This is a genomic window from Caballeronia mineralivorans PML1(12) (assembly GCF_001028175.1).
Taxonomy (GTDB): domain Bacteria; phylum Pseudomonadota; class Gammaproteobacteria; order Burkholderiales; family Burkholderiaceae; genus Caballeronia; species Caballeronia mineralivorans.
Genome location: NZ_AEJF01000175.1, coordinates 1 through 57,671, shown reverse-complemented (window position 1 = coordinate 57,671; position 57,671 = coordinate 1). Strand labels below are relative to the sequence as shown.

The window sequence follows — 57,671 nt, the reverse complement described above, 5'->3', positions numbered from 1 at the left end:
GGTTCGCGCTGCCTCGCGGGCCAGTGCCGCCTGACAAGCCTTTGACTTGCCGATCCAGCTTCGCCGCCAGCGACAACGCTTTTTCCAGCGCCGCTTCGCTCACTCGCGTGAGCGCGGGCCCGATCAACCGTTCGCGTGGCCCCCAAACGCGGTTTTCGCGCAGCAGCGTGGCGAGCGGCTTACCGGCAGCCACGCCGCGTTTCATCCGCAGCAGCGTGCGTATTTCTTCCACGAGCGCCCAGATCACGAGCGTGCCGGCTTCGCCTTCGCCCTTCAGGCCGTCGAGCATGCGCGTCAGGCGGCCGACATCGCCGGTGAGCATGGCTTCGTTCAGCTTGAATACGTCGTAACGTGCGACGTTTAGCACAGCGTCGTGAATCTGTTCGAACGTGAGCACACCCGCCGGATACAGCAAACCCAGCTTCAGGATTTCCTGATGTGCGGCGAGCAGATTACCCTCCACCCGTTCCGCGATAAACACCAGTGCCCGCCGTCCGTCCTCGCCCGGCGCTACCCGCTGGTTTTGCAAGCTCAGGCGCTGGCCGATCCACATCGGCAACTGCCCGCGTTCAACCGGATCGATCTTCATCATCACGCCCGGACCGCTCAGCGCCGTGAACCACGCGGACTTCTGCGTGGCGGCGTCGAGCCGTGGCAAGGTGATGAGCGTGAGGGTGTCGGGGTTATCGGAGGCAGCGAGAGTTTTCAGTGCTTCACCGCCTTCCTTGCCGGGCTTGCCGGTGGGAATGCGCAACTCGACCAGTTGGCGATCGCCGAAGAGCGACATCGACTGGCTCGCGCCCAGCAGCGAACTCCAGTCGAAATAACGATCGACGACAAACACCGAGCGGTCCGTGAACCCCTGCGCCCGTGCGCTCGCGCGAATCTTGTCGCACGCTTCCTGCGCGAGCAGATGCTCGTCGCCGTAGACGACGTACAGGCCTTTCAGCCCTTTCGCGAGGTGCGCGTCGAGCGCGTCGAGCTTCAACTGCATGGCTTCGAGCGCCCGGCTTAAAGTGGCGGCACCGGCAACGGCGCACGCGGCGCGATGCCCGGCAAAGCTTCGCTCGGCGTCGGATGCAGCGAACGCACGACGGCAAGCCGGCGCGTCAACTGGTCCACAGCGTCGAACTGCATGTCACGGTACAGCGTCTGCGCTTCGATACCTTTCGCCAGCGTGAACTGGTCGCTATACGTGAGCGCCCGGTTCAGCGAAATCACGCTCGGCGGGATGAGCACCGTTCCGTCAGCGCCCGCCATCGAGTAATTCAGGTTGTAGTCAAGTTCGTATTCCTGCACGACGCCTTGTGCATTCAGACTCAAGGTCTTCATGCCGTTGCCACCGGTGAGCGTGAGGATAGCGTCGGGCTTTTCGGTTGCCTTGACGATCACGGTGTCGCTGCCGCCTTCCACCACACGCTGCAGTCGTCCGAGCATTTCCGGCGTGCCGCCCGCAATCGCCAGGCGCTTGAACGCGTAGTCCTGCTGACCACGCAACTGGAAACCGCACGCGGATAGCAACAACGCTCCGCACGCAAGCGCCAGGATCGAGCGCCGGCTGATCGTGCGCTTCGTCTTCGTATCGGTCGAACTTGGGCTGACAGCTTTCCTGCTCACAACGTCCTCCAGGATTTTCACCGCGCGCGATCTCCGGCTCATACGACCACGTTCACCAGTCGGCCCGGCACCACGACGACCTTCTTCGGCGCGCGCCCTTCCGAGAATTTCTCGAACATCTCGTGCGCAACCGCCGCCTTTTCGATGTCCTCGCGCGACGCATCCTTCGCCATGGTGAGCGCTCCGCGCACCTTGCCGTTGACCTGGAGCACGAGTTCAATTTCAGCCTGCTCGAGCGCGGCTTCGTCCACCTTCGGCCAGGCTGCGTCGAGCAAACTGCCATGCAGATCCGCGTAACCGAGTTCCTGCCACAGCTGGAACGTGATGTGCGGCACGACCGGATACAGGACACGTAGCAATACGCCGAAGGTTTCGTTAAGAACGGCCGGCGTTGCGTCTTTCGCGCTGTCCACGGCGTTCAGCATCTTCATGGCTGCCGAAACGACCGTGTTGTACTGCAAGCGGCCGTAGTCGAAATCGGCTTGCTTCAGGATGCTGTAGATCTCGCGGCGCAGCGTGCGGTCGGAATCGTTCAGCTTCGATGTATCGAGCTTTGCGTGTGTTTTAAGCACACCGGCACGACCATGCGCGAGTTGCCATACGCGACGCAAGAAGCGGCTCGCACCTTCGACGCCCGTGCCCGACCATTCGAGCGACTGCTCGGGGGGAGCCGCGAACATCACGAACAGACGAGCGGTATCCGCACCGTAGGCATCGATCAGCGATTGCGGATCCACGCCGTTGTTCTTCGACTTCGACATCTTCTCCACGCCGCCGATCACCACCGGCTGGCCGTCGGCGTTCAGCACCGCGCCGACCGGCCGGCCTTTGTCGTCATGCGAGACGGTTACGTCGGCGGGATTGATCCAGGTCTTCTTGCCCGCCGCGTCTTCGCGGAAGTAGGTTTCGTTCAGCACCATGCCCTGCGTGAGCAGGTTCTTCGCCGGTTCGCCGAACTTCACCAAGCCCAGATCGCGCATCACCTTGGTCCAGAAACGCGAGTACAGCAGGTGAAGAATCGCGTGCTCGATCCCGCCGATGTACTGATCCATCGGCATCCAGTAATCGGTGCGCTCGTCGACCATCGTCGTCGCGTCTGGCGCGGCGTAACGCGAGAAATACCAGGACGAATCGACGAACGTGTCCATGGTGTCCGTTTCACGCTTTGCCGGCGCGCCGCACTTCGGGCACGTGCAATTGACGAAGGCTTCGGATTTGGCGAGCGGGTTGCCCGTGCCGTCCGGCACGAGGTCTTCCGGCAACACGACCGGCAAATCCGCTTCCGGCACCGGCACGTCGCCGCACGTAGCACAGTGGATGATCGGAATCGGGGTGCCCCAATAGCGCTGGCGGGAAATGCCCCAGTCGCGCAGACGCCAGGTGACTTGCTTGTCGCCCAGATTCTTCGCTTTCAGGTCCGCGGCGATCGCATTGATCGCCTCTTCGAAGCCGAGGCCATCATACTTGCCGCTGTTGATCAGCGTGCCCGTGCCCTTTTCTGCGTACCACTCTTCCCACGCGTCGGTGCTGTAAGTCCTGCCTTGCATCGCGACCACTTGCTTGATCGGCAGCGCGTATTTCTTCGCGAACGCGAAGTCGCGTTCGTCGTGGGACGGCACGCCCATCACCGCGCCTTCGCCGTAGCTCATCAGCACGTAGTTGCCGACCCAGACTTCGACCTTCTCCTGCGTCAGCGGATGCGTGACGAAGAAGCCCGTGGGCATGCCCTTTTTTTCCATTGTCGCGACATCGGCTTCAGCCACACCGCCGCGTTTGCATTCTTCGATAAACGCCTGCAGGCCCGCGTTATCGCGAGCAAGACGCGTTGCCAGCGGATGCTCAGCGGCAACGGCGGCGAAGGTCACGCCCATGATGGTGTCGGCGCGCGTAGTGAACACGCGCAGCAGCTTGCTTTCGCCGTCGATCTCGTAGGGGAAACCGAAATTCACGCCAAAGCTCTTGCCGATCCAGTTCTGCTGCATCACCTTCACGCGCTCGGGCCAGCCGAGGCCGTCCAGGTCGCCGAGCAGTTGGTCCGCGTAATCCGTGATGCGCATGTAGTACATCGGGATCTCGCGCTTTTCCACCAGCGCGCCCGAGCGCCAGCCACGCCCGTCGATCACCTGCTCGTTGGCGAGCACGGTCTGGTCTTCCGGGTCCCAGTTCACCGTCCCGGTCTTCTTATAGACGATGCCCTTTTCCAGCATCTTCAGGAACAGCCACTGGTTCCATTTGTAGTACTCGGGTTTGCACGACGCAATTTCTCGCGACCAGTCGATAGCCAGCCCCATCGACTGCATCTGCTTCTTCATGTAGTCGATGTTGTCGTACGTCCACTTCGCCGGCGGCACGTTGTTCGCCATCGCGGCGTTTTCCGCGGGCATGCCGAACGCGTCCCAGCCCATGGGCATCAGCACGTTGTGGCCGTTCATGCGCAGGAAACGGTACATCACGTCGTTGATGGTGTAGTTGCGCACGTGGCCCATGTGCAGCTTGCCCGACGGGTACGGCAGCATGGACACGCAGTAGAACTTGGGCTTGTCGCTGGTTTCGGTCGACCGGTAGACATCTTTCGCGCGCCAGTCGCCTTGCGCTGCGGATTCGACGTCGGCGGGTACGTATTTATCTTGCATGGTGGTTTTTGGCTTTCTTCGGCTAGTGCGGGCGTTCAGCGTTCGCCGGACCTGGCGCTCATGATCGCGTATAGAGGTTTTGGGCCCGGTGGACGTGTCAGCCGGGCAAAACGCGATTATACCGGCTGTGACCGCGGGGCGACGCTGGGTGCCTTGAAGCGGCGGCGATTGCCACGCGGGGCCGCAGGCTTTTCTACCGCGCCGGCTTCACCTGATCCGTCACGAAGCCAATCTTGTCCAGCCCTGCGCTCTGCGCCGCGCCCATGACTTGCGCGATCACCTCGTAACGCGTCGCACGCGACGCCCTCAGGTGAATCTCCGGCGGTGCTGCACGCTTACCTTCAGCCGCGAACTGCGCACGCATCTGCTCGAGCGTAATCGGCTTGTCGTTCCAGTAGAGCTTGCCGGTATCGTCGATGGAAAGCGTGATGGTCTCCGGCGTCTCGCGCACGACTTGCGACGCCACCTTCGGCAAATCCAGCCGGATAGCATGCGTGAACAACGGCGCCGTGATGATGAAAATCACCAGCAACACCAGCATGACGTCGATCAACGGCGTCATGTTGATCTCCGCCATGGGAGCGCCGTTCGATTTCTTGTCCAGTCCGCCGAATGCCATGATGTGCTCGCCCGGTGCGTGGTATTGAAGGGTCGGTGCCTTAAACCACGCGGTCTTGAACCGGTGTGCTCTTGACGCGGCGCGGCGCCACGCCGCTCGTGTACGCGTGCAGGTCGTGCGCAAAGCCGTCGAGTTCTTCAGATATCTGCCGCACCAGCCGCCCCAGCACGTTGTACGCAAGCACTGCCGGGATCGCGACGACCAGTCCGAACGCCGTCATGATCAGCGCCTCGCCAACCGGACCCGCCACATTCTCGATCATCGCCTGCCCGCTCGCCGCGATGCTGCCCAGCGCGTGATAAATGCCCCACACGGTGCCGAGCAAACCGACGAACGGTGCCGTACTGCCCACCGACGCCAGCAAAACCTGCCCGAACTCAAGCCGCCTTTGCGATGCCAGCAACGCATGCCGCAGCGCGCGCAACACGCGCTCGCCGGGCTCCACATGCGCGATCAGCGCACCGGGCATTTCCGCCTCTGACGCCCGCCACGCGGCGATCGCAAGCGGCAGGTACACGCGCTCCTTATCGGCTTTGCGCAACTCCGCGATGCCCTCGGCGAGCGTCGGCGCCTGCCAGAACCGCTGCACGGCGCGCGGTCCCTGACGCTTCGCGCGCACCAGCACCCACGCCTTCACGATCAGAAAACACCAGCTCGCCACCGACATGGCCAGAAGCACGCCCGCGACGCCATGCGTGATGCCGTCGCTGCTTTGCAGATAATGGATGATGCCGGTTGTAGCCATCGGACAAAGACCTCGGGGTGAGCGGCTCAGCGCAAACCGAGCACGTCCTGCATGTCGAACAAACCGCGCTCGCGGCCCGCGAGAAAGTGGGCGGCGCGCAACGAGCCCTGTGCATAGGACAGCCGGTTGGCCGATTTGTGCGTGATCTCGATCCGCTCGCCGATGCCCGCGAACAACACCGTGTGATCGCCGACGATGTCACCGCCGCGAATTGCCGCAAACCCGATAGTCGACGGATCACGTTCGCCCGTGACACCTTCGCGGCCATACACGGCGCAATCCTTCAGTTCACGACCAAGCGCATGAGCGATGGTTTCACCCATTGCAAGCGCGGTGCCTGACGGCGCGTCGACCTTGTGCCGGTGATGTGCTTCGATGATTTCGATGTCGTAGCCTTCGGCGAAATGCCGCGCCGCGAACTCAAGCAGCTTGAGCGTTACATTCACGCCAACGCTCATGTTCGGTGCGAACACGATGCCGATTCGATCGCCGGCAGCGCGTAATTGGGCTTTCTGGTCATCGTCGAAACCCGTCGTGCCGATGACCATCTTCACGTTATGCCGCAACGCGGCTTCCAGATGCACGAGCGTGCCTTCGGGACGCGTGAAGTCGATCAGCACGTCGGCGTTGGCGAATACACGTTCGATATCGTCCGTCAGAATAACGCCCGTCTCTTGTCCGAGGAACGCGCCTGCGTCCTGGCCGAGCTGCGGCGATCCGGTTCTGCCGAGCGCGCCGGCCAGCGTGGCGTTGGGGTCCTTGAGAACGGTTTCAATCAGCATGCGGCCCATGCGGCCCGATGCGCCGGCAATGGCGATTTTCATGGCGTATCTCGCGTGAGTTGGGGCTATCAAGTCAGAAGCGTCGAAGCGATGCGGCCGACGCTTGGCGCGCGACCGCCCGAACACAGTGGAACCGGACGAAACCAGGCAAAACGAGCGGGACCAAGCCCGCCGCTTTGCTTAGTTGGTACTCGTCGACGGCACGGAGGTGCCTTGACCTGTCGTGTTCGCTGGGCTCGGCGACGTGCCTTGCGGACCGACGGCGCTGCTGTCCGGGACCGTCACCGTATCTGGACGACGCTGCAACTGGATCTGCGCGTTGCCTGTGGTGTTGTTGGCGTTCGGCAAGCCCGGGCTGCCCGGCACGTTCGGCATGGCCGACGAGCGGACCCGTCCGGTAGGCGCCTGCACAGCGGTGGTCGCGCGATTGGCGGCTTGCGCGGCTTGCTGGTTGGCGTCGCCGGCGAACGCATTCGCTGCACTCGATGCGTCTGGCTGGACACCCGGCGCACTCGCTGCCGCAGCGACCGCAGTACCGCTGGACGACGCGGCTGCCGCAGCAGCTGAGCTGGCCCCGCTCGCCGCAGCCGGAGCGACGGGGAGCTTACGGCCCTTGTCGCCATCGATTTCCGCCAGCAACTCTAGATTCGACGGCAAATTCTCGCCGCCCGACCAGCTCGCCACGCGATCGCCCGCGAACAGCACGACGAAGTCACGCTGCTGCACGACCGACGTAGAACCGCGCTTGAAGTAGAAGATGTAGTCCCAGCGATCCGCATGGAACATGTCCGCGAGCAACGGCGTGCCGAGCAGCGCCTTCACCTGGTCGCGCGACATGCCGACTTTCAACTGGCTCGCTGCTTCCTGCGAAACGAAATTCCCTTGCACGACCGTGATCCGGTACGGTGTGATGCGCTGCGCGATGCTCTGCGTAACGCTATCGTAAGTGGAACAACCGGCCAGGACGGTCATAGTCGCGGCGGCGATCAAGGATCCGCGCATACGACGGCTCTCCCGGCTATTCAATAAAGATTTTAGAAACATTTCACCCTTCATTTCACCCTTCGCCTGGCCCATCGCCCGTGGGGGCGCAAGAAGTTTCGGAGTCTTTCGGAGATCGCGCCATTTCGTTCGGATGGTGACCGGAACGGTAAAAACGCATTACTATGAGAACCTTGAATTGTACTCTAGGGATGCCTAGCGATGACCAATCCCGCCGATCTGAAAAATATCGGGCTGAAGGCGACCTTGCCCCGGCTCAAGATACTTGAGATTTTCCAGCATAGCCCTGTGCGTCACCTGACTGCAGAAGACGTGTATAGAAACCTGTTGCACGAAGAACTCGACATCGGTCTGGCGACCGTGTACCGCGTGCTCACGCAGTTCGAGCAAGCGGGCCTACTGTCACGCAGTAACTTCGAGTCGGGCAAAGCCGTGTTCGAACTCAACGAAGGGACCCACCACGACCATCTGGTGTGTCTTGACTGCGGCATGGTGGAAGAGTTTTTCGACGCCGAGATCGAAAGCCGTCAGCAGGATATTGCCAAGGAGCGTGGCTTCAAGCTGCACGAACACGCGCTCGCGCTGTATGGCACCTGCACGAAGGAGCACTGTCCCCACAGGAAGAACTGATTTCGACGGCCCGTTCATGCGCGTGACGTTGGCGCGCCAGGTGTGAAAAAGCCACCGGTTCTTGCAAACCGGCGGCTTTTTTTCAGCTTGATTTCACTGCGTTACTTGGCAGCTTTACTTCGCGGCTTTACTTCGCATTCGCCAGCGCCACGGCCGTATCCAGCATGCGGTTCGAGAAGCCCCACTCGTTGTCGTACCAGCTCGACACCTTCACCAGACGGCCCGAGACCTTCGTGAGCGTAGCGTCGAAGGTGGACGAAGCCGGGTTGTGGTTGAAGTCGATCGAGACCAGCGGTGCAGTGTTATAGCCCAGGATGCCCTTCAACGCGCCTTCCGATGCTTCCTTCATGATCGAATTCACTTCATCCACCGTCGTGTCGCGTGCAGCGATGAACGACAGGTCGACGATCGACACATTGATGGTCGGCACGCGAATCGCGTAACCATCCAGCTTGCCGTTCAGTTCCGGCAACACCAGACCCACCGCCGACGCAGCACCCGTCTTCGTCGGAATCTGGCTGTGCGTGGCCGAGCGCGCGCGGCGCAGATCTTCGTGATACACGTCCGTCAGCACCTGGTCGTTCGTGTAGGCGTGGATCGTAGTCATCAGACCGTTCACCAGGCCGATCTTGTCGTTGAGCGGCTTGACGAGCGGTGCCAGGCAGTTCGTCGTGCACGATGCATTCGAGATGACCGTATCCGACGCCTTCAGCACATGGTGATTCACGCCATAAACGATGGTCGCATCCACATCCTTACCGCCCGGCGCCGAGATGATGACCTTCTTCGCACCGCCCTTGATGTGCGCGCTGGCCTTTTCCTTCGTCGTGAAAAAGCCCGTGCATTCCATCACCACGTCGACGTTCAGCTCGCCCCAGGGCAATTCGGCCGGGTTGCGGTTCGCCAGCACGCGGATCCGGTCGCCGTTGACCACGAGGTAATCGCCGTCCACCGACACTTCGCCTGGGAACTTGCCGTGCGCCGTGTCGTACTGCGTCAGGTGTGCGTTCGTGTTGGCATCGCCAAGGTCGTTGATGGCAACGATCTCGATGTCGTGCTTCTTGCCGTTTTCATAGAAGGCGCGCAGCGTATTGCGGCCGATCCGGCCGTAGCCGTTGATTGCAACGCGAATCGTCATGGTCTATCTCCTGATGGCTGAAAAAAATTCCAGTTCGCCGCTGCCGGGTTCGCTTTTTACAAAGCGCCCGATCAGCCCGCGAGCGCAGCTTTTGCCGTCTCCACGACATGCTCGACGGTGAAGCCGAAATACTTGAAAAGCTCGCCGGCGGGTGCGGATTCGCCGAACGAATCGATGCCCACCACGCCGCCTTCGAGACCCACGTACTTACGCCAGAAATCGGTCACGCCGGCCTCGATCGCCACGCGCACGACGCCCTTGGGCAACACGCGGTCGCGATATTCCTGGTCTTGCAGATCGAACGCGTTCGTACAAGGCATGGAAACGATACGCGCGCCAATGCCTTCCTGCGCCAGTTTCTCGCCGGCTTTGAGCGCCAGTTCGACTTCCGAACCCGTCGCGATCAAGATGATCTTGCGTGCGGGAATGTCGTCGTTCCAGTCGCGCAGCACGTAGCCGCCCTTCGAAATGTTCGCGATCTGCACGTCGTTACGCGGCGAGAACAGCAGGTTCTGACGCGTGAAAATCAGCGCCGACGGCCCTTTGTGCTCAATAGCGTACGTCCATGCCACAGCGGTCTCGACGGTATCCGCCGGACGCCACACCTGTAAGTGCGGAATCAGCCGCAAGCTCGACGTTTGTTCCACCGACTGGTGCGTCGGGCCGTCTTCGCCGAGGCCGATCGAATCGTGCGTGAACACGAAGATGGACGGCGCCTTCATCAGTGCCGCCACGCGCAGTGCGTTGCGGCTGTAGTCCGAGAACGTCAGGAACGTGCCGCCGAACGGCCGATATCCGCCATGCAGCACGATGCCGTTGATGGCCGCGCTCATGCCGAATTCGCGCACGCCGTAGTTGATATGGTTGCCCCACTGGATCTGGTTCGTGCCTTCACCGGCGCGCACCGGCTTCGATGCCTTCCAGTTCGTCAAATTCGAACCCGTCAGGTCGGCGGAACCGCCGAGCAGTTCAGGCAGCGCGGCGGCAAGGCCGTCGAGCGTTTGCTGCGACGCCTTGCGCGTGGCAATGGTTTCGCCCTTCTGATTCGCCGCCTCGATAATGTCCTTCGCGTCCTGCGCCCACTTCGCCGGCAGTTCGCCGTTCATCCGGCGCACGAATTCAGCGGCTTCGGCCGAATACTTCACACGGTATGCATCGAATTGCTTGTTCCACTCCGCTTCCGCGCGCGCGCCCTCTTCCTTCGCGTCCCACGCGGCATAGACTTCCTGCGGAATCACGAACGGTTCCCAAGTCCAGCCCATACCGGCACGGGCATCGGCAATTTCTTTGGCGCCGAGCGGCGCGCCGTGCGAATCGTGGCTGCCTTGCTTCGTCGGCGCACCCTTGCCGATGGTCGTACGGCAGCAGATCAGCGTGGGCTTGTCCGAGGTTTTCGCCTGTGCGATTGCCGCGTCCACAGCCTCCACGTTGTGGCCGTCCACCGCGCGGATGACGTTCCAGCCGTAGGCTTCGAAACGCTTCGGGGTGTCGTCGTGGAACCAGTGCTCAACGTGACCGTCGATGGAGATGCCATTGTCGTCGTACAGCGCGATCAGCTTGTTCAGCTTGAGCGTACCGGCGAACGAACAGGCTTCGTGCGAGATGCCTTCCATCATGCAGCCGTCGCCGAGGAACACGTACGTATGGTGGTCGACGATCTTCGCGCCGTCCTTGTTGAACTCCGCCGCCAGCAGCGCTTCGGCGAGCGCCATGCCGACTGCGTTCGCGAGACCTTGGCCGAGCGGACCGGTCGTCGTTTCCACGCCCGGCGTGATGCCGTATTCCGGATGTCCCGGCGTCTTCGAATGCAGTTGGCGGAAGCTCTTCAGTTCGTTGATCGGCAGGTCATAGCCGGTCAGGTGCAGCAGCGAATACAGCAGCATGGAGCCATGGCCGTTTGACAACACAAAACGATCGCGGTCGGCCCAGTGCGGATTGCCCGGGTTGTGCTTCAGGTGACGCGACCAGAGCGCGACACCGATTTCCGCCATGCCCATTGGCATGCCCGGATGGCCGGAGTTGGCTTGTTGAACGGCGTCCATTGCCAGCGCACGGATTGCGTTGGCCATCAGGGTGCTCTGGCTGGAAGTCGGGGTCGTCATGTCGAGTCCGGTAGGTCCTGAAAAGATCCTGGGATGATTCTGGGCGACGCACCGGGGCGAACGATGAAACCACGTTTTCAGCACCCGGAGCGACGAGAAACGAAGAGGATCGGAAGGCGATTATTCTAACAGACGACTTTGGGGCACTGGCGCGCCCATGGCGGGGAACCGGGCGGCGGCAGGCGGTGCCCGGGAGGATCGCTCAGGCGGCAAGGGGAAATCGTAGCGAACCCTTTGTGCGGGCACGCTCCCTGCACGGATACCTCCGCTCGTGCGACCTGACGGCGCGGCCAAAAAACCGCCCGCCCCTTATGCCAAAGGGCGCCATGGCACAATGCACCCATCAGCCGAGCTCGAGGAGAAGCCCTTATGACCGACCCCCGCCCCGCCGATGTGCCGTGGCTTACCCCGTACCTGACTGTTCGCGATGCCCGTGTCAGCACCGGCTTCTACGAACAGGCGCTAGGTTTTGCGGTGCGTGACAGCGTCAACGACGACGGCGCCGTGATCCATGTGGAAATGACGTATCGCGGACAGTTGATCCTGATGTTTGCGCCGGAAGGCGCATACGGCTCGCACGCGAAGACACCGAAAAGCACCGGCTTGATGGCGCCGCAGTCGTTTTATCTATACGTCGACGATGTAGACGCCGCATTCGCGCGCGCGGTCGCGGTTGGCGCAAAGCCGCTGATCGAGCCGCAAGACCAGTACTGGGGCGATCGATTTGCGCAGTTCGAAGACCCGGATGGGTATCGCTGGGCAATCGCCCGGCATTTGAACTAGGCTGGGCGCCGTCGCGTTTCACATCGATTCGATTGATCAACGCTCAAACACCGATCCACTTCCCTGCCCGCGCGCTTCACGGTGTCCGGGCGAGTTACTTCATGCCACGCTTTTTCGTTGCCGGTCCGCTCGTCGCGGGCGAAATCATGCCCTTGCCGGACGATGTCGTCCGTCATATCCACGTCCTGCGCCTGCAAACCGACGATACTGTCCACCTCTTCAATGGCCTGGGCGGTGAATATCGCGGGCGTCTGGTCGAGATCGGCAAGCGCGCAGCGACCGTGCAACTCGATCAATTCACCGACAGCGAGGCAGAGCCGCCGTATCGCGTGACGCTCGCGCAGGGTGTGGCGGGCGGCGACAAGATGGATTGGCTGATCGAGAAGGCGGTGGAACTGGGCGTATCGTCCGTCGTTCCGCTCACCGCCGAGCGCGGCGTGGTGCGGCTGTCGGGAGACCGCGCGTCGCGTCGGCAAGTGCATTGGCAGGCCCTGGTGCGGGCCGCGTGCGAGCAATGCGGAAGAAATCGGGTGCCGGACGTAGCGGCGCCTCAGGATCTGGATAAATGGCTGGACAGCCTGCCGCCCGCTCAGGACGGCGAGTTGCGGCTGTTGCTGTCGCCGCGGGCGCAGCTTGGTTTCGCGTCCCTGCCGGCGAGCGCACCCGCTGCGCCGGTGACAGTCGTGATTGGCCCGGAAGCCGGATTTTCGCCGGCAGAGGAAGCATCAATAGTCGATGCCGGTTTTGTCACGCTCGGCCTGGGACCGCGAGTCTTGCGCACCGAAACGGCTGGCATCGCGGTCCTGGCGGCGCTCGCGGCGCGCTGGGGCGGGTGGTGATCCAGCCGCAGTAACCACACCGCGAATGAAACGCAAAAAAGCCGGTCGGCGCCTGTGTTCAACAGACGACGACCGGCTTTATTTAGCTCTTTGCGCCGAAAAAACGAAGCCCCTGGCAGGCAGAACTATCTACTACGTCCGAACGCAGGCGTTCAGGCGAACGAGTAAAACACCCTGAACGCCACACGCCGTTCCGCCCAGAATTCCGCGGCTTCGCGAAACACGTCAAGCAAGGTCTCGCGCCCTTCTTTGTCAAATTTCTGCGCAACGGGCAGCGCTTCCAGCACGATCACGAAACCCGGCTGCGAACCGGCTTTGTGCACGAGGTCGGTAAGACTGTCGTACAGCGCGTCGTAGTTCTTTCCAAAGTGTTTAGGAAACAAAAACGACGTGGCGATGGTTTCGAGCACTTCCTGCTTGCTCTGGGCCTGGCCGCAATACGCGTAGAGAAAATGCTGGCCCAGCTTGCTCGCTTCGTCGGCGAGATCCTGGACCCTGAAAGCGCGGATCGACTGCACGATGTTCGATCGTACCGTCTTGAAAAGACTCATAGACCCCTCGTTCAATGATGACAGCGCCGCGCTCTGTTCGTCGTCGGGTCGATTTTCGTCTGTCGTGCGGAGTCGCAAAACTCGCTGGAACATGTTGCCATCGCCGGCGAAAAGATCACCCGCGACACCGTTGTCGTGCGCGTAGATGTTGTCGCTCATGCCATTCATCCCGAAGTTAATCCCGCAATGCGTTTAAAACTCACGTAATGGTCGTCGCTGTAGAAGCAGTTGTCGATCTGCCGACGGGGCCCGCCACATACAATCCGGCGTGCGCCGCGATCGCGGGCGCGCGGCGTAGGAACGGTGTATTCGTGGTAAAAACCGCGCGGGTGCGGCGGCAGCAAACGCTCGCGATTGCCAAACACGATGCCGTCTTTCTCAAACGGGAAGGGCCCGCCAGCCTCAATCCGCCGCAGCGTCACAATGGCCTGTTTTGGCAATTGCGATGCATCGACGGTGGTCTGCGACGGCCCCGAACCCGCTGGTGCGGTATCGCGCCAGCTCTCTGCGCGCGGATCGCTTTGCAGCTTGTCCCTGTCTTGCAACACGTGCGGCGGCTCGGCTTGCGACGCTAATGCCGAGGTGTTCGCGGCCGGACTCTGGGAATCCGGCCCGCTTTTCCCGCAGCCGCTGAACACCAGAGAAAGCGCCACGATGAATCCACAAAACCATGCGCGCTTCACGAAACCCGTCCCCGCTTTGAACCCAAAAATATGACGACCATGAAAGACGTAAGGGTATCGCTAATGACACTCGGAATCAATGTTGGTTCGGAAGATGCCGGTTTTTTGGGCGCTTTTTACGGCTTATAGGACCATTGCATGCGGTCTGCCGGTGATTTTCCGTTGATGATCGAAAAAATCGGGGCGGATCATATTTAGGATAAAACTGAGATATTTTTATCTTGATTGAGTTAATAATAGGTTCATGCATGGTTTGGGGAGTGGAACCAGCGTCGCCTCTCTCGCGAAGCTCCCACGGTGTAAAAGCCGGCGCCATCGCTGTTTGGAGGACAAAGCAAATCCCCTTGCATACCTCGTAGCGTGCCGGATCATCTGGCACGTTTTTTTCGTTTGGGACGCGGCGGAAATATCAGGAATCCGGCAGCCAAGCGCTGCATCTTGGCGACGCAAACGTCGCCGAAATGAAAAAGAGGGATGGCGACCCTCCGTCGCCATCCCTCTTTTCGAACTTCTACTCAAACTTCTGCCCAAACCCGCCAGTCCTGCGTGGGCTTAAAAAAACCTTATCGCGCGATAGCCGTTGCGTCCGCCACCAGCAACGCCGTCATATTGACGATCCGGCGCACCGTAGCCGACGCCGTCAGCACATGCACCGGTTGAGCCGCGCCCAGCAGGATCGGGCCAATGGCAATGTTGTTACCGGCCGCCGTCTTCAGCAGGTTGTACGAAATATTCGCGGCATCGATATTCGGCAGTACGAGCAAATTCGCATCGCCAACCAAGGTCGATTCCGGCAGGATTTCGCGACGCAGATTGGCATCCAGCGCCACGTCACCATGCATTTCGCCGTCTACGTCCAGGTCCGGCGCACGTTCGCGGAGCAACGCCAGCGTGTCGCGCATCTTGATGGCCGTCGGCGCGTTGCTCGTGCCGAAGTTCGAATGCGAGAGCAGCGCGATCTTTGGCACGATGCCAAAGCGGCGCACTTCTTCCGCCGCCATGATCGTGATTTCGCAGAGCTGTTCGGGCGTGGGGTCCACGTTCACGTGGGTGTCGACAATGAAGATCTGCCGGCCCGGCAGCACGAGCGCATTCATTGCGGCGTAAACGCTGCAGCCTTCCTTCTTGCCGATCACCTGATCGACGAAATGCAGGTGCCGGTGCGTCGTGCTGATCGTGCCGCAGATCATGCCGTCCGCTTCGCCCTTTTTCACCAGCATGGAGCCGATCAGCGTTGTGCGGCGGCGCATTTCCAGCTTTGCCATCTGCTCGCTGATGCCCTTGCGAGCCATCATCTTGTGATAGGTCTGCCAGAAATCGCGATACCGCTCGTCGTGATCGGTATCGACAACGGTGAAGTCCACGCCCGCCGTCAACCGCAAACCGTACTTCGTGATCCGCTGCGCGATCACAGCCGGGCGTCCGATCAGGATCGGCTTGGCGATCTTCTCGTCCACCGCGATCTGCACGGCGCGCAGCACGCGCTCTTCTTCACCCTCGGCGAACACAATGCGTTTCTTGTCCGGCTCCACACTGCGTGCGAGCTGGAACACGGGCTTCATGGTCGTGCCGCTGTGATACACGAACTGCTGCAAATGCTGTTCGTACGCATCCATGTCTTCGATAGGACGCGTTGCCACGCCTGAATCCATCGCGGCCTTGGCCACGGCCGGCGCGATCTTCACGATCAAACGCGGGTCGAAGGGTTTCGGAATCAGGTACTCGGGACCAAACGACAAATCCTGGATGCCGTAAGCCGTCGCGACGATATCGCTTTGTTCCTGCCGCGCCAGATCCGCGATCGCGTTCACCGCGGCAATTTCCATCTCGCGCGTGATCGTGCTCGCGCCCGCATCCAGCGCACCGCGGAAGATGAACGGGAAGCACAGCACGTTGTTGACCTGATTCGGGTAGTCCGTGCGGCCGGTGGCAAGCACCGCATCCGGGCGAACTTCCAGCGCGAGTTCCGGCAGGATTTCCGGCGTCGGGTTGGCGAGCGCGAGAATCAGCGGCTTTTGCGCCATGCCCTTGACCATTTCCTGCTTCAACACACCACCAGCGGACAGCCCGAGGAATACGTCTGCGCCTTCCATCACGTCAGCCAGCGTACGCGCCGAGGTTTCGCGCGCAAAACGCTCCTTGTCCGGGTCCATCAATTCCACGCGGCCCTTGTAGACCACGCCGGCCAGATCCGTCACGAAGATGTTCTCGAGCTTCATGCCGAGTTCGACCAACAGGTCCAGACAGGCGAGCGCCGCCGCGCCCGCACCGGAGGCGACCAGCTTCACCTCTTCAATCTTCTTGCCGACCACCACCAGGCCGTTGGTGATGGCAGCCGCGACCACGATCGCCGTGCCGTGCTGGTCGTCATGGAACACCGGGATCTTCATGCGCTTGCGGCATTCCCGTTCCACGATGAAGCAATCCGGCGCCTTGATGTCTTCCAGGTTGATGCCGCCGAACGTAGGTTCGAGCGCGCAGATCACGTCGACAAGCTTGTGCGGGTCCATCTCGTTCAACTCGATGTCGAACACGTCGATGCCTGCGAACTTCTTGAACAACACCGCCTTGCCTTCCATGACCGGCTTCGACGCGAGTGGCCCGATATTACCGAGCCCGAGCACCGCCGTACCGTTCGTCACGACGCCGACCAGGTTGCTGCGCGCGGTGAAACGCGCGGCGTTCAGCGGATTGGCGACGATTTCCTCGCACGCGAAAGCCACGCCCGGTGAATACGCCAGCGCGAGATCGCGCTGGTTGATCATCTGCTTGGTCGGAGCAATCGCGATTTTGCCGGGGGTGGGAAACTCGTGGTAATCGAGCGCGGCTTCGCGGAGTTTGGCTTTGGCGCTATCGGCAGGAGTGGTCATGAGGCGTCGGGCTAAGGGCAAGATTAGAATAGAAGTTCGAACGCATTGTAGCGCCAATCAACGGGCTCTCCGGATGGCAATACCGGCAATTCGCGGCTGATAGCCCATACGGACAAGGCTTGGAAAAACAGCGTAAACCGCATGCCGGCAGCCGCTTCACGCCGCTAATTTCCCTTATTGAGATGAAACGCGCGTCAACAGGCGCGCATCGTCCCCAACTCTCCCTCGACATTGCCGGACCGCCGATGCTCTCAGAGTTTTCCCTGATCGAACGATATTTTTCCCAGCCCGCCGCCGCGTTTCCGTCAACGGAGCATGGACCGAAGGCGACGCTCGGTATCGGCGACGATTGCGCGCTGCTCGCTGCGAAGCGCGGCCAGCACCTGGCGATTTCCACCGACATGCTGGTGTCGGGCCGCCATTTTTTCCCCGATGTCTCGCCGTGGGCGCTCGGTTACAAGGCGCTGGCGGTGAACCTGTCGGACCTCGCTGCGATGGGCGCGAAACCGCGCGCGTTCACCCTCGCGCTATCGATGCCGAAAGCCGATGAAAGCTGGCTCGAAGCCTTCAGCGAAGGCCTTTTCCATATCGCGAAGCAATACGGCTGCGAGCTGATCGGCGGCGATACGACCGGCGGACCGCACGTGAGCATCAGCATCACCATCTTCGGCGACGTCCCGGCGGCTCGTGCGCTGCGACGCGATGCCGCGCGCCCCGGCGACGACATCTGGGTATCCGGCGTGCTCGGCGGCGCGCGCGCTGGGCTGGGCATCCGCCGCGGCGAATGGTCGATGAAAAACCCCGCCGACGAAGCCATCGCAATCAAGGCGCTCGAGCAGCCGGAACCGCGCGTGGCGCTCGGCATCGCGTTGCGGGGGATCGCGCATGCCGCGCTCGATCTGTCGGACGGCCTCGCCGGCGACCTGCTCCATATATTGAAGCGCTCGAAGGTGCGCGCGACGGTGAATATCGATCAGGTGCCGCGCTCGGGCGTAATCGCCGCCCTGCCCCCGGCCGCGCAGGTGCGCAGCATCCTGGCCGGCGGCGACGACTACGAACTCTGCTTCACCGCGCCCGCGAACGCGCGCGCCAAAATCGACCGGATCGGGAAGGCTCAGAAAGTTTTGCTGACGCGCATCGGTACAATCGAGGGTCTGGCCGCGTCCTTGGCTCCCGCGTCATTGGCCCCGTCTGGTACGCCCAACGACCTGCCGGCCATCGACTGGCGCGACAACACTGGTCCGGTTTCTTTCCTCGACACGGGCTTCGACCATTTTCATGCAGACTGATCCGACCATCGACACACTCGACGACACACCGCCACCCAAGCCCCCGCGCCGGACGAGCGCGCGCTTCATGCTGTCGCACCCGCTGCATATCCTGTCGCTGGGCTTCGGCAGCGGCTTGTCCCCCATCGCGCCGGGCACCGTCGGCACCTTGTTCGCGTGGGTGTCGTTCGTGGTGTTCAACCCGCACCTGACGGTCGCCGAATGGGCCGTGCTGATCGCCGTCGGCTTCGTGGCCGGCTGCTGGTTCTGCGGTTTCACGGCGAAGAAAATGGGCATTGCCGATCCATCGCCGGTGGTGTGGGACGAGATCGTTGCGTTCTGGCTGGTGTTGCTGTTCGTCACGCCGGCCACGTTCACCGGGCAGTTGTGGGCGTTCATCGTGTTTCGTTTCTTCGATATGGTGAAACCCCCGCCCATCCGTTATTTCGACCGCCAGTTGAAAGGCGGTTTCGGCATCATGTTCGACGATATCGCCGCTGCGTTCTTCACGTTGCTCGTGATCGCGCTGTGGCGCATGACGATCTGATGCTCCGGCTTATCCCTCACCTCCGACCAGCCCAACCGAGTCTCCGCCATGGCCACCGATAAAGTCGTCCACCAGCTCGCTATCCGTGCCGGCAACAAACTGCGCGACGAGCGGCTGATGCTCGCGACCGCGGAGTCCTGCACCGGCGGTCTGGTCGCCGCCGCCATGACCGATATTTCCGGCAGCAGCGCGTGGTTCGAGCGCGGTTTTGTCACCTATTCGAACCTGGCGAAGACCGAGATGATCGGCGTGCCGGCCGACATGATCGAGCGCCATGGCGCGGTGAGTGAACCCGTTGCCCGGGCCATGGCCGAAGGCGCGCTGAGGAATAGCCGGGCACAGGTATCGCTTTCTATTACCGGCGTGGCCGGCCCGGGCGGTGGCACGGAAACCAAGCCCGTCGGCATGGTGTCGTTTGCGTGGAGCAACCGCTTGCACACGGCGGTGGAAACGCAGCAATTCAAGGGCGATCGCGAGCAGATTCGTATCCAGGCAGCCGCGCATGCATTGCGCGGTTTGCTGGAACTACTGGACAGAAGGGAACGGTGATCAAGCGGATGGCGGCAACACAGGCTGAGACGGGAACGGCCATGCACGGACGGGTTTGCTGATGCCGGCGTTTGCGTACGACACGGCTCAGATCATCAAGTGGCTCGGCTCGCATACCGTGGCCAAGGCGCGTACCTATGTGGACGAAGTGACGCGTCTGCACTGGGACGAAGACGTACTCCGCGCCAATGTTCAAGGGACGCAACGCCGGCCCTATACCGTCGAAGTCATGTTTCACGACCACCACGGCTTGCTGTCCGCGCAAGGCCATTGTTCGTGCCCGGTCGGATTCGGCTGCAAGCACGCCGCCGCCGTGTTGCTTGCGAGCGCCTCGGACAGACCGCGAGAGTCCGAAGCCGTGCGCCCCGAAGTGGCAGGCTGGCTTGAAGGATTCCGCTCGCGCTTTGCATCCACTCGCAACGCCTCCGCAAAAAAGCCCGGTGAGGCGAATGGCGCGCTCGGGCTTGTTTATGTTTTGGGCGCGTCGCGCATCATGCGCACCGCCGAGGTCGCGTTGCATAAAGTACGGCTCAGTCCAGACGGTTCGTTCCAGACGCTCGACCGGCCGTGGACCAATCTGGACGCCGCGCTCGTGAAGCAGCCAAAGTTTGTCAGCGACGAAGACATGACGATCGTGCGGGCGCTCGTGATTGGACGCACCCGCAACGATTTCGGCGGTTTTGGGTTGCACGGCGAAGAAGGCGCGGATCTTCTGCATCGAATGATGGCAACGGGCCGGCTCTTCAGCGCCATGCCTACCTCCCAGGACGTTGCGGAGCCCCGCCGGCCGCTAGGCGAAGGCGCGATGCGGCCGGGACGAATCGAGTGGACGCCGGATCTGGACGACCGCGTGCGGCCCGTGCTGCAAACCGAGCCCGCAGCCACGTTGATCATTCCCACCGAACCGCTCTGGTTCGCCGATGCGGAAACGCGTGAAGCGGGCATCGTGGATATGCCGCAACCCGCGCGGCAACTGGCCGACTATTTGTCGATGCCGCCTATCTCACTTGCCGAAGCGCCGCTGGTCAGCGCGATGCTGCGCGAAGTTGCATCCGACTTGCCCCCGCCGCCGGAGCAGGAAACGCTGAATCTGCATGTTGTCGATACCGAGCCGGTGCCGGTGCTCGTGCTCGATACGCGGCCCGTCAACGGCAGTTGGCGGCCACGCGACGAGCGCACGGCCGCCAACGTGCTCGATTTCGCCCTGGTGAGCTTCGATTACGACGGCTTCAGCATCGACCCCACGCGCGCTACCACGGTCATGCGCGCCGCGTCCGGCGAAATGGTTCAAGTGAATCGCCGCCACGACGTGGAAGCGCGTTACCTCGCCTCGCTTTACGATCTCGGCTTCCGCCAGATCCCCTCGCATCAACGCTTTGGCCCCAAGCCCATTCCGAACGGCGTGATCGGCTTGCCCGCGCCCGCTGCCTGGGCCTCGTTCACCAACGACGCACTGCCCGCGTTGCGCGAGGACGGCTGGCGCGTGAGCATGTCGCCAGAATTCCGCTTCGACTTCATCGAGATCGACGACATCCAGGGCACCGCGCGTCAGGCGGCTGACGGCTGGTTCGACCTGGAGCTTGGCATTGTCGTGGGCGAGCGGAGCGTCCGGCTTGAACCGCTTCTGGCCGACCTGTTTCAGCGCGACCGGCGCTGGCTGGCGGGCGCCATCGATTCGATACCTGACGACGAAGGCATCGAGCTCAAGACCGATCTCGGCGAGCGGCTGCGGGTGCGCGCGGCACGAATCAAGCCGGTGGTGCGGGTACTGATCGATCTCTTCGATACCATCGGTTCCCATCCGCTGCGTGTCTCCGAACAGGATGCCGGGCGGCTGGAAGCACTGAGCGACACAGGTCGCTGGCAGTTTCACGGCGACGTCTCCATTCGCGAGCTTGCGCAGCGTTTGCAGGAAGGGCCGGGGCTGCGGGAAGTGCCCGTGCCGCACGGCCTGCAGGCGGAGCTTCGCGTGTATCAGCGTGAAGGGCTCAACTGGATGCAGTACTTGCGCGAGCGCAATCTGTCGGGTGTTCTCGCCGATGACATGGGCCTCGGCAAGACCGTGCAGACGCTCGCGCACATCCTGGTCGAAAAGGAGTCGGGACGCCTCGACCGGCCGGCGCTGGTCGTGCTGCCCACCACGCTGATTCACAACTGGCGCGAGGAAGCGCGCAAGTTTGCGCCTGCGCTTCGGGTGCTGGATCTGCATGGCCCGCAACGTAAGGAACGTTTCGATCAGATCGGCGAGCACGATCTCGTGCTGACTACGTACCCGCTGCTGTGGCGCGATCAGGCGATGTTGTCGCTGCACGAGTACCACCTGTTGATCCTGGATGAAGCGCAGATCGTGAAGAACGTCGCGACCAAGGCAGCGAAGGGGATTCGAGATTTACGCGCGCGGCATCGGTTGTGTCTGACGGGTACGCCGCTGGAAAATCACCTTGGCGAGTTGTGGGCACAGTTCGACTTTCTGCTGCCTGGTTTCCTCGGTTCACAGAAAGACTTCACGAAACGCTGGCGCACGCCGATTGAAAAATACGACGATCCCGTGCGGCGCGATTTGCTTGTGCGGCGGATTCGGCCGTTCATGTTGCGTCGAAGAAAGGACGAAGTCGCAAAGGAATTGCCGCAGAAAACCACGATCGTGCGAACGGTCGCGCTCGAGGGTGCGCAGCGTGATTTGTACGAGACAGTGCGGATCGCGATGCAGGAAAAAGTGCGTATGGCGGTGGCGGACCAGGGTTTGGCGCGCAGCCATATTGTCGTGCTCGAGGCGCTGCTGAAGTTGCGGCAAGTTTGCTGCGATCCGGCGTTGGTGAAGCTCGCGCGGGCTGGGCGTGTCGAGGAATCGGCGAAGCTCGATTTATTACTCGATATGTTGCCGGAGCTGCTTGAGGAGGGGCGTCGGGTGCTGTTGTTTTCGCAGTTCACGGGGATGCTCGCGATCATTGCCGCCGCGCTCGATAAAGCCGGGCTCCCGTATGTCACCTTGACTGGAGATACCACTGATCGGGTTATGCCTGTAAAGCGCTTCCAGGACGGTGAGGTGCCGCTGTTCCTGATCAGTTTGAAGGCGGGCGGCGTGGGCTTGAATCTGACTGCCGCCGATACCGTGATTCACTACGACCCGTGGTGGAATCCGGCAGCTGAGAACCAGGCGACGGACCGGGCGCATCGGATAGGGCAATTGAAGCCCGTGTTTGTTTATAAGCTGATCGTGGCGGGGAGTATTGAAGAGCGCATTGTCGCGATGCAGGACCGCAAGGCCGCTCTCGCCGATAGTATTTTGCGTGAGGACAAAGCGGGTGCGGCGAAGTTTTCTGCCGAGGATATTGAGGCTTTGCTGGCGCCGATGCCGGAGATGCTGGCCGGCTGATTTTGCTCGCGCCGGTGACCAAGTTCTGGTCCTGCCGGCGCGAGCAAAAATTTAAACCACTACAGTCTGAGCTTCGCCGGGAAGCGAATCGCGCACATGTCCGATTGACCAGACCTGCTCGCCAGCCGCCGACAAAAGCGCTGTCGCGGCTTCAGCGTCCGCAGCAGCGACCACAACGACCATCCCGATTCCGCAATTAAAGACCCGATGCATCTCTGCATCAGCAACACCGCCATGCGTCTGCAGCCACGAGAACAACGGCGGCAACGGCCACGCCTGATGATCCAGCTCGACCGTCAGGCCATCGCGCAAAACCCGCGGGATATTCTCAACCAGTCCACCGCCGGTGATATGCGCCATGCCCTTCACGGTCATCTGCGACATCAGCGACAACAGCGGCTTCACGTAAATATGCGTGGGCGCCATCAACGCGTCGGCGAGCGAACGGCCATCGAAATCGGCGTTCAAATCAGGCTGGGCGCGCTCGATAATCTTGCGCACCAGCGAGTATCCGTTCGAATGAATGCCCGAAGAAGCGAGGCCCAAAACGACATCGCCGGGCTTGATGGTCGAACCATCGATAATCTTGCTCTTCTCAACCGCACCCACCGCAAAGCCGGCCAGATCGTACTCACCATCGGGATACATGCCCGGCATTTCAGCGGTTTCACCGCCAATCAACGCGCACCCGGCCAGCTCGCAACCCTGTGCAATACCCTGCACGACGGTTGCAGCCGTATCCACGTCCAGCTTGCCGCAAGCGAAATAATCGAGGAAAAACAGCGGCTCGGCGCCCTGCACGAGAATGTCGTTGACGCTCATGGCGACCAGATCCTGGCCGACGGTATCGTGCTTGTTCAATTGGAAAGCGAGACGCAGCTTCGTGCCCACGCCGTCAGTGCCAGATACCAGCACCGGCTCTTTGTATCGCTTGGGCACTTCAAACAGCGCGCCGAATCCGCCGATTCCCCCCAACACGCCGTCACGCATGGTTTTCTTGGCAAAGGGCTTGATCCGGTCGACAAGCGCGTCGCCGGCATCGATGTCCACGCCCGCGTCGCGATAGGACAAACCTTGGGCGTCTGGGGCGGATTTCGGTTGATTCATGGGGGATCGGCGAGAAGGTCGGTAAAATGAGATTTTAACCGATGCCAGCCGCCCGGCCGGATTTCTCGCAGTTCGCGACCCTGACTCCGAAAGACCGCTCCAAACCCTTTTCGAGACTCGCGCCCATCCGGCTGGAAACTCGACCCTGCGCTCAACGCCTTTCGCCACGGCACAAACCCGGCATCGGCGCCCTGAGCGCGCCGCTTTTCAAGACACGCCCTGACGGAACCGATTGCCCGTGCAACGCCAACTGACGCTCGATCTCGGCACGCCGCCGCTCGCCACCTTCGATAATTTTTTCGCCGCCGGCAACCACGAGCTGGTCACGCGTCTGCGCGAACTCGAAGGTGCGCTCGCAGCCGGCCCCGTGGCCGACCGGACCTTCTACGTCTGGGGCGAAGCGGGCAGCGGCCGCAGCCATCTGCTGCAGGCGGTGGTGCACGAAGCGAACGGCCGCGCGCGTTTTCTGAGCCCGCAAGCGCCGCTGGCCGCGTTCACCTTCGACCCCACAGCGAGCATCTACGCCATCGACGACTGCGAGCGGCTGTCCGGTGCACAGCAAATCGCGCTCTTCAACCTCTTCAACGAGGTGCGCGCGCATCCGGCAAGCGCGCTGGTGGCAACGGGCAATGTGGCGCCGCTGGGGTTATCGGTGAGAGAAGATCTGCGTACGCGCCTCGGCTGGGGACTGGTGTTCCAGCTCACCCCGCTCTCCGACGAAAGCAAGGCCGGCGCGCTGAAACACGCAGCGCGCGAACGCGGCATTGCCCTCGCCGACGACGTCCCTGCCTATCTGCTCACGCATTTTCGCCGCGATATGCCAAGCCTGATGACCTTGCTCGACGAGCTCGACCGCTTTTCGCTGGAACAAAAGCGCGCCGTGACGCTGCCGTTATTACGCACGATGCTCGCCGCAAAAGAAGACGATGCACCTCGTCCTCAGCCCGGGCTTTTCTAGCCCGATTTCAAGCCCATTGCCCCGCCGCGAGCAGCCAGCGACCGCTTCCACCCGCTTCAAGTAAAATGCGCTCCCATGAACCTAGCCCTTTTTGACCTCGATCACACTCTCATCCCGACGGATAGCGACCACGAATGGGGTCGCTTCATGGCGAAGCTCGGCATTGTCGACGCCGAGAAGTTCGCGAAGCAAAACGACGCGTTCTACGAAGATTACAAAGCCGGCACGCTCGACATCCACGCGTACCTGAACGCCCAGCTTTCGCCGCTCGCCAAGCATCCGCGCGCCCAACTGGACGACTGGCACGCGCAATTCATGCGCGAAATCATCACGCCGGCCATCGCGCCCGCCGCCCTCGAACTCGTGCGCAAGCACCAGCAGGCCGGCGACCTGTGCTGCCTCGTCACCGCCACGAACGCGTTCATCACGGCGCCGATCGGCCGGGCGTTCGGTATTGAAGCGCTGATCGCATGTGAGGTCGAAACGGTCGACAATGTGCCTGAGGGCGACCTGACCGGCCGCGCGACGGGCACGCCGAGCTACCGCGAGGGCAAGATCGTGCGCACCGAAGCGTGGCTCGCGTCAATGGGCAAAAGCCTGGGCGACTTCGAACACAGCTATTTCTACAGCGACTCGCACAACGACATTCCTCTTCTCGAGAAAGTCACCGACCCGATCGCGACCAATCCCGACGACACCTTGCGCGCGCATGCGCAAGCCCGCGGCTGGCGCATCCTGGAAATCTTCTCCCCACGTGATTAAAAAACTCATCCGCAAGCTGTTCGGCCAGGAAAGCGTCAAAGAAGACGCCCCGGCTACCGCCCCGCTCTCCGACGAGGTAAAACCCGCCCGCAAGAGCACGCGCAAGAAGGCCGCGCCGGCCGCGGCGAAGCGTGATCCCAACGTGCCGGTGATCTTGTCGGCGGATGTGCATGGCATCGACCCTGCGCTGATCTCGAAGAACGCGATTCGCGTCACCGACGGTCTGCAGCAAGGCGGGCATCGTGCGTTTATCGTGGGCGGCGCAGTGCGCGACCTGCTGCTGAACGTGGCGCCAAAAGATTTCGACGTTGCAACCGACGCCACGCCCGATCAGGTGCAGAAGCTGTTCCGCCGCGCGCGCATCATCGGCCGGCGGTTCCAGATCGTGCACGTGCAGTTCGGGCAGGACATCATCGAGACATCGACCTTCCGCGCACTCGTCGATACCCCCGCTGACGCGCCACCCTCGCCGCCGCCGCCGCGCCTGAGACGCGGCGAGATGGACACCCGCACGCATGCTGTGGATGCAAGCGGCCGCGTGCTGCGCGACAACGTGTGGGGCGAGCAGCACGAAGACGCCACGCGCCGCGACTTCACCATCAACGCCATGTATTACGATCCGGCCACGCAAACCGTGCTGGATTACCACGACGGCATGGCTGACATCCGCGCGCGTTTGCTGCGCATGATCGGAGACCCCGCCACGCGATATCGTGAAGATCCGGTGCGGATGCTGCGCGTGGTGCGTTTCGCGGCGAAGCTCGGCTTCGAGATCGAGCCGGCCACGCGCGCGCCAATCGCGGAACTCGCCGATCTGATCAGCAACGTCCCCGCAGCCCGCCTCTTCGATGAAATGCTCAAGCTGCTGCTTTCAGGTCACGCGCTCGCGTGCCTGACGCGGCTGCGCGCGGAAGGTTTGCATCACGGCGTATTGCCGCTGCTCGACGTGATTTTCGAATCGCAGCACGGCGAAAAATTCATCACGCTCGCGCTGACCAATACCGACGAGCGCGTGCGCGCCGGCAAGGGTGTTTCGCCGGGCTTCCTGTTCGCCACGCTGCTCTGGAACGACATGCAGACGCGCTGGCAGCAATACACGCTGGCCGGCGAATTCCCCGTGCCCGCGTTGCATCGCGCCATGGACGACGTGCTCGACATGCAGACCGAAAAGCTCGCTATCCACAAGCGCTTTTCATCGGATATGCGGGAGATTTGGGGTCTGCAACATCGGCTCGAAAAACGCTCCGGCAGAACCGCGATGAAGCTGCTGGAACACCAAAGGTTTAGAGCGGGTTATGATTTCCTCCTGCTGCGATGTGAATCCGGCGAACTGGATGCATCGGTTGGCCAATGGTGGACGGATTTCATTGAAGGGGACGCTGCCGCGCGAGAGTCTCTGCTTTCGCAAGGCGGGAAGGACCGGGCACCCAAGAAACGACGGCGGCGTAGCAGCAACGCCAAAAGCCGCAGGCCGGGTGACGGAATGGAGGGCGGCGCGAGCACCGTAGAAGGGTCAGCTCGCGACAATCGCGAAGAGCGTGACGTGCGTGATGTGCGGTATGGCGACGAAAGCGGTGGCCAGCGCGACGATTGACACGGACCGCGCGTTCTAGCCAACGCGTTTGAGTCGTGTAACGCCAAACGACAGTCGTAGGATTCATGCCATGACGGTAGCTTATCTGGGCCTGGGCGCAAACCTCGGTGACGCGCGCCAGACCCTGAAAGACACAGTGGTGTGTCTTGCCCAGCAACACACGATCACCGTGCTCGCGAAATCGAGCCTCTATCGCACCGCGCCCATCGACGCCGGTGGCGACGACTACTTCAATTGCGTCGTCAAGATCGATACCACGCTCCCCGCACGCCAGTTGCTGCAGCTGTGCCACACCATAGAAATCCATTTCGGGCGTGAGCGGCCGTATAGAAACGCGCCGCGTACGCTCGATATCGACATCCTCCTGTACGGCGATTCCTGCATCGAGGAAGCCGATCTCGTCGTGCCACATCCGCGTCTCACCGAGCGCGCGTTTACGCTCGTGCCGCTGGTCGAACTCGATCGCGATGTGGTCATTGCGCAACGCGGCCGCGCCGATGCGTTTCTCGCTTCAGTCCAGGATCAACGTATTGAAAAAGTAGCGACGCATCAGTGTCCGCTGTTCGCTTCTCGCTGTACTTCGCGTCGCGAAGCCTGAATTTCGTCCCGCGAAGCCTGAAAGGTGAATAGCCCATGAGCATCACGCCCCTCACCGTCACCGCACCGCAGTTGCGCCCGCCGCACCGATATATCGCGATAGAAGGGCCCATTGGCGTGGGCAAGACCACGCTGGCACGGCTGCTCGCAGAACGCTGGTCGATGCGCACCCTCTTCGAGCGTCCGCAGGAAAATCAATTTCTCGAGCGGTTTTATCGCGACAACACGCGTTACGCGCTGCCCATGCAATTGCAGTTCGCGTTGCAGCGCACGCATCAAACGCAGGAAATCGTGACGGCGCTTCTGGGCGCGCCGGGGCATCCGGGGCAAGGCGCAAACGCGCCGCTCATCACCGATTTCATCACCGAAAAAACCGCACTGTTCGCGCGTCTTACGCTCCCCGACGACGAATTCGAACTGTTCCGGGAAATCGCCAAGCGCATTGATACCTCAGCGCCCGCGCCCGATCTGGTTGTGTATTTGCAGGCCAGTCCCGAGGTGTTGTTCGCGCGCATTCAAAAGCGCGCATTGCCGATGGAACTGCAGATTCCCGACGCGTTTCTGCGCGCCCTCTGCGACGCCTACAATGATTTCTTTTATCACTACGACGCCACGCCGCTGTTGACGGTGAACGCCGAGCATTTGAATCCGCTGGAATCGGACGCCGATCTGGCGCTGCTGGTAGACCGGATTGAAACCATGCGTGGGCGCAAGGAATTCTTTGTCAAAGGCACGTCGCTTTAAGTCCGTCCGGCTTGCGCGCCGGCGCGCCGTCTCTTATCTAGTCGATGTGGAAATTGCCATGGCGTATTTGCAGGAAACCAGCCGCTCCGCGATCACCGTCCCGAAGCTTCGGACGATGCGCGAAGCCGGCGAAAAAATCACGATGCTGACGTGTTACGACGCGAGTTTTTCCGCGTTGCTGGATCGCGCCGGCGTAGATGTGATGCTGATCGGCGATTCGCTTGGGAATGTGCTGCAAGGGCATGGCACGACGTTGCCCGTGACGCTCGCCGATATTGCGTATCACACGGCTGCGGTTGCGCGAGGCAACAAGAACGCGCTGATCGTCGCCGATATGCCGTTTGGTACGGTCAGCTCACGCGAGGAAACGTATGCGAACGCCGTGCAGTTGATGCGTGCCGGTGCGCAGATGGTCAAGATCGAAGGCGGTGAATGGGTCGCCGATACAGTCCGGTTTCTCGTTGAAAGAGCCATCCCCGTTTGTGGTCATGTCGGGTTGACGCCACAATCGGTGCACGCGTTTGGTGGGTTCAAGGTGCAAGGGAAAACCGACGCCGGTGCCGAGCAGATGCGACGCGATGCTTTGGCGCTCCAGGATGCCGGTGCGCAATTGCTCGTGATTGAAGCGGTGCCTACGCTGCTCGCTCGTGAGGTGACGGAGCAGTTGGCCATCCCTACGATTGGCATCGGAGCCGGGATCGATTGTTCGGGCCAAGTGCTGGTGCTGCACGACATGCTGGGGATTTTTCCCGGTAAACGGCCGCGCTTCGTTAAAGACTTTATGCAGGGGCAGCCGAGTATTTTTGCCGCCGTGGAGGCTTATGTTCGCGCCGTTCGGGAGAAGAGTTTTCCCGGGCCGGAGCATACGTTTTAAGGGGTTTTTGGACTGCGCTGTCCGAGGCGGCCTTCTTGTTCGCGTCCATCTTCGCTGAAGTCGCTTTTCGCGCTTTGGCGAAGATCGGAGCCACTCAGCGTGGCGGCGGTAAATTCCTTGGTTATTCTTCTAGCTCATCCGTTTGAGCCGCGCCGGCACCGCACCGCGCAGCGCGTTGCAGATCATCAGCGACTCCGCACGGTCCAGATCTTCGCGCGTCAGCGTGCGCTCCTCAGCGTCCAGTTCTTCTATCAACACACCGCGCATCACGCCCGGCAACAATCCGGCGTCGAGCGGCGGCGTGCTCCAACGGCCATCGAGTCTGACAAACACGTTCGATCGCCCGCCTTCCGTGAGCTCCCCGCGCTCGTTGAAAAACAGCATGTCGAACGCGCCTTGCGCTTCGGCCTCGCGCCACGCACGATCGTAATCCTCACGAAACGTCGTCTTGTGGCGTAACAACGGATCGTCCGCCGATCGGGCCGCAAAACCATGTTCCGATGCAAGCAAGACGTCCACCGTCGAATGTGCCAACGGCACGAGCGGCGCGCTAGTCACAGCAATCTCACCGCTCTTGCTCAACGCGATCCGCAACCGATAACCCGCCTTCGCTTCAAAACCCGCGCAGGTCTTGTCGATACGATCCTGCAGCTTCACCCGATCGAGCGGAAAACCGCACCATTCGGCGCTGGCAGCGAGCCTTGCGAGATGCCGATCTGCATGGCGAACGCCTTCGTCCCGCGTCGCAAAAGTCGTCTCGAAGAGCTGGAAACCGGGATCGGAACCGGTCAGGAATCGCGCCTTCAATTGGCACTCCTCGAATTCATCGGCGGCAATGCTATCCAGCACAATGCCCGCGCCGATACCCATCTTGCCTCTGCCGTGCTGGATTTCCAGCGTGCGAATCGGCACGGACAAACAGAAGTCCCGGCTCTTATCCAGCCAGCCGATCGCGCCCGTATAAATACCGCGCGGCGTGCTTTCGAGCGCGTCGATCAACTGCATCGTCTTGTGCTTCGGCGCGCCCGTGATTGAACCGCACGGCAACAGTGCCCGGAGGATATCGGCGAAGGCAGTGTTGGGACGCAGCCGTGCTTCCACCGTCGATGTCATCTGCCACACCGACTTGTACGCCTCGACCGAGAACAAGTGCGGCACCTTCACGCTTCCGGTAACCGCAACGCGCGACATGTCGTTGCGCAGCAAGTCCACGATCATCACGTTTTCCGCGCGATTCTTCGGATCGAGCCGCAGCCATTCGGGGTCCGCGCTGCGAGGCGCGGTGCCCTTCATCGGCCGCGCGCGCAGCAGGTCGCCTTCACGCTGGATGAACAACTCGGGTGAGCACGACAACACGTTGCGGCCATCGGGCAACGCGATCAGCGCGCCATAACGAACCGGCTGCCGCTCCCGCAGCCTTCGATACAAGCCAACGGCGGAGCCGAAGACATCGAAGGCAAGACGGAACGTATAGTTGATCTGATAGGAGTCGCCCGCTTGCAACGCGTCCTGAACGCCCGCGATGGCCTGCTCGAACGCGTCGCGCGTCACGCTCGATTCGATGTTGGCCACACCCGCCACCGACGGCCGATCGGCCACTCCGTTATCGCGCGCAGCAAGCCAGCCCTCGGCTTCTTCACGCGATAACAACGTGCATTCGCGGAACAACAAAAAGCGCAGCGCGGCATCGCCGGGCTGCGCTAACTGAAGGTTGCGGCCAAATTCATAGTCCGCGAGAACGACGGCGTGCAAACCGTCGCGCAGGTCTTGCTGAACGCTCGCGCAAACTTCATCGAGCTGGGCCGCGTCGTGACACGACCGTTCGTGCACGAAGCTGGCGTACAGGCGACTCGACCGCCTTTCGGCGGTCGAGTCGCAATCGTCTAGCAGCGCGAAAACCTCGCTGCGTTGCTGCATGATTATTGCCTCAATCGAAGAAACTCTTCACTCGATCAAACCAGCTCTTGCTCTGCGGACTGTGACGCGCACCGCCTTCCGTCAGCGACCGCTCGAACTGCTTGAGCAGATCGCGTTGCTGCTCAGTGAGCTTGACCGGCGTTTCGACCTGTACATGCACATATAGGTCTCCCGCGATGCTCGAGCGCAATCCCTTGATACCCTTGCTACGCAGCCGGAAAGTCTTGCCCGACTGCGTGCCTTCCGGCACGGTGAAACTTGCGCGGCCAGCCAGCGTGGGCACTTCAATTTCGCCGCCAAGCGCTGCCGTGGTGAACGGAATCGGCATCTGGCAATGAAGATCATCTCCGTCGCGTTCGAACACCGAGTGCTGCTTGATATGAATCTCGACGTACAAGTCACCGCTAGGACCACCGTTGATACCCGGCTCGCCGTTGCCCGACGAGCGAATCCGCATGCCGTCGTCTATGCCTGCCGGAATCTTCACTTCCAGCGTCTTCGTTTCCTTCACCTTGCCGGCACCGTGGCAATGACCGCACGGCTCAGGAATATAGGTGCCGGTGCCATGACACTTCGGGCAAGTCTGCTGGATACTGAAAAAGCCCTGCGACATCCGCACGGTGCCTTGTCCCTGACACGTCGGACAGGTTTCCGGCTTCGTGCCGGGCTTCGCGCCCGAGCCCTTGCAGATCTCGCAATTCACCCAGCTCGGCACGCGAATTTGCGTGTCGTAGCCGTGCGCTGCCTGCTCGAGCGAAATTTCCATGCTGTAGCGCAAATCCGCGCCACGATAAACCTGCGGACCCGCGCGCCCGCGAGCGCCCGCAGCACCACCGCCGGCCGCCTGGCCGAAGATGTCGCCGAAAATGTCGCCGAACGCATCGGCGAAACCGCCAAAACCTTGCTGGCCTGCACCAGCCATGTTCGGATCGACGCCTGCATGCCCATACTGATCGTAGGCTGCGCGCTTTTGAGGATCCGAGAGCATTTCGTAGGCCTCTTTGACCTCCTTGAAATGCGCTTCCGAATCCTTGTTATCCGGATTGCGGTCGGGGTGATGCTTCATCGCAAGCTTGCGATAAGCCTTCTTGATTTCGTCGTCGCTCGCATTCTTCGCGACGCCCATAACCTCGTAGTAATCCCGTTTCGCCATATCGGTTCAGCGCCACCGCGCCCGATCAAACTGATCAAGCCCGACGGCTCCCTCTTGGATGCCTGGAGTCTCGCGACTCATGTGGTTCGTCTACGCCTGGCCTTCATGCGTGATTCGCGCGATCAATAAGGTGACCGGCACGTAATCAACCCGTGCAAAGCGCAGCGCCCTCTAAAAAAACAACGTGCCCGGGAAGCCATTTGGCTCGCCAGGCGCGTTCTTCGTCCATACGCTCAACCGCGCGCAAGACGTCTTTCGTCGCGGTCCCGTGCAAAGCCGAAGCTGCACGGGGCCGGTTCCTTCATCGACGAATCGCTGATGCGGTTCAATCGACTCAGTCCTTCTTCACTTCCTTGAAGTCGGCATCGACGACATCGTCGTGCTGCTCCGGTGCTGCCTGTGCACCCGGGCCGCCTGTTGCGCCCGCTGCACCTGCCGCGCCAGCTGCACCTTGCGCTGCAGCCATGTCGGCATACATCTTTTCGCCGAGCTTCTGCGACGCCGTTGCCAGCGTTTCGATCTTTGCGTCAATCGAAGCCTTGTCAGCCGTGCTGCTCTTCAGCGCTTCTTCCAAGTCCTTCAACGCCGCTTCGATCTTTTCCTTCTCAGCCGCTTCGACCTTGTCGCCGTATTCGGCCACCGCCTTCTTCGTGCTGTGCACCAGCGCGTCGCCCTGATTGCGCGAGTCGGCCAGTTCACGCAGACGATGATCTTCTTCGGCGTTCGCTTCAGCGTCCTTCACCATCTTGTCGATCTCGGCGTCCGACAGACCCGAGTTCGCCTTGATGACGATCTTGTTTTCCTTGCCGGTCGCCTTGTCCTTCGCACCGACGTGCAGAATGCCGTTCGCGTCGATATCGAAGCTCACTTCGATCTGCGGCGTGCCGCGTGCTGCCGGCGGAATGCCTTCAAGGTTGAACTCGCCCAGCAGCTTGTTGCCCGCTGCCATTTCGCGCTCGCCCTGGAACACCTTGATTGTCACGGCGCTCTGGTTGTCGTCGGCGGTCGAATAGACCTGCGCGTGCTTCGTCGGGATGGTCGTGTTCTTGTTGATCATCTTCGTCATCACGCCGCCGAGGGTTTCAATACCCAGCGACAACGGCGTCACGTCCAGCAGCAACACGTCCTTGCGATCACCCGACAGAACCTGGCCTTGAATCGCAGCGCCAACGGCCACGGCTTCGTCCGGGTTCACGTCGCGACGCGGTTCCTTGCCGAAGAACTCCTTAACCTTTTCCTGCACCTTCGGCATACGCGTCATACCGCCGACCAGGATGATGTCGTCGATTTCGCCGACCTTCACGCCTGCATCTTTAATAGCGATACGGCACGGTTCCATCGTGCGCTCGATCAGGTCTTCGACCAGCGACTCCAGCTTCGCACGCGTAATTTTCAGGTTCAAGTGCTTCGGACCCGACGCGTCCGCCGTGATGTACGGCAGGTTGATTTCGGTCTGGGCAGCTGACGACAGCTCGATCTTCGCCTTTTCCGCCGCTTCCTTCAGGCGTTGCAGCGCGAGCACGTCCTTGCTCAAATCGACGCCTTGTTCCTTCTTGAACTCGCCGATGATGTATTCGATGATGCGCTGGTCAAAATCTTCACCGCCGAGGAACGTATCGCCGTTCGTGGAGAGCACTTCGAACTGCTTCTCACCGTCAACGTCCGCGATCTCGATGATCGAGACGTCGAACGTGCCGCCGCCCAAGTCGTACACGGCAATCTTGCGGTCGCCCTTTTCGTTCTTGTCCAGACCGAACGCGAGCGCGGCTGCGGTCGGTTCGTTGATGATGCGCTTCACGTCCAGGCCGGCAATACGGCCCGCGTCTTTCGTAGCCTGACGCTGGCTGTCGTTGAAGTACGCCGGAACCGTGATCACGGCTTCCGTCACTTCTTCGCCGAGATAGTCTTCAGCGGTCTTCTTCATCTTGCGCAGCACTTCAGCCGAGATTTGCGGCGGTGCCAGTTTTTGATCGCGGGCTTCAACCCAGGCGTCGCCGTTATCGGCGCGCACGATCTTGTAGGGCATCAGTGCGATGTCCTTTTGCACTTCTTTTTCGTCGAAACGGCGGCCAATCAGCCGTTTGACTGCGTACAGCGTGTTCTTCGGGTTCGTGACCGACTGGCGCTTCGCCGGTGCGCCGACGAGGATTTCGTTGTCGTCAACGTAAGCAATGATCGACGGCGTGGTGCGCGTGCCTTCCGCGTTTTCGATCACTTTGACCGTGTTGCCTTCCATGATCGCGACGCACGAGTTCGTCGTGCCCAGATCGATACCAATGATTCTGCCCATTTTTATCACTCTCCTGACTTTGATTGCAGCGGGTCCGCTTTTGCGTTTTCGACGTGTTTTACGGTCGAATCAGCTAGCCGGACGCCCAAAATTTAACCCTGTACGCCAAATAAGAGCGTTCGCATCGTTTTCAAGATCAAAAACTGACGAGATCCCGCTTTTTTTCAGCCGATTTGAAACTTTTTTCGCGAAACCGGCTCATGCCTTCGCTTCGAGCGCCCGGATTTTCTCGCGGGCGGCGCCAACGGCGGCTTCGAACTGGCTGAGCCCATGCCAGCCGGTCGCTCGCCCAAGGCGGTTGCCGCGGTGGAAGAAGAACCACGTTGGCACGCCATGCAGCATGAAACGCCGGCCGAGATCGCGGTGCTCGTAGACGTTGCTGTGAAACCACTTCAGCCCGAGTGCTCGGATCTCGTCCGGTTTTGCAAGCATCGCCTTCTTCGCGATTTCGCAGTTGAAGCACTCGAAACCCCAGAAAAAAACGACGGCCAGTTCGCCTGCCGCCGACTCGAGGCCGGCATCGAACGTCTCAGCGCTCAATTCCTGCATGGCGAAAGCGGCAAACGCTGTGGCGTCGACGGGGATATTGGCCATGACAACGGCGGTTTCGCGAATACGTTGCTCGACGTTATTTAGGCGCCGCGACGGTGACCAGCGCCGGACGCAAAACACGGTCGGCGATCACATAGCCCTTTTGCAACACCGACACGACGGTGTTGGCGTCCTGCTCGGCCGGCACCATCGAAATGGCCTGATGGCGGTGCGGATCGAACTTCTCGCCAAGCGGATTCACCTCGACCACGCGGCCCTTTTCGAGCGCGGCGGTCAGTTGGCGCAACGTCAGTTCAACACCTTCGCGCACTTTTGCCAGGTCGGTGGATGAATGCGTCAGCGCGGCTTCCAGGCTGTCGAGCACCGGCAGCAGGTTCTCCGCGAAGTTCTCGATCGCGAATTTGTGCGCCTTCTGCACATCTTCCTGCGCCCGGCGCCGCACATTCTCCGTCTCGGCTTTCGCGCGCAAGAACTCTTCCTGCAACGACGTCGCCCGTGCTTGCGCTTCGGCGAGCAATGCTTCGGTTTCGTTCGCGTCTACGGTTTCCGGTGCGGAAGTCCCGTCCGGCGCGTCAGGCCGCTGAATGGTTTGAGCCGCCGTGGTTTCGTCGGCGGGCGTGGGGTTCTGGCTCGCGGAGTTATCTTGCGTGTTTTCCATGTCGCTTGAGATTTTGCTATGGGTGAAAACGGATGAAATCGGGAGCAACGTTGCGGTTTCGGCCCATCAAAAAGCTGCCGATGATAACCGCGAACTCAACGTTGCAAAAACACAACTGCCGCAACTGCTGACAGCGCGAGTAAAGCGAGGGACGTCCTGTGTTCGTCCTGAGAAACGCATTTGAGGCTCAGTTGAGCGTTTTCAAGGGGTTGCACGTGCTTTCCGGGGCCATTTCTAGGCTCAGGAAACGGGCGGTTACAACCATTTTAAGCATGTCATCAGATTCAGATTGAGCCGGGTGATTTGCTCGCCTACACTTCGAACATGTCTTCGGAGGCACTAGTTAACCCTAATCTTACGAATGCCCGATTTCCAGCCTTTTAATCGCTAAAGCTCGCATCAAGTCAGCTCTAGCGCCTGTTTTCTGATCCGTTGTGTTGTCACAGGGGGTGCCCATGAAACTGACCATTGCCATTGCGATCGTCGCATTGGTACTCGTTGGCGGCACCACGACCATCTGCATGTCTGGCGCGGTGAACGACCGCACAACCGAGTACGGCGGCGTGTCGGCCACCATGGAACATTTTTTCAGTCCGAACCTGAAAGTTTGTCGATAATGCGCCGGTCGCGCTTGGTCGGGCGACCCTGCAATGCGGCCGCCGGCTCGCGATACGTCTTCCTCCGCTCACTCTCAGCCACGCGTTTTTCCCGTCCGGCGTCAGTTTCCGCGTAGAGGCTCTGCGCGATCGGTGCAGGACCGCGCACTTCGCAGATTCCCAGCACGTTCACCTGCCAAAGCACGTGTTCAATCTCGATCTCCACGAGATCGCCGACACGCACATCCTTCGACGGCTTCACGTTCGCACCGCCAATTCGCACGCGGCCCTTTTCAACCGCGTCGCTCGCCATTGAGCGCGTTTTGAAAAAGCGCGCCGCCCACAGCCATTTATCGATACGAAGGCGCGCGCTGGAATCGGTCGAGATCTGGTAGTTCATTGACGTATGGTCTATGCGGCTGCGCTCAGCGCTTGCGGCGCCTGCACCGGCCAGCCTTGCAGGTGTTGCGCGACAATTTCGCCCAGTGCCTTGATCCAGGCCGGCGATGCGTTCAAACAGGGAATCCGGTGGAACTCCTTGCCGCCGGCGTGCAGGAATTCATCACGCACTTCAATGCCGATTTCCTCAATGGTCTCCAGGCAATCCGACGTGAAACCCGGGCAGAACACGTCCACCCGCTTCACGCCCGCAGCGCCAAGTTCGGCGAGCGAGGGCGCGGTATAAGGCTGCAGCCATTCGGCCCGGCCAAAACGCGATTGAAACGTCACCCGGCATTCGACCGGCGACAGCCCAAGCGCCGCCATGAGCAACGAACCTGTCTGCTGACACTGATCGTGATACGGATCGCCAAGATCCATGGTGCGCTTGGGCACGCCGTGAAAACTCAGCACCAGCCGGTCGCCCGATGCGAAGTCAGGCTGGCCATGCTGCCGCCAATAGTCCCGGACCTGCTCGGCCAGCGCGCCAATATAGGCCGGATGGTCGGCGTAATGGCGGATGGTGCGCAGTTCAGGCTGATTGCGCACGCGCCGCAGGGCGTTGAATGCATCGTCGAAAGCGGTGGCCGTGGTTGACGACGAGTATTGCGGATACATAGGCACGAGCAGCACACGCTCGGCGCCTTCCAGCTTGAGTTGATTCATCATGGCCGGAATGCCGGGCGTGCCATAGCGCATCGCGTAGTCGACTATCACGTGATAGTCGTTCACCACGAACAGGCGCCTCAAACCCTCGACCTGCTTTTCCGTGTAGACCCGCAGCGGCGAGCCTTCGGGCAACCATACCTGGGCATATTTCTTAGCGGATGCCGGACCGCGAAACGGCAGGATTGCGAGCCGCAGAATCACTTGCCACACGAACGCCGGAATCTCCACCACGCGCGGATCCGACAGGAACTGTGCAAGGTACTTGCGCACGGCTTTTGGCGTGGGCGCGTCCGGCGTGCCGAGATTGATCAGCAGCACAGCAACGCGATGCGAAGCGGAAGGCTGCGAAGGCAACTCGAGGTCGTAGCGCATAAAGGAAAGGGTCCGTGAAGCCCGCGTAAGTCAGTGAAACCCATTATAGCGGCGCGTTTCGGAACGCAACACGGCCGGACGGCCTAGTGGTGAACAGGTCTTGGACAGGGCAAGATGAGTTGTCTGCCGGGGGTTCGCGGACTTTTTGCTGGCTTGTTGCAGGCTTTTTGCGAACTCGCCCGGCGGCCGGCTTGATTGCGGCCGATTAAGACTTATTGCTGACTGAGCGAGAGGGACAATAGGCGCGCGGTGATATCGACAATGGGAATCACGCGGTTGTACGCCATCCGCGTGGGTCCGATCACCCCCAGCGTGCCTACGATCTTCCCGTTCACTTCATAGGGCGCCGTAACCACGCTCATTTCCTCGATCGGCACGAGATTCGACTCGCCGCCGATAAAAATCTGCACGCCTTGCGCGTGGCTCGATACGTCGAGTAATTGAAGGAGACTCGTCTTTTGGTCAAACACGTCGAAAAGCTTGCGCAGCCGCGCCATGTCGGAGGAAAGATCCGCGACTTCCAGCAGGTTGCGCTCGCCGGAAATCAGCAGGGTGTCGCCTTGATCCGTTTCGTCGACACTCGCGGCCACCGCTGCCTGCATCAGCGAGGTCATGTCGCCGCGCAATGCGTCAATTTCCTCGCGCAGTCGGCGGCGTACTTCGTCGAAGGACAAACCGGCAAAATTCGCGTTGATATAGTTCGACGCTTCGGTGAGCTGCGACGGCGAATAGTCGCGCTGGGTCGCCATGATGCGGTTCTGCACGTCGCCTTCCGGCGTCACGATGATCAGCAGGATGCGCTTGTCGGACAGGCGCATGAACTCGATCTGCTTGAACATGTGGCTGCGGCGCGGCGTGAGTATGACACCCGCGAACTGCGACAGGTTCGACAGCACGCTCGCGGCGGCAGCTACGATCTTCGCCGGCTCGCCGCCTTGCAGCTTGATCTTGACGGCGGAGGTCATTGCTTCGTCGTCGGTGGTTTCGACGGTGAGCATGGTGTCCACGAACAGCCGGTAGCCGCGTGGCGTGGGAATCCGCCCCGCCGACGTATGCGGGCTCACCACCAGCCCGAGGTCCTCCAGATCCGACATCACGTTGCGGATGGTGGCCGGGCTGAGCTCGAGTCCCGAATAACGCGACAGCGTGCGGGAACCGACCGGCTGACCTTCGGCGATATATCGCTCGATCAGCGTCTTGAGGAGGGTCTGGGCACGTGGGTCTAGCATGGGGAAATTTTAGCTCAACGTGTAAGGAAACAGCGAGCGCAGCGACTATTGCGATGACGGCCGACGTTGTTTTGTCATTCACCCGTCATCAATTCATGACCTGCACCATTCTAACGACAATTCTCTGTCAAGCCTGAGGCTTAGCGTACCAAGACACCCCGGACGCAACCCGAGACAACCCGCAGGCGTGACAGACGCGGCTCGCGGTTCTTTTCGACACTCACCTATGGTGTAATGCCGGCATGGAAATTGGCACCCAATTCAAGACTGTCGCGCTCGTGGGGCGCAACAATACGCCCGGCATCAGGGAGCCGCTGACGGCGCTCGCCGCTTGCATCGCGAAACGCGGCTTCGACGTCGTGTTCGAAGCGGAAACGGCGCAGGACGTCGGCGTGACCGACTACCCGGCGCTCACCGCGCCCGAAATCGGCGCGCGCGCGGACGCGGCGGTCGTGCTCGGCGGCGACGGCACCATGCTCGGTATTGCCCGGCAGCTGGCGCCATATCGCACGCCGCTGATCGGTGTAAACCACGGGCGGCTCGGTTTCATCACGGACATCACGCTGGCCGAAATGCAGGAACTCGTGCCGCAGATGCTGGCCGGCAGTTTCGAGCGCGAAGAGCGGACCTTGCTGGAGGCTCGCATTGTCCGGGACGGCGTGCCGATCTATCACGCGCTTGCGTTCAACGACGTCGTGGTGAATCGCAGCGGCTTTTCGGGCATGGCGGAACTGCGCGTCTCGGTCGATGGGCGTTTTATGTACAACCAGCGCTCGGACGGCCTGATCGTCGCCACGCCAACGGGTTCGACCGCGTACGCACTGTCCTCGTCCGGGCCGATCCTGCATCCGCAATTGCAGGGTTTCGTGCTTGTGCCCATCGCGCCACATTCGCTGTCCAACCGACCGATCGTTCTGCCCGACGACTCGCAAGTCGATATTCAGATTATTGGCGGGCGCGACGTAAACGTGAATTTCGACATGCAGTCTTTTACCGCTGTCGAACTGAACGACACCATTGAAGTGCGGCGTTCGCGCCATACCGTGCCGGTGCTGCATCCGATCGGTTATAGCCATTACGCTACGCTGCGCAAGAAGCTGCATTGGAACGAATATCCCTCGCACGAAGACGCCACGAAACTCTAAGACGCCCATGCTCCGCCATCTCTCGATTCGCGACTTCGTCATTGTCGCCGCGCTAGACCTTGAGTTCGAGCGCGGCTTCACCGTATTTTCGGGCGAAACCGGCGCCGGCAAGTCGATTCTCATCGACGCCCTCGCGCTCACGCTCGGCGCCCGCGCAGACGCGAGCATCGTGCGCACCGGCGAGGCGCGCGCGGATATCACGGCCGAGTTTTCGACTCACGCGCAGGTGTCGCGCTGGCTGGACGAGCACGCGCTCGCCGTCGGCGACGCGGATACCGTGATGCTGCGGCGCGTAGTCGATTCGAGCGGACGTTCACGGGCGTTTATCAACGGCACACCGGCCACGCTCGTGCAATTGCGTGAGTTGAGCGAAATGCTCGTCGATATCCACGGCCAGCACGCGCATCAATTGTTGATGCGTCCGGACGCCCAGCGAGAACTCTTCGATACCCACGCCGGCCTGCTCGACAGCGCGCAAAAAGTAGCGCGAGCGCATCGAGTATGGCGCGACGCGACGCATGCGGTGGAGCTGGCGCAGAACCGCGATCGCGAATTGCAGCTGGAGCGGGAGCGTCTCGCGTGGCAATTGAGCGAACTCGACAAGCTCGCGCCGCAGCCGGGCGAATGGGAAGAAGTGAGCGCCGAGCATCATCGGCTGTCGCATTCGGCTAGCTTGATCGACGGTGTGCAGGGTGCGCTGAACGCGCTGTCCGAATCGGACGAAGCGATGATCACGCAGCTTTCCGCGATCGTGTCGAAGCTACGGAGTCTGGTTGATATCGATCCCGCGCTCGCCGACGTGCTGGCTTCGCTCGAACCTGCCGAAATTCAATTGCAGGAAGCGTCATATTCGCTCTCGCATTACGCCCAGCGGCTTGAACTCGATCCGAACCGGCTGGCGCAGGTCGAGCATCGGATGGAGCAATTGCACTCGGCGGCGCGCAAGTTCCGCATGCAGCCCGAAGCCTTGCCTGAGGAACATGCCGAGCGGCGCAAGCAATTAGCCGCACTCGATGCCGCCGCCGATCTCGATGCATTGCGCGCCGCGGTGGCCAAGGCGAAAGAGGCTTATCTCGCGGAGGCGACGGTGTTGTCGAAGGCGCGCGGGAAAGCCGCGAAGGCGCTTGGCAAGGCCGTCACCCAGGGTATGCAGGAATTATCGATGGTCGGCGGGAGTTTTGAAGTCGCGCTCGTGCCGCTCACCGAGGGCGGCGCGAATGGGCTCGAACAGATCGAATTCCGGGTGGCCGGTCATGCGGGCGTGACGTTGCGGCCGCTAGCAAAAGTCGCGTCGGGCGGCGAACTCGCGCGGATCAGTCTGGCGTTAGCGGTGATTGCCAGTACGGCCAGCCCGACGCCGACGTTGATCTTCGACGAAGTGGATACCGGGATCGGCGGCGGTGTTGCCGAAGTGGTCGGGCGTCTGCTGCATCAACTGGGCCGCGACCGGCAGGTGTTGTGCGTCACGCACTTGCCGCAGGTTGCGGCGCGCGGCGATCATCATTTTCAGGTGGCTAAAGCCGGCGATGCGGCCGGGGGTACGGTCAGCACCGTTACGCCACTGGATAAATCGAAGCGCGTGGAGGAAGTCGCACGAATGCTCGGCGGGCTGGAGATCACGGCCACCACACGCAAGCATGCGAAGGAAATGCTGGCTGCATAGGCTCGCACCAGTGGCGCGGGGTAGGTCCCACGTCACCGACCGACAGAAGCACGCCCGTCCGTCCGGCCGCGTGCAAAACACCTAACCAAACACTCGCTTCCAAAGCGACGTCACCGCGTCCCTCTCCGCAGCAACCACGTCCGGTTCGACCCGCGCCTTCTCCATGCCGTCGAGCCTCAACGTGTGCTGCAACTTCCGATACCGCCTATACGCAGCCGCCACCGTTTCAGCCTCATCGGCGCTAATCAACCCAAACTCCGCAGCCCTCCGTAACAGCGAAATATTGCCCATATTGCGCACGAATTCAGCATCTTCCCGCGCGTGCAGTAACACCCAGAACTGCACGATGAACTCGATGTCCACCATCCCGCCGCGGTCGTGCTTCAGGTCGAACAACTTGCTCCGGTTCGGATGCCCGGCATCCACCCGATCACGCATCGCGACGATCTCTTGCGCCAGCGCAGCAGCATCTCGCGGCATCGTGAGAACCTGAGCGCGAATCTCTTCGAAACGTGCACCAATCTCGGCATCGCCGGCGCAATAACGCGCGCGCGACAACGCCTGATGCTCCCAGACCCATGCCGTATTCGCCGCATCGCCTTCACGAATCTGATAACGCCGGAACGATTCCAGACTCGTCACCAGCAAACCCGATTCGCCATTCGGACGCAACCGCAAATCGACATCGAATAAGGTGCCCGCGCCCGTAGCCGTCGTGAGCCACGTGACAAGGCGGCGCGCGAACATCGCGTAGATATCGGAGGCGGCTTCATCGGGGTCGTCGTGGAGAAAGATCAGATCCAGGTCCGACGCGTAGCCAAGCTCCTTCCCGCCCAGCTTCCCGTAAGCGATCACAGAAAACCGCGGCACCTCGCGATGGCGCTTGGGAAACTGCGACCACACCGTTTCGATAGTGACATCGAGCACGGCATCGGCAAGTGCCGACAACAAATCGCTCACATGTTCGACGGTGAGCTTGCCGCCCAGATCGATCAGCAGAATGCGAAACACCTCAGCCTGATGCGCGTGCCGCAGCAAGTTCATCTGCTGCTCGGCGCCATCGGCGGCGGCAATCTGCGCACGCAAGGACTCTCGGAACTGCGACCAGTCGAACGGGCTCGCGATCACCTCGTCGTCGAGCAATTCATCGAGAAGTTGCGGATGGCGAATCAAATAACCCGCCGCCCAACGCGACGCACCAAGCACCGACAATACCCGCTCGAGCGCCGTAGGATATTCGGTCAGCAAGGCAAGATAAGCGCCGCGCCGGCTGACCGCTTCGAGCAGGTCGAACAGCCGGGCGATGGTGTCGCCGCGCCGTTCGGGCGGCTGGGCGCGCTGCGCGGCTTCGAGCGCGCGCTGCGCGACGATATCGAAACGTTCACGGCTGCGCTCGGGCAAACCTTCATACCGCGTCGATGTCCACACGCTGCGCAAGCGCGCCAGCACGGCGGGGGCATCGGTGAAACCGAGTTGCGTCACGTGTTCGAGTAACTGCTCTTCGGCGCTGTCGTCGGCGAGCGCGCTGCTCCAGACCCACGACGCCGCCGAATCTTCCGCAACCGCGCAACCGCCATCGCCATTTACCTTATCGGCGAAAATCTGGTCGAACTGATGTTCCACGCGCGCCCGATGCGCCTCCAGCGCCTCCGTGAGCGCCGCGTAGTCGGCGAAACCCATCGTGTCGGCGAGCACCGCGCGATCGTCCGGCGCGACCGGCATCGCGTGCGTCTGGGCATCGTTTCGATACTGCAAGCGGTGCTCGAGCTTGCGCAGAAACAAGTAGGCCTCGCTGAGTTCGCTGCACACAGTCGCCGATATCAACCCGTGCGCCGCCGCGCGATTCAGCACGGACAAGGTCGGACGAATCCGCAGGTCGGCAATCTGGCCGCCACGAATCAATTGAAACACTTGCGCGCTGAACTCGATCTCCCGAATGCCGCCGCGGCCGAGCTTGATGTCGTCGGCTTTGTCAGGACGCATTGACGCGCGCCGCTGCGCTTCCTGACGGATCTGCAGATGCAGCGCACGAATCGCGCTGATCACGCCGTAGTCGAGATAGCGCCGGTAGATAAACGGCTTGGCGAGCGCATCGAGTTGCTTCGCGAGCCGTTGCGCCGCTTCGCTCTCGCTCTCCGACACGAGGCGCCCCTTGATCCACGCATACCGCTCCCACTCGCGGCCCTGCACATAGAAATACTCTTCGAGCATGCCGAGCCCGCACGCGAGCGGACCGGCGTCGCCGTTCGGCCGCAAACGCATATCGACGCGAAAGACATAACCGTCTTCCGTCACCTCGGCCAATGCGCCTATCAGCTTGCGGCCGAGCCGCGTGAAATATTCCTGCGTCGATAACCCCGCGCGCTCGCCGCCAGCCGTCTCACCGTCTTCTTCATACACGAAGATCAAATCGATATCCGACGACACATTCAACTCGCGCCCGCCGAGTTTTCCCATTCCCACCACACCCAGCGTGAGACGCTGCCCATCCGGCCCACGCGGCTCGCCGAACGTGACTTCCAGATCCGCCGACAACACGGCAAGCGCGCGCTGGATGGTCAGCTCGGCGAGATCGGTCATTGCGCCCGTGACTTCGGCAACAGGCGCGAGGCCAGCGAGATCGCGTTCCATCACCGTGCAGAAGACCTCAATGCGCAGCCGCCGAAGCGCGGTCTTGAGCACGGCTTCATCAAGCCGGCCGGTGGCTAAAGACGACCCTGAAGACGACGCCGAACATTCGTCGCACAACGCGTTCAACCGCGCTTCGATCCACGCTCGGCGAATAGGCGCTTTCGACCATTCGGCCACTTGCGCCGGCAAGTCGGGACGCGCGGCGTACATGCGCGCAGCGTAGTGGGAAGCGCTGGAACTCAGCAAAACGGCGTCGGTCATGAAAGGTCGGGTTCAGTCATTGCTCACATACAAGTCCGGCGGTATGCCGGGGCTTTTGCGCAAACGCGCGCGCGATGCGCAAAACGCCATCTGGCGCGGCTTGGCGGCCGCATCGTAGCGTCTTCCCGCAGTTTTTTGCACTGCGCGCTGTGTTACATTTCAACGTCAAATCTTGAAAACCTACCATATCGCCGACCCGCCGCAGCATGTCCGACCGAAAGGAATTCGCCGACCCACCCGAAGCTGTACCTGTGAAGCTAGGTGGTCGCGCCGAGCTCGCATTATCGCGGGCGCTGAAAGTCCTTCTGGTGCTGGTCGCCGTAGTGTATTTCGCGGTCGCCGGCATCTACCTCGCGCTGCGTTATGCCGTGCTTCCCCAGATCGATGCGTTCAGGCCGCGCATCGAGCAGATGGTGTCGTCGAAAATCCATGCACAGTTGCATATAGGACGCATCACCGCGAAGTGGTCCGGCATCCAGCCTTCGTTCGATATCGACAATCTCAGGATCGACTCCGCTGACGGTACGCCGGGTCTCGCCGTACCGCACGCCAGCGCCACGGTCGCGTGGCGTTCGCTGCTGGGTCCCACTCCTGTGCTCTCGAATCTCACCGTCGATGGCCCCGATGTCGTCATCTCCCGTGCCGCCGACGGGGCGTTCAGCGTGGCCGGCGTGCCGATCCAGGCGAAACACACGGGTAACGACGCGTTCATGACCTGGCTGCTGAGGCAGCAAGCCATCGTGCTGCGCGACGGCACGCTGCGCTGGCACGACGGCGAGCGCAGCGCACCGGAACTTGCGCTCAAGCGCATCAAGCTCGCCATCCTCAACGACGGGTCGCATCACCGGGTTGCTTTGCAGGCGTCCCCCGACGGCGACTTGCTGCACGGACCACTCGATTTTCGCGCGGACTTCCGGACGCCGCATTTCAGCGTACCCGGCCGGCCGGCGAACTGGACGGGCCAAGCGTATCTGTCGACGGGTCCCGTCGATCTGCCCGTGCTCTCGCGCTACATGACGATGCCGTTCGCCACCTACGGCGGCCGTTTCGACAACCGCATCTGGCTCGACTTCGCGAGAGGCAAGCTGCAAACGGCGGGCGGCAACCTGACCGGATCTGACATCGCGTTGCGCGTGCGTCCGACACAGCCGCGCCTCGACGTGCCGATCGCGAACTTCAACTGGAATCTCGCGCTGCAGGACGACGAATACACGCTGCAGCTCGAGAACCTGCGCGCGGAACTCGGCCAGCCACCGCTGGCCGACGGCACGCCGGTGTCTCGCCTCCTCGCCTTTCACTCGCTGACCAGCCGATACCGCGCGGCAAGCCTGAAGCGCGGGCAGATGTTCGGCGTGGCGGGCGATGTCGTCGATCTCGGCATCCTCGGAGAATTCTTGCGCACGCTGCCTTTGCCGGCCAGGTTGCAAAGCGATCTGATCCGCTTCAACCCGCGTGGCCAGATCGCGAATTACACACTGGAAACCGAACGCCCCAGGCCCGCGACCGACGCACAAGCACGAGCTCAGCGTCAGACAGGCGCAGAACCGCCGATGCGCTACACGGTCAAGGGCGACCTGCACGGCGTGAGTGTGCAGGCCCAGGAGCCGCCGCCGGGATTGACGATCAACAACCATCCTCGGGCCGGGATTCCGGGCGTGGAAAACCTGTGGGGCAGTATTGACGCCGACCAGGATCACGGCAGCGCGATCATCGATACGAAGAACACCGCGATCACCGTGCCCGGCGTCTTCGATAACCCGCGTCTCGTGCTCGACCAGGCCGACGGCCGCGTGACCTGGACCCTCACCGACGCACCCGGCAAGCCGCACAAGGCGATTGCCGCGCACGTGGAGACGCTGCACGTGAGGAACGCGGATACCGAGGCAAGCGCCACCGCGGAATATCGGAACGAGGGTGAAGGCCGAGGTTCCCTCGATCTCAAGGCGAAGGCGGCGCGCCTGAACGTGACGAGCCTTGTGCACTATCTGCCGACGAGCATCAGCGAAAAATTGCGCCTGTATTTGGGCCACGCGTTGCAAGCCGGCATCTCGCGCAACGCCACTATCGAGATTCACGGCGACCTCACGAAATTTCCCTACGCAAAGTTCCCCGATGCCGGCCAGTTCCGCATCGTCGCACCGTTCACCGGCGGCAAGTTCGAGCCGACGCCCTATCCGCCCAAGACCATGGCGAACGGAGCGCCGAATGTGTGGCCGGCGTTCAATGGTATCGACGGGACGTTTCATCTCGCCGAAAACAAGCTGGGTTTCGACATTTCACGCGGCCGTTATCTCGGCGTGAGCGTGGTCAAGACGACGGGGCGTATTGAGGACCTGGGCAATCGCGAATCGAAGCTGGTGATCGACGCCGACGCGCGCGGTCCGGTCACCGACATGCTGCGCTATGTGGAAGACAGTTCGCTCGGCTCGCTCTCGCATCACGTGGCAACGAAGATTCAGGCAACCGGCAACGCCGCGCTGGCGTTGCAACTGCTAATTCCGCGTGTCGCGCCGCCGCCGGGCATGCGGCAGCACGTAGGCTATAAAGGCGCGCTCACGTTCAACGGCAACGACTTCGCATACGGCGCATTTCCGCCGCTATCCAATCTCAAAGGGCGAGCGAGGTTCGGCGAAAAGACCGTGTCGCTCGATGGCCTCACCGCGAAATTGCTGGGCGGCGACGTGCGTGGCACAGGCGACGTGAAACCTGACGGCAGTTATGCCTTCGATGTAAGCGGGCGCATAGGCGCCGACGCTGTCCAGGGCCTGAACGCGCACGATCAGGCGCAGGCTGCACACATTCTCAAGCACATCAGCGGCACCGCGCCGTACGACCTGCACCTGCGCGGGATGAAAAACGCGTTGCCGCGCGTCGAGGCCAGTTCCGATCTGAGCGGCCTCGGGCTGGACTTCCCGGCGCCCTTCAACAAGAGCGAAGGCACGCCAATGCCGTTCGCCTTCACGTTCGCGCCGGTCGCCGGATCGTCGCAGGAGCACGACGCGAAACTCACCCTCGGGCCGGTGAATGCACACTATGTGCTCAAGCGGGTAGGCAAGGAGGCGCCGACCGTTGAGCGTGGTGCTATCGGTGTGAACAAGCCGGCCGATCTGCCAGCGCAAGGCGTGACGGCCGCGGTGGATATCGATGAACTCGATGCCGATGCGTGGCGCAAGCTCATCGCCGAACTGGGGCCGATGCCGCAACCCGACCCGAAGACTCAATCCCAGATCGTGAAGCAGTTCGTGCCCAATCGCTTCGCGCTGCATTTCACCACGGTCAAGCTGCTCAACCGGCGCTGGGAAGATGTATCGATCGGAGCCAATCGTGGCGATGACCGCAAGTGGCAGGCGAACATTGCCTCGGATCAGGTAACCGGGAATGCCGAGTGGATGCCCGGTGCGACGAAGGAAAGTCCGGGTGCATTGCAGGCACGATTCAGCAAAGTCGTGATTCCGAGCAAAGAGGAAGCCGATCTGGTCGGGCAGATGATCCGCAAGCCGCCGAACAACATGCCGTCGATCGACCTGATCGTGAACGAGCTCGTGGTGCGCGGGCGCACGCTTGGGCGTCTGGAGGTCGACGCGCGCAACGACGTGGAGGACAACGTGCCGGTCTGGTATCTGGACAAGCTGGACCTGACCAACCCGGACGCAAAGCTCTCTGCCACGGCCAACTGGCGCACGATCAGCGGTCCCGTGGGTTATCGGGCCGACGCCGATGACAACGCCCCCCGCCGCACCGCGCTCGATTTCAAGCTGGACATCATCGATGCCGGCGCGCTAGTCGAGCGGCTGGGCCTGCCGCGTACGGTGAAAAGCGGCAAGGGGACGGTGTCGGGCCAGCTTGGCTGGGATGGCAGTCCCGCTGCAGTGGATCTGCCCACGCTCAACGGCCGGGTGGACGTCGATTTGCATCACGGCCAGATTCTCAAGGTCAATCCGGGCGCGGCGAAATTGCTCGGCGTGCTCAGCCTGCAAAGTCTGGCGCACTTTCTCACGCTGCATTTCCAGGACGTGGTCGGCCAAGGGCTGCCGTTCGACAAGATCACCGGTTCGGGCGTGGTTCAGAACGGCATCGGCCGCACCAACGATTTCACGATGATTACGGCGCCTGCGCGCGTCGAGCTGAAGGGGCTGGTCAATCTGCCGAAGGAAACGCAGGACCTGCACGCCAAGATCATCCCGACGGTCAGCGCTGGCGCCGTGGCACTGGGCGCAGCGGTGATCAATCCTTTGCTCGGGCTCGGCACGCTGGTGGCCGATCTACTGCTGTCGAAGTCGATTGGAAAAGCGTTCACCATCGACTATTCCATTACGGGCTCGTGGTCGAAACCTGTCATTCAGCGGGTGAAAGGCGATCAGGGTAAGATCGAAATTCCCGCTGAAGCCGTGCCCAACTGAGCGGTTTAAAGGTTGGCGGCAGGCGATTTCGATCATCATCGCGCCCCCTTTCTAGCAGGCTGACATGAGCGAAAGATCAAGCGAAAGCACCCCCGGGACGTTCCGCGTAGCCGCGCTGCAAATGGTGAGCGTGCCGGATCGTGAGCGCAATATCGCGGAAGCCGGGCGGCTGATTGCCGAAGCCGCGCGCGACGGTGCGCAGCTTGTGCTGCTGCCGGAATATTTCTGTTATATGGGTTTCAAGGATACGGACAAGCTCGCGATCCGCGAAACGCCGGGCCACGGCCCGATCCAGCAGTTCCTGGCGGATGCGGCGCGCGAACATCGCGTATGGGTGATCGGGGGGACCTTGCCGCTAGAGTCATCTGAAGCGTCGCGTGTGCTCAATACCACGCTGGTCTTCGATCCCACCGGCAAGCAGGTCGCCCGCTACGACAAGATTCATCTGTTCAACTTCGAGAAAGGCACGGAATCCTTCGACGAAGCACGCACGATCTGTCCCGGCAGCGAAGTGCAGACCTTCGAGGCGCCGTTTGGACGCGTGGGGTTGTCGGTGTGCTACGACCTGCGTTTTCCCGAGCTTTACAGGAAGATGGGCGATTGCGCGTTGATGGTCGTGCCGTCCGCGTTCACCTACACGACCGGCGAGGCCCACTGGGAAACGCTGCTCAAGGCGCGTGCGGTCGAAAACCAATGCTATGTGCTCGCCGCCGCACAAGGCGGAAAACACGAAAACGGCCGCCGGACCTGGGGCCACAGCATGCTGATCGACCCGTGGGGCGAACTCGTGGCCGTGCTGGCGGAAGGCGCGGGCGTGGTAGCCGGAACGATTGATGCGTCACGTATCGCGTCGGTCCGCCAAAGCCTGCCGGCTTATCGCCATCGCGTGCTGGGTTAGCTTGTCCGGGTTAGCTTGTTTTACGGAGGACCCCCTCCATTTGGTCAGGATGTCGCACGAACACTCGAACGTTAGAATGCTTTTAATCCCCACAGACTTCGCCACAGGCAACGAATGAACATCATCGAACCCGGCATCCGAAATCTCGCCACCGCGAAAGAGATTCTTCTGACGCCCTACGGCCTCGACGAATCCACGATTACGCGCACGCTGGCCGAGATCTTCACGCACCGCGTGGATTACGCGGATCTCTATTTCCAGTCCACGCGCAGCGAAGCGTGGAGCCTGGAAGAAGGTATCGTCAAATCGGGCAGCTTCAGCATCGATCAGGGTGTCGGCGTGCGCGCCGTGTCGGGCGACCGGACGGCGTTCGCGTATTCGGACGACCTGTCGCCGGAATCCATCCGTCAGGCGGCTATTGCCACACGCGCCATTGCGAAGGCTGGCGGCGGCAAACACAAGATCAAGTCGGCAAGCTCGCTAACCGGCGTGTTCGGTCGCGATCTATACCTGCCGTCCGATCCGCTCACATCGCTCGACGCCACCGCGAAGGTGAAATTGCTCGAACGCGTGGAGAAGATGGCGCGCGGCCGCGATCCGCGCATCGTCCAGGTCATGGCCGGTCTCGCGGGTGAATACGACGTCGTGCTGGTCGCCCGAAGCGACGGCGCGCTGGCTGCTGACATCCGGCCGCTCGTGCGTGTGTCCGTGACGGTGATCGCCGAAAAGGACGGACGTCGCGAGATGGGTAGCGGCGGCGGCGGCGGGCGTTACGACTACGCCTATTTCACTGACGAAATCCTCTCCAGCTACGTGGATCAGGCCGTGCACGCGGCGCTCGTTAATCTCGATGCGCGTCCGGCTCCTGCCGGCGCAATGACTGTTGTGCTCGGACCGGGCTGGCCGGGCGTGTTGCTGCACGAAGCGATCGGCCATGGGTTAGAGGGTGATTTCAACCGCAAGGGATCGTCGGCATTCGCAGGGCGCATCGGCGAACGGGTGGCGGCGAAGGGTGTAACGGTGGTCGACGACGGCACGCTGCCGAACCGGCGCGGCTCGCTGAATATCGACGACGAAGGCAATCCGACCCAATGCACCACCTTGATCGAGGACGGCATTCTCAAGGGTTATATCCAGGATTCGCTGAACGCACGCCTCATGAAGATGCCCGTGACAGGCAACGCGCGGCGTGAGTCGTACGCGGCCCTGCCCATGCCGCGCATGACCAACACGTACATGCTCAACGGCGATAAAGACCCGGCTGAAATCCTGGCATCGGTGAAAAACGGCTTGTATGCGGTGAATTTCGGCGGCGGTCAGGTCGACATCACCAACGGCAAGTTCGTGTTCTCCGCGTCCGAGGCGTACATGATCGAGAACGGCAAGGTCACGTATCCGGTGAAGGGCGCAACGCTGATCGGCAGCGGCCCGGAGTCGCTCAAGTACGTGACCATGATCGGCAACGACATGGCGCTCGACGGCGGTGTGGGGGTGTGCGGCAAGGAAGGCCAGAGCGTGCCGGTGGGCGTCGGTCAGCCGACCTTGCGCATCGAAAAGATGACGGTGGGCGGCACGGTTTGAGCGTGTAACCCCTGATTTTCCCGCGACGCGCCTCATGAGACATATGAGCGCGTCGCGCGGGAAAACCGCATGGATTGCTCACATTTTCTGCAGAATTTAGCTCGACCACGCGGATTGTCCGCATTTTGAAGGCTGACAACTTGCCAACCGCGCGTGTTTAAGGTTATAAAGCCAGACGCTTAACTAGTTCCAAACGACCGAAACCATCATGTCCGCCAAGTTTTATTTTTACTTTTTTTGGCATCTCAAGCCGCTGGCGGATCGAGAGGGGTGAGTCGTTTTTGTAGAACCCAAGTTTCCCGAAAAACCGCCAGCGCAGTCTGGCGGTTTTTTTATGCCCACTTTTTTGACGATTTTTGCACTGTCCTTGATCTGTCGGACGTAACGACCAACGAACACAGCACCAAAAAACGAGTTCCTGGAGAACCAGCATGCCCCCGCACAACACCGACGATGTCCGAATCCGCGAATTGAAAGAACTGACGCCCCCCGCTCACCTGATCCGCGAGTTCGCCTGCGCTGAGCCGGTTTCGACCCTGATCTACAACTCGCGCCAGTCGATGCACCGCATCCTCCATGGCATGGAAGACCGTCTGATTGTGATCGTCGGGCCGTGTTCCATCCACGACACCAAAGCTGCTTTGGAATACGCAGGCCGTCTCGTCGAGCAACGCCAGCGTTTTGCCGGTGAACTTGAAATCGTGATGCGGGTGTATTTCGAAAAACCGCGAACCACGGTCGGCTGGAAGGGTTTGATCAACGACCCGTATATGGACAACAGTTTCAAGATCAACGACGGCCTGCGGACCGCACGCGAATTGCTGTTGCGAATCAACGAACTGGGCCTGCCGGCCGGCACCGAATACCTCGACATGATCAGCCCGCAGTACATCGCCGACCTGATCTCGTGGGGTGCGATCGGCGCGCGGACGACGGAATCGCAAGTGCATCGGGAGTTGGCGTCGGGGTTGTCGTGTCCGGTCGGCTTCAAGAACGGCACGGACGGAAACGTGAAGATTGCCGTCGACGCCATCAAGGCCGCGTCGCAGCCGCACCATTTCCTCTCGGTGACGAAGGGCGGCCATTCGGCCATCGTGTCGACCGCCGGCAACGAGGACTGCCACATCATCCTGCGCGGCGGCAAGACGCCAAACTACGACGCGGAGAGCGTGAACGCCGCGTGCAACGACATCAGCAAGGCCGGACTGGCTGCGCGCCTGATGATCGATGCGAGCCACGCGAACAGTTCGAAGAAGCACGAGAACCAGATCCCGGTTTGCGCCGATATCGGCCGGCAGATCGCAGGCGGCGATGAACGGATCATCGGCGTGATGGTGGAATCGAATCTGGTTGCCGGGCGGCAGGATCTGAAAGAAGGCTGCGAGCTGACCTACGGGCAAAGCGTCACCGATGCGTGCATCGGCTGGGAAGACAGCTTGAACGTGCTGGAAGGGTTGTCGGACGCCGTGAAGCAGCGGCGTGTGGCGCGGGGCAATGGGAACTGATTGCGTTTGACCGACATAAAGGCTGCGGATTCTCGCAGCCTTTTTTATCATGGCCGTCCTAAACCTTCCGTTCGTGGTCCCACAACACGTCCGAGCCGCCATCGGCGCGATTCAACACTCGCGCCAGCACGAACAGCAAATCGGATAGCCGGTTCACATACTGCCGCGGCGCCGCGTTGATCTTGTCCACGCGCCCGAGCGCAACAATCGAGCGCTCCGCGCGCCGGCACACCGTCCTGCCAACGTGTGCAAGGGAAGCCGCCCGCGACCCGCCCGGCAGAATGAATTCCTTCAGCGGCGGCAGAGTTGCGTTGTATTCGGCAATCCATTCATCGATACGAGCAAGATGAGATTTCTCGATCATCGAATGCCCGGGAATGCAAAGCTCACCGCCGAGATCGAAGAGATCGTGCTGGATCGCGAACAGCGCAGTGCGCAGGTCATCGGGGAGCGGTTCGCACAGCAGCACGCCAAGCTGCGAATTGAGTTCATCGACATCGCCGATCGCGGTTATCCGCGCGTCGTCCTTTTGCACGCGGCTGCCATCGCCAAGGCCGGTCGTGCCGTCGTCGCCGGTGCGCGTCGATATCTTGCTCAGGCGATTGCCCATGATGTTCTCCAGGTGACACATAACGCCGGTCAGCGTCCACGCTCATTATAGGCAGCGCCCGGGCGCGGGCTCGATGCGGGCTATCAGCGTAAAATAAGCTCATAAAACGCATGAATCCCGCATTTCGATGCGAGGTTTCCTGCATCCCAACATCCCATTACACCGATGTCCGGAGACATGCCGTGAATCATCCCGTCCCGCCGCCCGCTGTCCGCCGCACCTTCCCCACTGCCCTGCTCGACGCGCTGAAAGCCGCGTTCGGCGAGCGTGTCTCGACTGCTGCCGCGGTTCGCGAGCATCACGGCCGCGACGAATCGCCGTTCGATCCGCAACTGCCTGACGCTGTCGTGTTCGTGACCAGTACGGAAGACGTCCAGACCGTGGTCCGGCTCTGCGCCGAACACAATGTTCCGGTGATTCCATACGGCAATGGCTCGTCGCTGGAAGGCCATTTGCTGGCGGTTCAGGGCGGCGTATCCATCGACATGTCCGGGTTGAACCAGGTGTTGTCGATCGATGCCGAGGACCTGACGGTCACCGTCCAGCCGGGCATTTCGCGTAAGCAGTTGAACGAAGCGCTAAAGGACACCGGTCTGTTTTTCCCCATCGATCCGGGCGCGGACGCGAGCATCGGCGGAATGTCAGCCACGCGAGCGTCGGGCACGAACGCCGTGCGCTACGGCACGATGCGCGAGAACGTGCTCGGCCTCAGCGTCGTGCTCGCCGATGGCCGCGTCATCAAGACCGGAACCCGCGCGCGCAAATCGTCGGCGGGATATGACCTCACGCGCTTGTTCGTCGGCTCGGAAGGCACGCTTGGCGTGATCGTCGAGATCACCGTGCGGCTTTATCCGCAACCGGAAGCGGTATCGGCGGCGGCATGCGCGTTTCCGTCGATGGGCGACGCGGTGCGCGCCACCATCGAAACCATCCAGATGGGCGTGCCGGTGGCGCGTGTCGAGTTCCTGGATTCGCTCGCGGTGCGCGCCATCAACCGCCATTCGAATCTCACGTTCCGCGAATCGCCCATGCTGTTCTTTGAGTTCCATGGCACGGAAAGCAGCGTGAAGGAACAAGCGGAAACGGTTCAGGAAATCGTCGCGCAAAACAAGGGCGCCGATTTCGAATGGGCGACTCGGCCCGAAGACCGCAGCCGTCTCTGGAACGCGCGTCACAACGCCTATTTCGCGATGCTGCAACTGAAGCCGGGTAGCCGTGCCGTGACCACGGACGTCTGCGTGCCGATCTCACGGCTCGCCGAATGCGTGATCGAAACGGAGCAGGACTTGAACGCAAGCACGCTGCCCTGCCCGATCGTCGGCCATGTCGGAGATGGCAATTTTCACGTCGCCATGCTGCTCGATCCCACCAAGCCCGAGGAATTCGAGGAAGCCGAGCGGATCAATCATCGCATTGTGCAGCGTGCGCTGCGCATGGGCGGAACGTGTACTGGCGAGCATGGCGTCGGGCTGCACAAAATGGGCTTCATGATCGAGGAGCACGGCGAGGACGCGATCAGTGTGATGCGCTCGATCAAACATGCGCTCGATCCAAAAAACCTGATGAACCCGGGCAAGATCTTTTCGTACGACGCTTGATCGTTCGCTAGAGGTGTCCGGTGCACAAACGCGCTGGACTAAAAAGAGGCTCCGTCCCCGTAATTAGCCCAATCGACGGCAGAGACGCGCGGGTGCAAGATCAACGATCTGCTTTTTGGAAATACTCCAGAGCACAAACCGCCGGGAGGAGACATGAACGCACCCGCCGAGCTTTCGCCGGAAGTGCTGGCGCAACGTCAGCGCGAAGTGGTCCAGGCGTTGATGGCCGTACTGCCGACGCATTGTCTGCTGTATCGCGAGGAAGACACGGCCGCGTATGAATGTGATGGGCTCGCGGCATATCGGCGCTTGCCTTTAGCGGTCGCGCTGCCCGAAACCGAAGCGCAGGTTCAGCGTGTCGTGCAAATCTGCGCGCGGCTCGACGTGCCTATCGTCCCGCGTGGCGCGGGCACGGGCTTGTCGGGCGGGGCCATGCCGATCCGGCATGGGATCGTGTTATCGCTCGCACGCTTTCGCAAGATCGTGGAAGTCGACCCGTACGCGCGTACGGCAACGGTCCAGCCGGGTGTGCGCAATCTCTCTATATCCGAGGCCGCCGCGCCTTATGGGCTCTATTACGCGCCCGATCCGTCATCGCAGATTGCCTGCACCATCGGCGGCAATGTCAGCGAGAATTCCGGCGGCGTCCACTGCCTCAAATACGGTCTGACGTGTCACAACGTGATGCGCGTGCGGGCCGTATCGATGGAAGGCGAGATCCTCGAGTTCGGTTCGCTCGGGCTCGATGCGCCGGGGCTCGATCTGCTGGCCGTGCTAATCGGCAGTGAGGGCATGTTCGCCATCGTCACGGAAATCACCGTCAAGCTGATTCCCAAGCCGCAAACGGCTCAAGTGATCATGGCAAGTTTCGACGATGTCGTGAAAGGCGGCAACGCCGTTGCAGCGATCATCGCGGCCGGCATCATTCCTGCCGGACTCGAAATGATGGACAAACCTGCCACACGCGCCGTGGAAGAGTTTGTGAAAGCGGGCTATGACCTCGACGCCAAGGCGATCCTGCTGTGCGAATCGGATGGAACGCACGACGAAGTCATGGAGGAAATCGTGCGGATGACGGCGGTGCTGCGCGAATTCGGCGCGAACCGCATCCAGATTTCGCGCTCCGAGGCTGAGCGGCTGAAATTCTGGTCAGGACGCAAGAACGCATTTCCGGCCGCCGGACGTATATCTCCCGATTATTACTGCATGGACGGCACCGTGCCGCGCCGCCAGATCGGGCCGCTGCTCGCGCGTATTGAAGAGATGGAGATCAAATATGCACTGCGTTGCATGAACGTGTTTCACGCCGGCGACGGCAACATGCATCCGCTGATCCTGTTCAACGGCAACGATATGGACGAATGGCACCGGGCCGAAGCATTCGGCTGTGACATTCTGGAAACCTGTGTGGAACTAGGCGGGACGGTGACGGGCGAGCATGGCGTGGGTATCGAAAAGATCAACTCGATGTGCGTCCAGTTTTCTCCCGAAGAACGCGACACGTTCCACGCGATCAAGCGCGCCTTTGATCCCCCCGGCCTGCTCAATCCCGACAAAGGCATCCCGACACGCGCGCGTTGCGCCGAGTACGGAAAAATGCATATCCGCGGCGGCTTGCTGCCGCATCCCGAGATTCCACGCTTTTAAGCGGTGTGTTTAGGCGGCGCTTCTAAACGTTGCGTGGTGGTAAACGTCCCTTTCAGGCATCGGCGGTTGTTTTCAGGCATTCGGCCCCGACACGTATCCACGTTTATACGAGTGGCCGTGCGGGAACGCGCCGATACACTGACCCAAGAGCCATAAAACGCGGGACATCATGACAGAGGAAGACATTGTCGCGAGCTGGTCCGAGCGTGTACGCGCCGCGACGGCGAGCAACACCCCACTACGGATTCGCGGCGGCGGCACGAAGGACTGGTACGGGCAGGCGCTGCAAGGCGAGATAGTCGATACCCGGGCGCATCGCGGAATTATCGAATATGACCCGGCCGAGCTCGTGATCACCGCGAAGGCCGGTACGCCGCTCAGCGAGATCGAAGCGCAGCTGGATGAATGTGGCCAGATGCTGCCCTTCGAGCCCCCGCACTTCGGGCATAACGCCACGCTTGGCGGCTGCATTGCAGCCGGGCTCGCCG

48 protein-coding genes (1 of these 48 running past the window's edge) are annotated in these 57,671 nt (G+C 61.5%); 24 read left to right on the top strand and 24 right to left on the bottom strand.

What is annotated here, in order from left to right; genetic code table 11:
- From holA to EOS_RS29635, 7 genes are all read right to left on the bottom strand, one after another.
- Nucleotides 1-994: the 5' portion of a DNA polymerase III subunit delta gene (holA, locus tag EOS_RS29665; RefSeq protein ID WP_047895763.1), read on the bottom strand. It extends 122 nt beyond the left edge of the window; the window shows 994 of its 1,116 coding nt (coding positions 1-994); the start codon lies at nt 992-994; its stop codon lies off the left edge, out of view.
- 17 nt (nt 995-1,011) lie between these two features.
- Nucleotides 1,012-1,563: an LPS-assembly lipoprotein LptE gene (locus tag EOS_RS29660; protein WP_047895776.1), complete on the bottom strand. Its 552-nt coding sequence runs from the start codon at nt 1,561-1,563 to the stop codon at nt 1,012-1,014.
- 92 nt (nt 1,564-1,655) lie between these two features.
- Complete coding sequence (gene leuS / locus EOS_RS29655) at nt 1,656-4,250, bottom strand: leucine--tRNA ligase (RefSeq protein WP_047895762.1); 2,595 nt, start codon at nt 4,248-4,250, stop codon at nt 1,656-1,658.
- A 193-nt stretch (nt 4,251-4,443) separates the two neighbouring features.
- The gene (locus tag EOS_RS29650; protein ID WP_047895761.1) at nt 4,444-4,869 is read right to left on the bottom strand and encodes an ExbD/TolR family protein; all 426 of its coding nucleotides are present in this window, start codon (nt 4,867-4,869) and stop codon (nt 4,444-4,446) included.
- A gap of 40 nt (nt 4,870-4,909) precedes the next feature.
- The gene (locus EOS_RS29645) at nt 4,910-5,614 is read right to left on the bottom strand and encodes a MotA/TolQ/ExbB proton channel family protein (protein WP_047895760.1); all 705 of its coding nucleotides are present in this window, start codon (nt 5,612-5,614) and stop codon (nt 4,910-4,912) included.
- Nucleotides 5,615-5,640: 26 nt separating this feature from the next.
- The gene (gene dapB / locus EOS_RS29640) at nt 5,641-6,438 is read right to left on the bottom strand and encodes a 4-hydroxy-tetrahydrodipicolinate reductase (RefSeq protein WP_047895759.1); all 798 of its coding nucleotides are present in this window, start codon (nt 6,436-6,438) and stop codon (nt 5,641-5,643) included.
- 138 nt (nt 6,439-6,576) lie between these two features.
- Nucleotides 6,577-7,398 carry an outer membrane protein assembly factor BamE gene (locus EOS_RS29635; protein WP_047895758.1) on the bottom strand — a complete coding sequence of 274 codons (822 nt, stop codon included), beginning with the start codon at nt 7,396-7,398 and terminating at the stop codon, nt 6,577-6,579.
- A gap of 201 nt (nt 7,399-7,599) precedes the next feature.
- On the opposite strand from EOS_RS29635, the gene fur reads away from it, so the two are divergent.
- Nucleotides 7,600-8,028 (top strand): ferric iron uptake transcriptional regulator, encoded by a 429-nt coding sequence (fur, locus tag EOS_RS29630; RefSeq protein WP_047895757.1) that lies wholly within the window; start codon nt 7,600-7,602, stop codon nt 8,026-8,028.
- Nucleotides 8,029-8,155: 127 nt separating this feature from the next.
- Here fur and gap read toward each other — a convergent pair whose 3' ends face one another.
- Together gap and tkt are read right to left on the bottom strand one after the other, a co-directional pair.
- Nucleotides 8,156-9,166 carry a type I glyceraldehyde-3-phosphate dehydrogenase gene (gap, locus tag EOS_RS29625; protein ID WP_047895756.1) on the bottom strand — a complete coding sequence of 337 codons (1,011 nt, stop codon included), beginning with the start codon at nt 9,164-9,166 and terminating at the stop codon, nt 8,156-8,158.
- A 71-nt stretch (nt 9,167-9,237) separates the two neighbouring features.
- Nucleotides 9,238-11,268 carry a transketolase gene (tkt, locus tag EOS_RS29620; protein ID WP_047895755.1) on the bottom strand — a complete coding sequence of 677 codons (2,031 nt, stop codon included), beginning with the start codon at nt 11,266-11,268 and terminating at the stop codon, nt 9,238-9,240.
- Between the two features lie 369 nt (nt 11,269-11,637).
- Here tkt and EOS_RS29615 point away from each other — a divergent pair, with 369 nt between their 5' ends.
- Complete coding sequence (locus EOS_RS29615; RefSeq protein WP_047895754.1) at nt 11,638-12,051, top strand: VOC family protein; 414 nt, start codon at nt 11,638-11,640, stop codon at nt 12,049-12,051.
- A gap of 101 nt (nt 12,052-12,152) precedes the next feature.
- Nucleotides 12,153-12,890, top strand: coding sequence for a 16S rRNA (uracil(1498)-N(3))-methyltransferase (locus EOS_RS29610; RefSeq protein ID WP_047895753.1), 738 nt, complete (start codon nt 12,153-12,155; stop codon nt 12,888-12,890).
- A 152-nt stretch (nt 12,891-13,042) separates the two neighbouring features.
- Here EOS_RS29610 and EOS_RS29605 read toward each other — a convergent pair whose 3' ends face one another.
- The 3 genes from EOS_RS29605 to EOS_RS29595 all read right to left on the bottom strand — a co-directional run bounded on the left by EOS_RS29605 (nt 13,043) and on the right by EOS_RS29595 (nt 16,994).
- A complete protein-coding gene (locus EOS_RS29605; protein WP_047895752.1) occupies nt 13,043-13,600 on the bottom strand; it encodes a barstar family protein in 558 nt (185 codons plus the stop codon).
- Nucleotides 13,601-13,605: 5 nt separating this feature from the next.
- Nucleotides 13,606-14,124, bottom strand: a complete 519-nt coding sequence (locus tag EOS_RS29600; protein WP_053064079.1) for a ribonuclease — start codon at nt 14,122-14,124, stop codon at nt 13,606-13,608.
- Between the two features lie 563 nt (nt 14,125-14,687).
- Nucleotides 14,688-16,994 carry an NADP-dependent malic enzyme gene (locus EOS_RS29595; protein ID WP_047895751.1) on the bottom strand — a complete coding sequence of 769 codons (2,307 nt, stop codon included), beginning with the start codon at nt 16,992-16,994 and terminating at the stop codon, nt 14,688-14,690.
- A 245-nt stretch (nt 16,995-17,239) separates the two neighbouring features.
- On the opposite strand from EOS_RS29595, the gene thiL reads away from it, so the two are divergent.
- The 4 genes from thiL (at nt 17,240) to EOS_RS29575 (ending at nt 22,734) form a co-directional block, all read left to right on the top strand.
- Complete coding sequence (gene thiL, locus EOS_RS29590) at nt 17,240-18,283, top strand: thiamine-phosphate kinase (protein ID WP_047895774.1); 1,044 nt, start codon at nt 17,240-17,242, stop codon at nt 18,281-18,283.
- Complete coding sequence (locus tag EOS_RS29585; protein ID WP_200908716.1) at nt 18,273-18,809, top strand: phosphatidylglycerophosphatase A family protein; 537 nt, start codon at nt 18,273-18,275, stop codon at nt 18,807-18,809. Before thiL ends, EOS_RS29585 begins: the two co-directional genes overlap by 11 nt.
- Nucleotides 18,810-18,857: 48 nt before the next feature.
- Nucleotides 18,858-19,358 (top strand): CinA family protein, encoded by a 501-nt coding sequence (locus tag EOS_RS29580; protein WP_047895750.1) that lies wholly within the window; start codon nt 18,858-18,860, stop codon nt 19,356-19,358.
- A gap of 61 nt (nt 19,359-19,419) precedes the next feature.
- Nucleotides 19,420-22,734 (top strand): DEAD/DEAH box helicase, encoded by a 3,315-nt coding sequence (locus tag EOS_RS29575; protein WP_047895749.1) that lies wholly within the window; start codon nt 19,420-19,422, stop codon nt 22,732-22,734.
- A 51-nt stretch (nt 22,735-22,785) separates the two neighbouring features.
- Here EOS_RS29575 and purM read toward each other — a convergent pair whose 3' ends face one another.
- The gene (purM, locus tag EOS_RS29570; RefSeq protein ID WP_047895748.1) at nt 22,786-23,841 is read right to left on the bottom strand and encodes a phosphoribosylformylglycinamidine cyclo-ligase; all 1,056 of its coding nucleotides are present in this window, start codon (nt 23,839-23,841) and stop codon (nt 22,786-22,788) included.
- A gap of 232 nt (nt 23,842-24,073) precedes the next feature.
- On the opposite strand from purM, the gene hda reads away from it, so the two are divergent.
- The 6 genes from hda to panB all read left to right on the top strand — a co-directional run bounded on the left by hda (nt 24,074) and on the right by panB (nt 29,370).
- On the top strand, nt 24,074-24,799 hold the full coding sequence (hda, locus tag EOS_RS29565) for a DnaA regulatory inactivator Hda (RefSeq protein WP_200908715.1): 726 nt from the start codon (nt 24,074-24,076) through the stop codon (nt 24,797-24,799).
- A 75-nt stretch (nt 24,800-24,874) separates the two neighbouring features.
- Nucleotides 24,875-25,561 (top strand): histidinol-phosphatase, encoded by a 687-nt coding sequence (locus EOS_RS29560; protein ID WP_047895746.1) that lies wholly within the window; start codon nt 24,875-24,877, stop codon nt 25,559-25,561.
- Entirely contained in the window at nt 25,554-27,155 is a 1,602-nt protein-coding gene (gene pcnB, locus EOS_RS29555; RefSeq protein ID WP_047895745.1) for a polynucleotide adenylyltransferase PcnB, read from the top strand. Before EOS_RS29560 ends, pcnB begins: the two co-directional genes overlap by 8 nt.
- 70 nt (nt 27,156-27,225) lie before the next feature.
- Nucleotides 27,226-27,753 carry a 2-amino-4-hydroxy-6-hydroxymethyldihydropteridine diphosphokinase gene (gene folK, locus EOS_RS29550; protein WP_047895744.1) on the top strand — a complete coding sequence of 176 codons (528 nt, stop codon included), beginning with the start codon at nt 27,226-27,228 and terminating at the stop codon, nt 27,751-27,753.
- 35 nt (nt 27,754-27,788) lie between these two features.
- Entirely contained in the window at nt 27,789-28,496 is a 708-nt protein-coding gene (locus tag EOS_RS29545; protein ID WP_047895743.1) for a deoxynucleoside kinase, read from the top strand.
- A 58-nt stretch (nt 28,497-28,554) separates the two neighbouring features.
- The gene (gene panB, locus EOS_RS29540) at nt 28,555-29,370 is read left to right on the top strand and encodes a 3-methyl-2-oxobutanoate hydroxymethyltransferase (RefSeq protein WP_047895742.1); all 816 of its coding nucleotides are present in this window, start codon (nt 28,555-28,557) and stop codon (nt 29,368-29,370) included.
- A gap of 129 nt (nt 29,371-29,499) precedes the next feature.
- Here the strand turns inward: panB and pabB are convergent, their stop codons facing one another.
- From pabB to grpE, 5 genes are all read right to left on the bottom strand, one after another.
- Entirely contained in the window at nt 29,500-31,287 is a 1,788-nt protein-coding gene (gene pabB / locus EOS_RS29535; RefSeq protein ID WP_047895741.1) for an aminodeoxychorismate synthase component I, read from the bottom strand.
- A gap of 10 nt (nt 31,288-31,297) precedes the next feature.
- Complete coding sequence (dnaJ, locus tag EOS_RS29530) at nt 31,298-32,440, bottom strand: molecular chaperone DnaJ (protein WP_047895740.1); 1,143 nt, start codon at nt 32,438-32,440, stop codon at nt 31,298-31,300.
- A gap of 334 nt (nt 32,441-32,774) precedes the next feature.
- Nucleotides 32,775-34,730: a molecular chaperone DnaK gene (dnaK, locus tag EOS_RS29525; RefSeq protein ID WP_047895739.1), complete on the bottom strand. Its 1,956-nt coding sequence runs from the start codon at nt 34,728-34,730 to the stop codon at nt 32,775-32,777.
- 198 nt (nt 34,731-34,928) lie between these two features.
- On the bottom strand, nt 34,929-35,324 hold the full coding sequence (locus EOS_RS29520; RefSeq protein ID WP_047895738.1) for a thioredoxin family protein: 396 nt from the start codon (nt 35,322-35,324) through the stop codon (nt 34,929-34,931).
- A gap of 34 nt (nt 35,325-35,358) precedes the next feature.
- Entirely contained in the window at nt 35,359-35,940 is a 582-nt protein-coding gene (gene grpE / locus EOS_RS29515) for a nucleotide exchange factor GrpE (protein WP_047895737.1), read from the bottom strand.
- On the opposite strand from grpE, the gene EOS_RS46475 reads away from it, so the two are divergent.
- Nucleotides 35,930-36,124, top strand: coding sequence for a hypothetical protein (locus EOS_RS46475; protein WP_152693192.1), 195 nt, complete (start codon nt 35,930-35,932; stop codon nt 36,122-36,124). The two genes, grpE and EOS_RS46475, sit on opposite strands and share 11 nt — an antisense overlap.
- 271 nt (nt 36,125-36,395) lie before the next feature.
- The gene (locus EOS_RS47605; RefSeq protein ID WP_167348975.1) at nt 36,396-36,557 is read left to right on the top strand and encodes a hypothetical protein; all 162 of its coding nucleotides are present in this window, start codon (nt 36,396-36,398) and stop codon (nt 36,555-36,557) included.
- Here EOS_RS47605 and EOS_RS29505 read toward each other — a convergent pair.
- The 3 genes from EOS_RS29505 to hrcA form a co-directional block, all read right to left on the bottom strand.
- On the bottom strand, nt 36,529-36,936 hold the full coding sequence (locus tag EOS_RS29505) for an RNA-binding S4 domain-containing protein (RefSeq protein ID WP_047895735.1): 408 nt from the start codon (nt 36,934-36,936) through the stop codon (nt 36,529-36,531). The genes EOS_RS47605 and EOS_RS29505 overlap by 29 nt on opposite strands.
- A gap of 11 nt (nt 36,937-36,947) precedes the next feature.
- The gene (gene hemH / locus EOS_RS29500) at nt 36,948-38,015 is read right to left on the bottom strand and encodes a ferrochelatase (RefSeq protein WP_047895734.1); all 1,068 of its coding nucleotides are present in this window, start codon (nt 38,013-38,015) and stop codon (nt 36,948-36,950) included.
- A 212-nt stretch (nt 38,016-38,227) separates the two neighbouring features.
- Nucleotides 38,228-39,244, bottom strand: coding sequence for a heat-inducible transcriptional repressor HrcA (hrcA, locus tag EOS_RS29495; RefSeq protein WP_047895733.1), 1,017 nt, complete (start codon nt 39,242-39,244; stop codon nt 38,228-38,230).
- Between the two features lie 242 nt (nt 39,245-39,486).
- Here hrcA and EOS_RS29490 point away from each other — a divergent pair, with 242 nt between their 5' ends.
- Together EOS_RS29490 and recN are read left to right on the top strand one after the other, a co-directional pair.
- Entirely contained in the window at nt 39,487-40,389 is a 903-nt protein-coding gene (locus tag EOS_RS29490) for an NAD kinase (protein ID WP_047895732.1), read from the top strand.
- A gap of 7 nt (nt 40,390-40,396) precedes the next feature.
- The gene (gene recN / locus EOS_RS29485) at nt 40,397-42,052 is read left to right on the top strand and encodes a DNA repair protein RecN (protein WP_047895731.1); all 1,656 of its coding nucleotides are present in this window, start codon (nt 40,397-40,399) and stop codon (nt 42,050-42,052) included.
- An 81-nt stretch (nt 42,053-42,133) separates the two neighbouring features.
- Here recN and glnE read toward each other — a convergent pair whose 3' ends face one another.
- Complete coding sequence (glnE, locus tag EOS_RS29480) at nt 42,134-44,944, bottom strand: bifunctional [glutamate--ammonia ligase]-adenylyl-L-tyrosine phosphorylase/[glutamate--ammonia-ligase] adenylyltransferase (RefSeq protein WP_047895730.1); 2,811 nt, start codon at nt 44,942-44,944, stop codon at nt 42,134-42,136.
- Nucleotides 44,945-45,150: 206 nt separating this feature from the next.
- Between glnE and EOS_RS29475 the strand changes: the two genes are divergently transcribed.
- From EOS_RS29475 to tldD, 3 genes are all read left to right on the top strand, one after another.
- Nucleotides 45,151-49,344: a YhdP family phospholipid transporter gene (locus tag EOS_RS29475; RefSeq protein WP_047895729.1), complete on the top strand. Its 4,194-nt coding sequence runs from the start codon at nt 45,151-45,153 to the stop codon at nt 49,342-49,344.
- 64 nt (nt 49,345-49,408) lie between these two features.
- Nucleotides 49,409-50,242 (top strand): carbon-nitrogen hydrolase family protein, encoded by an 834-nt coding sequence (locus EOS_RS29470; protein ID WP_047895728.1) that lies wholly within the window; start codon nt 49,409-49,411, stop codon nt 50,240-50,242.
- Nucleotides 50,243-50,356: 114 nt separating this feature from the next.
- Complete coding sequence (gene tldD, locus EOS_RS29465; RefSeq protein WP_047895727.1) at nt 50,357-51,823, top strand: metalloprotease TldD; 1,467 nt, start codon at nt 50,357-50,359, stop codon at nt 51,821-51,823.
- A gap of 163 nt (nt 51,824-51,986) precedes the next feature.
- Here tldD and EOS_RS47215 read toward each other — a convergent pair whose 3' ends face one another.
- A complete protein-coding gene (locus EOS_RS47215) occupies nt 51,987-52,256 on the bottom strand; it encodes a hypothetical protein (RefSeq protein WP_160312542.1) in 270 nt (89 codons plus the stop codon).
- Here EOS_RS47215 and aroG point away from each other — a divergent pair.
- Nucleotides 52,255-53,328: a 3-deoxy-7-phosphoheptulonate synthase AroG gene (gene aroG / locus EOS_RS29460; protein WP_047895726.1), complete on the top strand. Its 1,074-nt coding sequence runs from the start codon at nt 52,255-52,257 to the stop codon at nt 53,326-53,328. The two genes, EOS_RS47215 and aroG, sit on opposite strands and share 2 nt — an antisense overlap.
- A gap of 58 nt (nt 53,329-53,386) precedes the next feature.
- Here the strand turns inward: aroG and EOS_RS29455 are convergent, their stop codons facing one another.
- Nucleotides 53,387-53,938 carry a cob(I)yrinic acid a,c-diamide adenosyltransferase gene (locus EOS_RS29455; RefSeq protein ID WP_047895725.1) on the bottom strand — a complete coding sequence of 184 codons (552 nt, stop codon included), beginning with the start codon at nt 53,936-53,938 and terminating at the stop codon, nt 53,387-53,389.
- Between the two features lie 182 nt (nt 53,939-54,120).
- Between EOS_RS29455 and EOS_RS29450 the strand changes: the two genes are divergently transcribed.
- The 3 genes from EOS_RS29450 to EOS_RS29440 all read left to right on the top strand — a co-directional run.
- A complete protein-coding gene (locus tag EOS_RS29450) occupies nt 54,121-55,536 on the top strand; it encodes an FAD-binding oxidoreductase (RefSeq protein ID WP_047895724.1) in 1,416 nt (471 codons plus the stop codon).
- A 153-nt stretch (nt 55,537-55,689) separates the two neighbouring features.
- Nucleotides 55,690-57,183 (top strand): FAD-linked oxidase C-terminal domain-containing protein, encoded by a 1,494-nt coding sequence (locus tag EOS_RS29445; protein WP_047895723.1) that lies wholly within the window; start codon nt 55,690-55,692, stop codon nt 57,181-57,183.
- Nucleotides 57,184-57,352: 169 nt separating this feature from the next.
- Nucleotides 57,353-57,671, top strand: a 319-nt coding sequence (locus tag EOS_RS29440; protein WP_047895722.1) for an FAD-binding protein, incomplete at its 3' end; no start/stop codon positions are given.

What these genes read in the sequence shown, in the direction of transcription:
- leuS (WP_047895762.1), bottom strand. Translation starts at nt 4,250, where the DNA reads ATGCAAGATAAATACGTACCCGCCGACGTCGAATCCGCAGCGCAAGGC.
- EOS_RS29650 (WP_047895761.1), bottom strand. Translation starts at nt 4,869, where the DNA reads ATGGCATTCGGCGGACTGGACAAGAAATCGAACGGCGCTCCCATGGCG.
- EOS_RS29645 (WP_047895760.1), bottom strand. Translation starts at nt 5,614, where the DNA reads ATGGCTACAACCGGCATCATCCATTATCTGCAAAGCAGCGACGGCATC.
- dapB (WP_047895759.1), bottom strand. Translation starts at nt 6,438, where the DNA reads ATGAAAATCGCCATTGCCGGCGCATCGGGCCGCATGGGCCGCATGCTG.
- EOS_RS29635 (WP_047895758.1), bottom strand. Translation starts at nt 7,398, where the DNA reads ATGCGCGGATCCTTGATCGCCGCCGCGACTATGACCGTCCTGGCCGGT.
- fur (WP_047895757.1), top strand. Translation starts at nt 7,600, where the DNA reads ATGACCAATCCCGCCGATCTGAAAAATATCGGGCTGAAGGCGACCTTG.
- gap (WP_047895756.1), bottom strand. Translation starts at nt 9,166, where the DNA reads ATGACGATTCGCGTTGCAATCAACGGCTACGGCCGGATCGGCCGCAAT.
- tkt (WP_047895755.1), bottom strand. Translation starts at nt 11,268, where the DNA reads ATGACGACCCCGACTTCCAGCCAGAGCACCCTGATGGCCAACGCAATC.
- EOS_RS29615 (WP_047895754.1), top strand. Translation starts at nt 11,638, where the DNA reads ATGACCGACCCCCGCCCCGCCGATGTGCCGTGGCTTACCCCGTACCTG.
- EOS_RS29610 (WP_047895753.1), top strand. Translation starts at nt 12,153, where the DNA reads ATGCCACGCTTTTTCGTTGCCGGTCCGCTCGTCGCGGGCGAAATCATG.
- EOS_RS29605 (WP_047895752.1), bottom strand. Translation starts at nt 13,600, where the DNA reads ATGAGCGACAACATCTACGCGCACGACAACGGTGTCGCGGGTGATCTT.
- EOS_RS29595 (WP_047895751.1), bottom strand. Translation starts at nt 16,994, where the DNA reads ATGACCACTCCTGCCGATAGCGCCAAAGCCAAACTCCGCGAAGCCGCG.
- thiL (WP_047895774.1), top strand. Translation starts at nt 17,240, where the DNA reads ATGCTCTCAGAGTTTTCCCTGATCGAACGATATTTTTCCCAGCCCGCC.
- EOS_RS29585 (WP_200908716.1), top strand. Translation starts at nt 18,273, where the DNA reads ATGCAGACTGATCCGACCATCGACACACTCGACGACACACCGCCACCC.
- EOS_RS29580 (WP_047895750.1), top strand. Translation starts at nt 18,858, where the DNA reads ATGGCCACCGATAAAGTCGTCCACCAGCTCGCTATCCGTGCCGGCAAC.
- EOS_RS29575 (WP_047895749.1), top strand. Translation starts at nt 19,420, where the DNA reads ATGCCGGCGTTTGCGTACGACACGGCTCAGATCATCAAGTGGCTCGGC.
- purM (WP_047895748.1), bottom strand. Translation starts at nt 23,841, where the DNA reads ATGAATCAACCGAAATCCGCCCCAGACGCCCAAGGTTTGTCCTATCGC.
- EOS_RS29560 (WP_047895746.1), top strand. Translation starts at nt 24,875, where the DNA reads ATGAACCTAGCCCTTTTTGACCTCGATCACACTCTCATCCCGACGGAT.
- folK (WP_047895744.1), top strand. Translation starts at nt 27,226, where the DNA reads ATGACGGTAGCTTATCTGGGCCTGGGCGCAAACCTCGGTGACGCGCGC.
- EOS_RS29545 (WP_047895743.1), top strand. Translation starts at nt 27,789, where the DNA reads ATGAGCATCACGCCCCTCACCGTCACCGCACCGCAGTTGCGCCCGCCG.
- panB (WP_047895742.1), top strand. Translation starts at nt 28,555, where the DNA reads ATGGCGTATTTGCAGGAAACCAGCCGCTCCGCGATCACCGTCCCGAAG.
- pabB (WP_047895741.1), bottom strand. Translation starts at nt 31,287, where the DNA reads ATGCAGCAACGCAGCGAGGTTTTCGCGCTGCTAGACGATTGCGACTCG.
- dnaJ (WP_047895740.1), bottom strand. Translation starts at nt 32,440, where the DNA reads ATGGCGAAACGGGATTACTACGAGGTTATGGGCGTCGCGAAGAATGCG.
- dnaK (WP_047895739.1), bottom strand. Translation starts at nt 34,730, where the DNA reads ATGGGCAGAATCATTGGTATCGATCTGGGCACGACGAACTCGTGCGTC.
- EOS_RS29520 (WP_047895738.1), bottom strand. Translation starts at nt 35,324, where the DNA reads ATGGCCAATATCCCCGTCGACGCCACAGCGTTTGCCGCTTTCGCCATG.
- grpE (WP_047895737.1), bottom strand. Translation starts at nt 35,940, where the DNA reads ATGGAAAACACGCAAGATAACTCCGCGAGCCAGAACCCCACGCCCGCC.
- EOS_RS47605 (WP_167348975.1), top strand. Translation starts at nt 36,396, where the DNA reads ATGAAACTGACCATTGCCATTGCGATCGTCGCATTGGTACTCGTTGGC.
- EOS_RS29505 (WP_047895735.1), bottom strand. Translation starts at nt 36,936, where the DNA reads ATGAACTACCAGATCTCGACCGATTCCAGCGCGCGCCTTCGTATCGAT.
- hemH (WP_047895734.1), bottom strand. Translation starts at nt 38,015, where the DNA reads ATGCGCTACGACCTCGAGTTGCCTTCGCAGCCTTCCGCTTCGCATCGC.
- hrcA (WP_047895733.1), bottom strand. Translation starts at nt 39,244, where the DNA reads ATGCTAGACCCACGTGCCCAGACCCTCCTCAAGACGCTGATCGAGCGA.
- EOS_RS29490 (WP_047895732.1), top strand. Translation starts at nt 39,487, where the DNA reads ATGGAAATTGGCACCCAATTCAAGACTGTCGCGCTCGTGGGGCGCAAC.
- recN (WP_047895731.1), top strand. Translation starts at nt 40,397, where the DNA reads ATGCTCCGCCATCTCTCGATTCGCGACTTCGTCATTGTCGCCGCGCTA.
- glnE (WP_047895730.1), bottom strand. Translation starts at nt 44,944, where the DNA reads ATGACCGACGCCGTTTTGCTGAGTTCCAGCGCTTCCCACTACGCTGCG.
- EOS_RS29475 (WP_047895729.1), top strand. Translation starts at nt 45,151, where the DNA reads ATGTCCGACCGAAAGGAATTCGCCGACCCACCCGAAGCTGTACCTGTG.
- EOS_RS29470 (WP_047895728.1), top strand. Translation starts at nt 49,409, where the DNA reads ATGAGCGAAAGATCAAGCGAAAGCACCCCCGGGACGTTCCGCGTAGCC.
- tldD (WP_047895727.1), top strand. Translation starts at nt 50,357, where the DNA reads ATGAACATCATCGAACCCGGCATCCGAAATCTCGCCACCGCGAAAGAG.
- aroG (WP_047895726.1), top strand. Translation starts at nt 52,255, where the DNA reads ATGCCCCCGCACAACACCGACGATGTCCGAATCCGCGAATTGAAAGAA.
- EOS_RS47215 (WP_160312542.1), bottom strand. Translation starts at nt 52,256, where the DNA reads ATGCTGGTTCTCCAGGAACTCGTTTTTTGGTGCTGTGTTCGTTGGTCG.
- EOS_RS29455 (WP_047895725.1), bottom strand. Translation starts at nt 53,938, where the DNA reads ATGGGCAATCGCCTGAGCAAGATATCGACGCGCACCGGCGACGACGGC.
- EOS_RS29445 (WP_047895723.1), top strand. Translation starts at nt 55,690, where the DNA reads ATGAACGCACCCGCCGAGCTTTCGCCGGAAGTGCTGGCGCAACGTCAG.